Raw genomic sequence first — 57,671 nt, forward strand, 5'->3', positions numbered from 1 at the left:
CGGTCCTTTCTGGATGAGCTGTTACCGTGGTCACCAAATCTACCGGACGGGATTCGAAAGAATTGATAACCAGGGCTGCCGTGAGGCGGCTCTTAATTTTGGGAGGTACTCGCTATTGTGCGTGTACAATTATTCTCCTTTGTTCATTGGTAGTCTTATATCATTTATTACTATTTGAAAACAGATTTTTCACTTCAATTATAGATAACCCCGAACTAGACACCACATTGCTTTATTTAGCAACCATATTTCTTTTTCTTTGCTTCAAGCTCTCGGAACAAGAAATCATTAATCTCCTTTGGATACTCATGGGCTTTATGCAAGCCGTGATGAGAATTAATCTCAATGATTTTAAATCCATCTTCAGTAATAGCAATATCAAATCCAAGCCACTTGAGCTGTGGTAAGTAATTGCTAATGTTTAATAGTTCGTTGATCACAATACTCCAATTTGGTAAATAGCCTTCTAACTCAACCCCACTGTCCGGATGAACTTTAACATCAGTATATACATGATCAATTAATACTTGGCCATCATAAAAATGACCTGTTTTCACATCAACTTTACATACCATACCACCTTGAGCAACATTATCAACCGAACCAGATTTCTTGGTACCTATTCTCCAAAACGCAAATGGAATTATCGGATCATTTCCATGTTCATTTATTAAAGTTACTCTCACTGTGTTTACCGCATTTGGATTAATCTTTGCAAGTTCTGAATGCATAATCACATATTCCGTGATAATATAATCATCAAGTCCACTTATCAACTCAGACAACTCTTTTCGGCTATATCGTTGACTATTCGCGAAATAATCATTTCCATCAAAAGTGATTTTATAAAACCCAATACCATACGTCCCTGCTGCCTGTTTCACCGCCAAAACCTTATCGCGTTCAAGAAGTTGAAGCACTCCTTCGATGTTTTCGCATAAGTCTTTTGGACAATCCATCAATTTCATAATCCCGCGGTCTTTTAAAATATGGAAATAATATTTAGGCATAAATTTGTCAAACGGCGCAAGAATATACTTTGTTGTAAGCTTATTATCGATAAAAACACTATATGAATTATTTATTGAATACAAATAGAAGTAATCTCTATCACTAATGATGCTTTTATAATTATTTTCATTAAGGCCATACTGTCTAATGCGCCAAGGATTGAATCCCCTCTTAAAGGCCCAATCTTTTTCTTTTTTAGGAAGGTTTGCTTTCTTATAGGCTTCCTTCATTTCATGTCGATAAAATTCTGCATAGTATCTACTATAGCCTTTTTTTCGATTAAATAAATAAAATAACAAGTCACTCAATCTACGACTTATTCTTTTTAGTTTGTTCATTCTTTGCCCTTCTTCCCAAACAATTGTTTGATAATATCTTGCGCATCATTAAAGGCTTCAATTTTAAATAAAATTGATAATCCAATATATACAATACAACCAACAACAATCTGAATTACCATTGTTAATAAAGAATCCCATTTAAAAAACGAAATAATGCTACATACTAAGAACATAATAATAGCGATGAAAAAATTCCCAGAAATATCTTTAATCTGTTCTCTAACAGGATAATCAATGATTTGTTTGTTGGGATATAAGTTAATGTACGTTGAAATTAGTGTTGTAACTAAATAAGAGAGAGCCATTAATTTTACGCTTATAAAGATTGTCATAAGCATTGCGGTCAAACCTATAACTTTTTTAATAATCTCCAATTTTAAAAAAACATCACTTCTACCCATTGCTTTAATCGCATTTAGATTAGCTGTCTGTATTGGTAAAAAAAGGTAAACAAAACAAAATACACGGAAATAGAAAACGCAAGGTAGCCATTTCTCTGTCAGAAGGATTATGACCAACGGTTCTGAAATTACCGCCAATCCCATGATGCATGGAAACAAAATATATGTACTAATTTTAATTGCCTTCTTGGTCATCGCTTTGACGCGCTGCACTGAATCTTGTTCCATCGAAAAACATGGAAAGAGTATGCTGTCGAATGAAGTATTAATATTCGAGATAAAAAAATTAGGAAAAGAATCACCTTTCGTATAATACGCTAAATCAGCTGCTGAGTATCTCAACCCAATAATGAGCTGTCTTATTTTTGAATAGACCGTATTAAGCAAAGACGCTACTAATAGTTTCCATCCGTATGAAAATAGCACTTTTAAGCGCTCAATTGAAAACATTCTTTTAGGACGCCATTTTACTGTAATCCAAAGAATAATCGTATCCACGGTTACATTAAATATTTGTTGCGCAACTAAAGCCCATACACCAAACCCCATGTACGCCATTGAAATCCCAATTATTGCAGCTCCAAGAGTACCCCCAAGAGTTGCAAAGAAAAACCGTTTAAATTGGAGCCCCCTCGTAACATATGCCTGTTGCACATTCTTCACACCTGAAATCACCAAAGTTAAACTTAATACACGTATTACAGGTATTAGGTCTGCATCTTTATATGCATCCGCAATATATGGAGCTGCAAAAAACATAATCAAGTACAGCAGAAGACATATTATGACATTGAAATAAAAAACCGTCGAAAAGTCCAAATCATCTGCATCTTTCTTTTGAATTAAAGCATTCCCTAACCCACTGTCAACAAATACATTTAGAATAGCAGTAAATACTGTTATTAAAGCAATAGTTCCATATACTTCAGGAGCAAGTAGTCTCGCCAAAACAATCTGAACAACAAATGCAACAGCCTGTGCACCAAATCTTTCAGCGAAACGCCAAATAAAACTAGTTACAACTTTATTTTTTGCCATTTTTTCCTCTAATTATTATCTTGTTTTTCCAATATTTTTGTATTCCTTCATTTAAAGAACTCACATATCAAAACGATTTCTTATCCAGCCACCCAAGGCAGATATTCCTTTCCTTCAAGAATATCTGCTATTCTCTTGCAAGCATGTCCATCACCGTAAGGATTGCAAGCCTTAGCCATTGCGTCATACGCTTCCTGATTTTCTAGCAGTTCCTTGAAGTTCTTGTAGATTACTTCCTCATCGGTTCCTACTAACCTCAGCGTACCCGCCTTCACTCCTTCAGGCCTTTCCGTTGTATCTCTCATGACAAGAACAGGTCTTCCATAAGAAGGCACTTCTTCCTGGATTCCACCGGAGTCAGTTAAGCATAGATAGCACCTAGCTTCAAAGTTGTGACAATCAAACGCCTCAATTGGTTCGATGATGTGGATACGGTCACATCCGCCAAGTTCCTCGTCAGCAGCCTTTCTTACCACAGGATTCATGTGAATCGGATAAACAGCCTTACACTCAGGAAACTCATCAAGAACGCGTCGAATGGCCCTAAACATGTGATGCATCGGCTCACCAAGGTTTTCTCTTCTGTGAGCAGTGATGAAGATAAGTTTACCCTCTCCAACCCAATCAAGTTCCGGATGAGTATAGTCCGCTCTCACTGTATGCTGCATAGCGTCAATGACGGTATTGCCAGTGATAAAAATTTTAGAAGGATCTTTGCCTTCCTTTATTAAATTCTCCGCTGCCGTCTGTGTTGGAGCAAAATTGTACTGTGAGATAATGCCCACCGCCTGACGATTGAACTCTTCAGGGTATGGAGAGTAGATATTGTAGGTTCTCAACCCTGCCTCAACATGTCCAACCGGAATTTGCAGGTAGAAACAAGCCAAAGCTGTTACAAATGTGGTTGATGTGTCACCGTGGACCAATACCACATCCGGCTTGACCTCTTCCAGGACTGCCTTAATCTTCTCAAGAATTCCTGTTGTAATATCGAACAGAGTCTGTCCCTGTTTCATGATGGACAGGTCATAGTCGGGAACAACATTAAATGTGTTCAGAACCTGATCCAGCATCTGTCTGTGCTGACCTGTTACACATACTATTGTTTCTAAAGACTTTCTAGTCTTAAGCTCATTTACCAATGGGCACATTTTGATTGCTTCAGGTCTCGTGCCAAAGACTAACATTACTTTTTTCTTCATTACTATATTCCTTTATTATAAATATTTTGCATATCATTTTCTTAATTAGTAACTAAATATTTTCACGAATAGTCATGCTTATCCAATATATGATTAATTAAAACAGGAAAAACAACTCCAATTTTTACTAATAATGCCCTCTTAGTACTTACATCTCGAAACTTCTTATGAGAGATAATTTCCCTATAATCACGATTGATCATTATACTGTCAAATTGATAGTCTTCTATTTTGTCTAACACGTATTCGTGATATTTTTCACTAGTGTAATTATCGAAATCCTTTAAAAATTCAATCATACTATCATTATGTTTTGTTCTTAAAGTCTTATTCTTTCTCACACGATTTGTCCATGAGCCATCAGAAGCTACTCTATGCCGAGTCATTACCTTGTCAATATAATGCAACTCACCTAATGTTGCCGCATAAAGCAACAACATATAATCGCCAACCCCCCTATTTTCAAAAAGAGCTGGTTTATAAATTATGCATTCTCTTTTAAACATTTGAGAAGCAACTTGCGTAGGGTTATCATATTTAATAGCTTTTTCCATTATAATATCCCCATCAGAATGTAATGTGTGCACTTCGCCTATACTCTTTTCTGTATTTGCTATAATATTTTCATAAGCGTGGCAACACATTGAACACTCATCATGCGTACTCATATAATCATACAAAGTCTGCAACTTATAAGGATCAGTCCAGTAATCATCCCCTTCACAAAAAGCAATATATTTTCCTCTCATTAAGGGATAGATATACTTTTCCTGGAAATTAACACCTTTACTATATTGGTTCTCACTCTGAAGGATCGGTATTATAAAATCGTATTTCTCAGCATACTCCTGAACTATTCTTGCTGTTCCATCTGTTGAAGCATCATCATGAACAATAACCTCAAATTTAAAATTTGTTTTCTGCATTACAAATCCATCCAATGCTTTACGTATATATTTTTCATGATTATAAGTAATACACTGGACTGAAACCATTACATCGTCAGTCATTTTTTATACCTCCAATCACTGATGAAATGTTATATCCGATAAGAGCACCTATTGTATTGCAAATAACATCATCGATCTCAAATACTCCACGTCTAAACACAAACTGATTTATTTCAATAAATAGAGATAATGCAACAGATACAACAAACATAACGTATTTGTTTTTTATTAGGTTTTTACAACAAACACCAACGGGAACAAACATTAATACATTGAGAATCACACCGATAAAGAATGTGAAATCTTCAAAAATTAGCATTTCATAAATACTATAAAATGGAATCACAACAATTTCTCTACAATACCTATCCATTCGAGCAAGTACTGTAAAAGAAAAAATTGTGGATAAGTAAGCCAGCAGAATATTCAATTGAACCAGGAGTTTTCTCCACCTTATATTAATAAATTTTCTTGAAGCAGCTAATAAGACATTCGCCATCAGCAAAGCAATTAGAATCACTTTTAGATACTCAATAAATTTATCTGGATGAATATTTAAACTGAATAAAAAATCCCAAAGCATGTATTTCCCCCAGATGTATTATGTTAGTAGTCAATGTTCAAATTATTTAACATTCTTTGCTTCTACTACCAGTGGTTCGCTTACAAAGCAAGGCGTAATCAAATAAAAGAAATGCCAATTAAACCATACCGCGTCAGTTGCAAATAATAGCAAAAGCAATAAAAAGAAAACTCTTCTTTCGCTACTCATACGATAGAATAATCTAACAAGCATAAATATCATAAAGAAAGTGCCAGCATAGCCAAAGTTCAATAAACAGGTTACAAAATTATTGGAATAACTATCAGGAGTAAACAAATAATTTGAAAACTGTGCTTCACCCACTCCAAATAATTTAAACCACAATGGATAGCTGTCAAAATAATAGCTATATCCTGTTAATCTATATCTTTCAGAACTCATCCTATCTCCAGATAAGCTATTTTCAATTCTAGATAAGCGAACAATGATTTGGTTGATACTTCGTGCTATATGTTCATTACTGCAATATACAATAAATACCATAATCAAAACTGCAAATACAACTAATATCAATCTCCTTTTGTATTTGGATGATAGACCTGACCCTTTAGAGAAAATAAGCATATACGTCAAACAAATTATACATCCACAAATAGCAACTAAAGATGTCGTCAAAAGTAATGCGGCAACAAAAAGGATCGTGTGTTTAAATTTTTTACTTTGAATTGAGATAGCCAATGCTACAATAAGATAAATTCCCGCGTATGATGCTTCTTGAAATAAAGAGTTTGGTCGAACTGCGCCAGTATTAGAAATATATCCCGACCAATGGCCGTAAACTTCCAAGAAGGGAAGTTTTCCATTCCAAAACGAAATACCTAGATAGCCACATATCGCTTGAACAAATATTATTATCGAAACAACCAAACCAATATTAAGCACATATTTATAAAACAAATCTCTACACTCTATACTCCATATTTTTTCGAATATATAGATATATATTACATTAATAATTATTGACTTAATCGATACCAGCAAGCTAAGATGCGACGGATAAAAAGACGAAATAATTGTAATAATTGAAAAACCTAAATACCAAAATAAGAGCGAGTCTGTGCTAATAATGGACAACATTCTCCTGTTTCTTGAAACACACAAAGCAAAAACAATTAAAAGAAAAAAATCTGCAAATCTAATTGTGAATCGTCCGGTTCCACTACCAATTGAAAAAAGGACGTATGGTTCGATAATTGAAAACGATGCGAGGAAAGCAGCTACTAACTTAGGCAGCCGATCTCGGTATTTATTTTCATTGCTTATTTTACAAATATCGTTCACCATACTAAAACCTCTTAAAAATCTACTATCAATAATGTAAGTCTTAATCAGACCATCAATAAGTACTCTGAATACCAAAAAGAAAACTGCATCGTATTGGCAAAAGCACTTACCCCAAACATTTTCTAATCAAATCCTTGATTCCGTTTTCTATCCCAAATGCAACTCCTGGAATTTCGACTTAATAATCCTAATATACTTATTAGGGCAATAGTATCTATCAAAAAGTCGTCTATACTCATTTTGTATTTGATCTAAATCTATTTTTTTGTTACAAAAATTAACAACATTTTCTACATCATCAAAACGCTCTACTCTAAGTACATATTCCATTTCATTACTTTCTTCGTCAAAGCTTCGTATACTTTTATTAAAAATAGGTATCACACCATTTGCCAAGTAACTTGAAAACTTAGTGGGAGTCGCAACTTGATTTACAACATTGTCTTCTCTAAGAATAAAACCAAATTTTATATGTCTCAATCTCTCTTGCAACTTCGAATTCGATACATATTCAATTGAATAGTTTTTGATTTTCTCTTTGCAAATACACTCAGCTGCCTCTATATCGGGAGTAAATATCTTTAGTTCTGAGTTTTTCAAAACCTGTTCCAATTTAGAATACAACTCTATTGTTTGAGTAAAGCACTGCCAAGGTGCTAGAGAACCAACATATGTGAATATATTTTTTTTATATCTTTCACTATCATCAAAAGCTTCTGGATCGATTGTAGTATTAAAGCATGGCATGATAACAGTTTTATCAGATAGACAAAGATTATATTTTTTCTCATAATGCCGCAGCATTTCTTTAGAAACCATAAACAGTATGACTGCGCGAGATAAGCATAACCTTTCAATATACTCTAGTATCTTTTTTCTGATTTTGCTTTGATGTTTCAAGTAACTTTCCTCAGGCAGAACTCCCTGAATCCAAATCCCCACTTTTTTATAACCTTTGCATAATAGTTTTAATGCTTCGATTACAGTTGATACTATTACAATACTGTCCTTCTCAGGTAGACAACTAAAATCGAATCTATTCGCGCTACCATATTCTTGCGCCGCCTTATAAATCGTATCCATGTAATACGCAGTAACATCTCTATTACTTATATTGTCCATGCTTAAAACATTGATCAAATACATTCTCTCCTTCCATCCTTTAGATGCTGGATAAACTGTTTCATTGCGTTTTCCGGTGTGTATTTTTTTGCTTCATTGAAGCAATTGTTTCTCATATTCATGAATACATTTGTATGAGTAATAGAGTACTGGATAGCATTAGCGAGAGATTGCTCTGATTGACTTTCAAAAATCAACCCAGTTTTATATTCACAGATTATTTCCGCATTATATTTCCAATCGCTCGCTATAACTGGTAAGCTCGATGCAAAAGCATCCAAAATCGTTCCTGGGAAGCCCTCACCATGGTAATAAGTTGGGAAAAGTAATGCGTAATAATTCTTCAGAACAGAAGATGCTTTTTTAGAATCCACTACACCGCAGTATTCTATATAATCAGGTAAATCCATCCTAATCATGTTGAATTGGTTCATGTATTCATCATCTGGTTTTCCATAAATATCCAATTTAATGTCTAATTCATTATTCTTTTCTTTTATTTCCCTAATAGCATTAATTGCTATTTCAATTCCTTTTTCTTTTGATATTCTTGAAAAAGTGCAGAAATGATATTTTATACAAGCATGTGAAGGCATCGATTCCACCAACGGCTTACAATTAGGCAAATAAAATACATTATCTAGTCCTATCTCAGCTAGAGTCTCATGCATATTATGAGTTTCAACATATACTCCTGCATATTTTTTCACTTGATTCTTCAAACTTCTTCTTTTTCTCAACATATCAGGTAACCAGCCACCGATTACAACATAATATGTGCTCTTATGTTTTCTAAAAAATGATATCAATAGAGACAGTATATTAATCGCACTAAACGCTGGTAAAATTACTATCCTGTCAGACTTGTTTATTAACTTTATCAAGTGAAACATCTCTTTAGCAGGTGATAAACGTATATGAACAGTATCAACTATGTCAATTTCTTCATTAGGGAAGCATCTGCGTATTTCATCGAGAACAATTCTTGTCTTTATTGTTTGACCATTGCTTGTAGCCTTGCCAACGGCCACATTTCCGCACAATCCAATCATTTTCTCCACCTTATTTAAATATGATAAACGCCAGGCAACTTAATGATGTTGTGGCAATCAAGAACCACCTTGCCGTTCAGTTTCTCGACGTTTTCCTTGATTTCATTATGCTTAACCATAATTACAACCATATCCACATTATTCAGGAATACATCTAAATCATGGTACTGGTTTGCAACGACATCCTTTGTGATAAACGGATCATAAACCTTCAGACCAGTTGCCAGATGCCTTTCCTGACTTTCGAGAAGCTGGAGTGTAGGAGATTCACGCATATCATCAACATTCTCTTTGTATGTAAGACCATACAAGCCTACACGCTTAACATCCGTAAATCCCTTTTCCTTCATGATTTCATAGATACGGTTAAGCACAAAATCCGGCTGAGAATCATTGGTCTTCATGGACTCGTCAATAACCTTTGCAAGAGAAGGATAATCACCAACCAGGAACCAAGGATCAACGGAAATGCAATGCCCGCCAACCCCAGGACCCGGCTGTAAGATATTTACGCGAGGATGCATGTTGCAAATCTCGATAATCTCATACACATCCATATTGTCATGTCGGCAGATTCTCGCCAGCTCATTTGCAAAAGCGATATTTACTGCACGGAAAGTGTTCTCCACAACCTTAGTCATTTCAGCAGTCTTGATATCAGTTACAACAATTTTTCCCTGACAGAAGGAAGAATAAAGTTTCTTAATTTTCTCACCAATCTCTCTGTCATCAGCGCCGATGGTGCGGTTATTGTGAAGAAGTTCATAAACCATATTACCAGGGATAATTCTCTCTGGTGCGTGTACAAGATTGATATCTTCTCCGATAATAAAACCAGCTTCTTCTACTGCTGGTCTCACAAACTTCTCCATAGTTCCAGGCGATATGGTCGATTCAACAACTACTGTCGCCCCTTTAGGAGCTACCTCCAGAACGCTCTTCACTGCTGCGACGACATAGCAAGCATCAACCTTCTTGCTAAACTTATCATACGGAGTCGGAACAGACACGATATATGTATCTGTAACCTGATACTCTGTGTTGAACTTGATCCCGGCTTTCAGGGCATCCTGGAAGAGCTCATCCAGTCCATCTTCTTTGAATGTTGTGTGGCCAGCATTCAGTGTATCAACAAGCTCCTTATTATAATCTGTGCCAACTACCTCAACGCCATGAGTCGCCATCATAAGAGCGGTAGGAAGACCGATGTACCCTAAACCAATTACGTTAACCATTTAATGTTTCCTCCATTATCTTTAACAATCTTTGCGTCAAAATATTAAAATCATATTCAGCAGCAATGTTCTTTGCTCTTTCACCCATTTCTTTGAGCTCTTTCTTATCCTTTTCGGAAAAATCAAGAATTGCTTTTGCAATCTTATCCGGGTTGGGATCATCCAGCGCTATACCGCAGTTATTCGTCGTTACAATGTTGTAGTTCATATCCACAGTAAGTAGAACAGGACATCCAGCCGCTAAATACTCAAAAAGTTTATTTTGGCTACCACCGTATTTAAGTGTCTTTGCCTTTTTATAATTAAGAATACTCAAATTGCATTTATTCAATATATAAGGTATGTATTTCTTTTGTACTTGCCCCTTAAATACAACATTGTTTACTCCATGATCACTACAGTACTTTTCTAGTATTGGGCGATCATCCCCGTCTCCGTATAATAATATCTTTATTCTTGGATTACCCTTTAATTTCTCCGCTGCGTAAACAACGCTACTCAAATTATTAGCTGTTCTAATTGAACCCGCATACACAACTTTAAATGTATTTTCATCATCTAAATCCGGATCGGTAAACGCATTATTCTTTATTTCTTCATAGAATTCATCCAGCTTAACTCCATTATTTATATAGTGAAATTTTGATAGCGGTAATTCATTCCAACCTTTATCAGATATATAATCACGTCCGCCTTCCATCGAGAAAATTACGCCTTGTACTCTTCGGTACATTACTCTTTCTCGATTATAAAGATACTGTATTACCGGATTATTGTTGCTAAATTTATAGTATTCCACGATAGACATCGGCCACAATAATGTCTGGTGCTTCAAATTTCTCCGCTATCTTATTGAAACGATTTGCAAACTGGAACATGTTGCGTATTCTTTTATACCCATTGCCAGTGTAATCATCGCATTTGATATGAACAAAGTGAAGGTCATCATACACCTTTTCAATATATGGGCTAGAATCCGTAATCAGATTAATATCAGTATTATGAATCGTACTTGCAGAAAAAATCGTACATTCAATCCCCATTTGTTGAAGATAGTGAGCATACATTTGTGTTTTGATTCTCATCTCATATTGAGGTGGCATCGAATAATGACTAACAAACCATACTCTTCTAATTGTTGACATTATTTTCTCCTTATATTTCAACTTTTATCTTATCCAAAGCTTCATAGCAGTCTGCTACCGCTTTCTCTGCATTCTCGTCCTGGGCAATAACAAACCCCATTCTGGCACCACTGCTATTAATCTCAGTTACTTCCTCACCAACACCATGGACAATGCTGATCTGCTTCACACCAGGAACATTCTCAGCTTCTTCCACACCATCGATGCTCTTAACAACACCAGCGTGCTGCTCAAAATAACGGATAGCAGAACCCTTATTCCACTTCGGCTCAATGTCCGGGTTCTCACCAAGCGCAATCTTAATACAGCATTCCACCATATTCACACCAGTGGACAGTGGAACAAGATGAGTCGTGATGCAATCACCACCAAGACGTGCTCCCAACTCTACAATCTTAGGACCTTCAGAAGTCACAATGATTTCTGTGTGGGATGGACCGTTCTTAATTCCGATTGCCTTATTAGCAGCAATAGCTACTTTTTTTATCCTCTCCGTAATTTCCCTACTATGCCTTGTAGGCTGGGAGTGTCCCATCTCGACGTAATGAGGTGCACCTGTGGTGAGTTTGTCTGTAATCTGTATTACATGACATTCTCCGATGATTGATAGGGTCTCCACACTGACCTCCGTACCGCTCATGTATTCTTCAACTACGACATCACCCACTCTGGAATATGGGTGACAATACTCATATGCTTCTATTATTGTTCTCTGATCATTTATATCTTGGACTTTATAAATTCCACAACTGCCCGAGCTATCGGCAGGCTTAACGATAAAAGGAACTGTGAAATTCTTGACTGCCTCCATATACTCTTCTTCATTAGCCACCTTATAGAACTTCGGAATAGGAACTCCTCCTGCCTGGAGGGCTTTTCTCATTTCAGCCTTGTTTGTCGCCTTGAGTGCAGTATCAGCATCAATTCCGACAAGCCCCATCTCCTTAGCAACTGCAGCAACAGATCTCATCGGCATGTCAGTGGCCAGAGTCAAAATTCCATCAATCTGATGATTCTTAGCCGCTTCCACAATGGCTGGTGTGTCTATAGTACTTATTACCTCTTTGACTACACCAGGCACCCCAAATCCAACTGCTTCAGGATTCATATCCACTGCAATCACATCAAGCCCCATTTCTTTAGCTTTTTCTATAGCAGGAAGCTGCAGAATGCTTGCTCCCAGAATCATAATCTTTTTACTCATTACAAACTCTCCTAATGCAGGAAGCGATATATTTCATATTCTCGACGCTATAGCGCTGATCACAGTAGATTGTCAGCATGTGTTCTTCGGTGTACTTTGAAACTTCGCAAACAGCTCTTTGCTTATCATTCAATGGCCAGATAATCGTGCCGAAGATGCCCATTGAGGCAAGTTTCCTTTGCACTTCATCTCTGTTCTCTATGAGAACTGCTACATATACATCTCCAAGGCCGGTCTTATCTTGAACAAAGGAGAATCCTTTCAGTTCTTCAATCAATACCTGGGCATTTCTTCTCCGCTTTTCGTTAACTTCACTCAAGTTAATCTGGCACGCTCTCTCATATGCATACTGTGACATCAACCCAGGAAGTTTCTCTTCATCGATCATGTCAGTAACGGTAGAGAAGATTTTCCGGTACTCAGTCTTTATCGATTCGTCACCGGATTGAAGGAACTCGTTTCTCATGCACTGGGCACGAAGCCTAACTTCAGAAAAGGTCAAATCTTCACTGTATTCTTTTTTCTTCAGTTCCCTATCCGTCCACATTAGTCCACCGTCTGGAATATCAATCCATTTACGGAGACTTGCCACTGTGAAATCTGACTTGAAAGTATACCGGCTATTCACCAGAAGATTGTGTGTCCTATCCTCGATGAAGATCAGATGGGGGTGTGAAGCTTTCAACTTTTCAAGTTCTGCGTCCTCAATCGTTTTATTACCGAAATAATCCATGTAGAGAAACAGGATAGTTTTATCTTCATTCGGTATTAAGGAATAAAGTGATTCTTGGTTAATGGAATAGTCTTTGTTGAGCTTGTAGTAATTAACCTCATGGCCATACATCTCAAAAGGAAGAATCATGGAATCACAGGCAAGGGACGGAATCAAAACAGCAGTCGGCTCGAATTCTCTCGCAACAACTTTCAGGACATCTCGACCTGATCTTAGACACATTGCCCCCATAAACTTCTCATGAGTTACCTTGCCTTTTGACTTCTCGTATAATTCTTTGTCAAGTACGGCGTCGTATTCATATCCGTATTCCTTTACCATCCCGTACTCCTCCACAAAGCTTTTACTGTTTTCTCAACCCAGCAACCAGCTTGTTTGCTTCTTCCTCATTGCTTGTATCTTTATATGTATTGTCATGTCTTAACACGACAGCGATTGTTTTGAAGAATATCTTCACATCAATCCAGAAAGTACAATTCCTGGCGTAATATGCGTCGTTCTTCATCTTCTCTTCGCCATCTGCGCTATTTCTGTAATATGCCTGGCTATAGCCGGTCAGGCCTGGTTTTACAGTCAGGAATACCTTGATATCCTCAGGATACTTATCCAGCCAATCAGGTGGATCGGGACGAGGCCCAATCAAACTCATTGTTCCATTCAAGAGATTCAAGAGCTGTGGCAATTCATCAATACTGGTGGCACGCATAAACTTACCAATCTTGGTCACACGAGGGTCGTCCTCTCCGTTATATGTAGAACCATCAGCCAAACGAATGTCTGGTGCGTTCAAATACATAGAACGGAACTTGTACATTTTGAACAGCTTCCCGTCTTTTCCAATTCGATTGGCATTGTAGAAAATAGGACCTTTATCCGTGAAATAGATAATTGGACCAAAGATAATCAACGCAATCAAAAAGAATGGAAAGCCACATAACCCAATAAGAAAATCGAGTATATTCTTTACTACCTTTCTATACACTTCGTATCCCCTTTTCTTTTACTTCAAATACTCCCCAACAACCTCTCTGTAATTCTCAATCACGTAATCTACGTCATCGTCCGAAAGTAGCGTATGTAGTGGGAGGGTTATGAGGTTCTCATAATACCCATACGCATTAGGGAAGTCCTTAATATCCCATCCAAGCTCCTTGTATGCAGTCATCATCGGGAGAGGTTTATAGTGAACATTGCAGTTCACACCACGCTCTGCGAGCTTTACTATTATTTCCCTACGCTCCCGATCTCCAATCCCAGGCACTCTACTTAAATAGAGATGGTTGGAACTTTGGAAGTTCTCGCCACTGTGGACGAGATGCTTCACTCCCATCTCATCACACATCGCATCATACTTCCCAACTATCTCCCCTCTTCTTTTCCACATACCGTCATACCGGTCTAGTTGACGGAGCCCAATCGCCGCCATAATGTCGGTCATGTTGCACTTATACCAAGGGCCGATGATGTCATATTCCCAAGCGCCGACCTGAGTCTTGGCAAGAGCATCTTTACTCTGGCCATGGAGGCTATATAGTTGGAATTGGTGGTAAATTTCCTCATTAGATACGGAAGGAATATTCCTCCACGTAGAGGCTCCACCTTCTGCGGTGGTAAAGTTCTTGACCGCGTGGAAAGAGAAGTCCGTGAAGTCGGCGATTGATCCTGCCATCTTTCCATTTCTAGATGCGCCGAGAGCATGAGCTGCATCGGAGAAAATAAGCACTCTGTTGAGTGCTTGTTGAATCCTCGCGCCGAGAGAATTACCCTCTTTCGCTCTAAAGAGTGCTCTCTTCTTTTCTACCACCTCATACAACTTCTCATAATCACAGATAATGCCACCCAGATCTACGGCGACTATCGCTTTCGTTTTTTCATTTATTTTTTCGGCGATGGCCTCATAGTCCATCTCAACACAGTCTTTTTGACTGTCCAAAAAAACCACTTTTGCTCCACAGTGGATGGCGGCAGACGCACTAGCTGTGTATGTATAGGCAGGGACGATGACCTCATCACCTTCACCTATACCGCATATTCTAAAATTCAATTCCTCCGCTGCTGTGGCAGAGTTCAGGCATACCACTTTAGAGGTATGGCAGTATTCAGCCAATCTCTTCTCAAGAGATTTAACTCTTGGTCCGGTTGTAATCCATCCGGAGCGGAGTGCTTCCGCTACTTCATTTATTTCCAGTTCTGAAATGTCCGGTGGACTAAACGGTATTACTCTTTTTTCCATCATTGTTCTCCCCCTTGACTTTTCTTGTCTGCTTTTTCCCTTTTCTTCTTTTATTCCAACCAACCACTCAACCTCATCCACACCATTCCACTTCCATCCATACCGCTCATCTCCCACACCGCCTTTTTCCCTCATCACCACCAATGAGGTAGTGTGGCGATGAAATTAAAAGAAGTTCCACCATTCTGTCCACCGATACCCAGAAGCCGAATTACCATTTCTGCACAGGTCGTCTGCGAATTCAAACACACTGCTTTATTTCCATGACAATATTCAGCGATCTGTCGCTCAAACTCTTTCGTTTTCAGTCCTGTAGTAATCCATCCTGACCGAATCACATCGAATACTCCTTGTACTTCCAGTCCCGTCATATCAGGCGGGGAAAATGAGATTTTTATTTCGATTGTCTTCACTTCAATCAACATCCATCAAAAGGATCGGGAAATCTTCCATATCTCTCAAAATGCTCTTTTACCCATGGTGCATTCATATCATTCTGAACAATGCTCTTTTCTATTACCTGTACACGAATCACTTCATTTGCAACAGAAATCTCCTTCACTACAAACTTTTTATTAAAATCCTCTTCTGTATTATGGATTGCCTTTCCATCACAGATAACTTCATATTTTCCCTGAATTAATTTTGCCTAATCACTCAAATACACTTCCATGTTTTTCCCTTCTATGGTTCTTCTGTTATACCTTTATAATCTTCTTTTCTAAAACACCAAAACCTGCGTAAAATCAAGGTTTTTCCTGGTTGTCTCTATTATGCCGCTATCTCCGATAAAGCTCATTGTTCCATTTGTTACACAAATCAAATTAGCAATTTCATCAAATTTCACCTTTCTGATAAACGCATCTATTTTGGTGATACGGTTATCATTTAATGTTGCAGTTCCACCGCCTATTTTATCTGCATTTTTTACCATTGATCTGAACTTATATATTTTAAAATGTTTATTATGATACCCTCCACGCTGTGCCCTTCTTTTTTATTTCATGTTCGCTATTTGTAGTGCCACTCTTCCTCACAATCTCCAACCCCGCCTCAATCTCCTGCACTCTCCCGAACATCTCCATCTCCAGCCATGCCTTCCGCTTATGCCGGTCTATCTTTCTGATATACCCTTCTTTTCCCACAAGCGGCCCCTTCGTCACGAGTATCTTCTCTCCCTCGATGATTCCCTCGGACATTTCAACAACCTGATCCTCACCGCCAAACCCAAGAAGAAACTGCTGTTCCTCCTCAGTAAGCGGTACGATCTCCCTGCCGGTACCGATCAGCTTCGTCAGCCCAATCACAGTTTTGAGTGATTCGTAGAGCTGTTCCATCTTTTCAGTTACGACAAAAACATATCCGGGGAAAAGGACTTTTTTCTGAATCGTCCATTCTCCCCGGATACGTTTTTTTTCTTCATAATATGGTATGAAGCAGTGTTCAAGCACTGCTTCTGATATGTTGCTTCGGCACTGAAGCCGGATGCTTTCCTCGGTGCCTGTACGCACCTGCATAACATACCACATATTCGCTATCCTCCGAATTTTGGGTATGCTTCGCCATTTCATCCGTCAAAAAACGCATGAACGGTATGATACGGTATGATCACCTTCACATACAAACGCGGCAAAGCGACGATTTGAACTGATCCGGATATTTTCCGATATTCTGCCTGATTATCACATCATGACACTCCGGCAGGCCCTATTCTAATACAGATAATCACTATTTTCAAGCCTAACTTTATTCCAACCAGAGTCATCTGGTCGAAAACAGGTCGAAAATTGTCGAATTTTTCTTCTTGCACCTGCCTTATTGGATCAATGGAGTCCGTGCTCCAGATCCGGGTGATAAGTAGGTACAATCTCTGCCACAATCTCTTTAATCCTTCCGGACTCACTGCGGCTTTCTTTATCAAGCAGCTGAAGCTTCTGTTTGAAGTCTTCGTCGTCCATCTCAATTGGTTTTCCAATAAAGATAAGCTTGTTTTCTGTCTCCTGCATGCCTTCTTCATCCATGAGAAGCTCTTCATACAGCTTTTCGCCTGGACGCAGTCCGGTATACTCGATCTTGATATCCTCATCCGGTACAAAACCGGACAGGCGGATCATATTTCTTGCAAGGTCATCGATCTTTACAGGCTCTCCCATGTCGAGGACAAAGATCTCCCCGCCATGAGCGTAATAAGCTGCCTGCAATACAAGAGATACGGCCTCAGGTATTGTCATGAAGTAACGGATAATCCGTTTGTCTGTCACTGTCACAGGGCCTCCCTCGGCGATCTGCTTCTTGAACAGCGGGATTACGCTTCCGTTGCTCCCGAGCACATTTCCAAAACGCACAGCGACAAAGTCTGTCTCCGACTGACGGTTCATCATCTGGACTACCATCTCGCAGAGACGTTTGGAGGCTCCCATTATATTGGTCGGGTTAACAGCCTTGTCTGTAGAGATAAGGACAAATTTTTTTACTCCCCATCTGGCCGCAGACTGCGCCACCTTGTAGGTTCCTTCCACATTATTCTTGATCGCCTCGTTCGGACTGTCTTCCATTAACGGCACATGTTTATGAGCCGCTGCATGGAAAATAATATCCGGACGGTATTTCTCGATCACACTGTCAACTCTTCTTGTATTTCTTACAGATCCGATCAGTGTAACCAGGTTCAAATGCGGATACTTTCTCTTTAATTCCTGCTGTATTGCGTAGGCATTGTTTTCATAAATATCAAAGATAATGAGTATCCTCGGCTCTGACCTTGCGATCTGACGGCAGAGTTCGCTTCCGATAGAACCGCCTCCGCCGGTTACCATGACTACTTTATTCTTCAAGGTATGAAGGATTTCCGAATTATTCACCTTTACCTGTGCACGTCCCAGCAGGTCCGTAATCTCCACATCACGCAGCTTTGTCACACTGACCTCGCCGCTTAAGATCTGATATGTACCTGGCACCGTCTGCATCTTGCATCCTGTGCTCTTACATATGTTCAGGATTGCCTTTCTGTTTTCTCCGGTTGTAGCAGGAATCGCATATACGATTCGGTTAATTTCATATTCTTTAACCTTTTCAATAATGTCATAGCGGTTTCCGACTATCGGAACTCCCTCGAGCATTCTCCCTTTTTTATTGGGATTGTCATCAATCACACAACATACCTTTACATGAAGACGGCTGTTCGTCTGCATCTCCTTAATCAGAGCCTGCCCTGCCTGGCCTGCGCCGATAATCATGACTCTGTCAAGCGCATTTGAATCATTTCCCGGTATCTTTCCGTTCAAATACGAACGGATCAGCCTGTAGGAAAATCTCAATCCCATTGTAAGAATAATACTGAATACATATCCCACAAAATAATAAGACTTGGGCATATGCAGATTCATAACCAGAATTCCTGCTCCGTACAGGAAAACCAGTATAATATACGCCTGTACAATTCGTTTCGCCTCATCCATTCCGGCGAAACGCCAGATACTGTGATAAAGACGAAGTCCGTAGAACACCACAATCGTTACAATTACCCAATAGGGCATAGACCAGCAATACCCTGCTATATATTCCCTTGGTATGCTTGAAAACACAAAATCAAACCGCAGCAGTAAAGCTGCCAGATAAGATGCGAGTATCGAAATCATATCCAGAAAAAGAAGTATGATTGCTCTTTTTATCCAGATATAATCTTTCTTTTCCCACTCTTCCCTCTCTTCCTTCATTGCTCCAAAATCCTTTTTCTCTAAGTATCTTAATTATTTACCGTACTCTTTGCTGCAGATGAGCTCTCACTGCTGTGTTTGCTCCAGTTTCGTCTGATGAAAATGATAATCCCTGCAATTCCTGCTGCCACTGCGGATACGATCGCCATCGTCTGATCTACATACATCACTTTACCCTCTCTTCTTTTGAATCACTGACCACTTAGTATCTGCTGCATTTTTGTGCTGATCTCAGCCACGGATTGTTCATCCGGCCACATCACGTACAGGAGCTGTGATCCTGATGAATAGCAGGCCTGGTTATCTCCTGTTCCAGTAGCGGCTGTCGATTCAATCTCCCAGCTTGCTCCGTCTGAAAGCTGCTGATTGATGAATTTTGCCATTTCCGTCCGTGTCATGTTTGTCTCAACGCTGTCACTCACACTGGTGATCAGCTCACTTGCATTCATAAGTATGGCAGGTGACATTGCTTTCTGGAGAATTCCTGTCAGCACCGCTTCCTGATTTTTGCCGCGCTGATTGTCTCCACTCGAAAAGCTGTAGCGCTCTCTTGAAAAGGCAAGTGCCTGCTCTCCGTTCAAAGTGTTGAGTCCCTGCTGGAATGAATATCCTCCTGTCTCAAATGCATACTCTGAGTAGACATCGACACCTCCGAGAGCATCCACAATCTTAATCAGAGAAGTGAAATTCACCCTCGCATAATAGGTAATATCTATTCCGTAAAGATTTTCCAGAGTCGACATAGATACGTCTACACCGTAAATACCGGCATGTGTCAGCTTATCCCTCTGCTCCCCGGAAACTCCAGGAATTGTGACATAATAGTCTCTTGGCGTTGTGGTCAGCAGAATTTTGTGAGTATTTGGATTCACCGTCATGATAATATTTACATCACTTCTGCTGTTTGTTGTAATCGGGCCGGAAACATCAATACCACTGATATAGATATTAAACGGCTCCTCTACAGACACATTGGTTTCTTCCTGTTCAATTTCAGTTTCTATTCCATACTGATACAGGATGCGAACCTGATCGGAATATCCTTCAATGCTCTCATCAATAATGCCTGTAAACGCTTCATTATAAATTGCCGCGCCTATCTCACCATCAAGAAGAGCCTGTGCTTCTTCCGTCACGTTCTCATATTCGGTCAGATCCAGTTCTTTACCAAGTACCTTTTGCAGATCTTCCAGCATCAGCTGGTTATTTTCCTGATCCTGAGTTGTCTGAATTCCAAAGTCATAGTTTGATGCAGCCAGAATATTTTCAGCATCATCATCAGCACGAACAACCACAACCATATTATCTGTTTTATATGTGGCGCCGCCGACATTCGAAAGCATCTCATTTGCCTGTATCATGTAGTAAATTCCAAATATCAGTGCAATATCCGCAAGTACGCTGATAATAATTCCGACAATATATAACCTGTTTTTTAGAAACTGTAAGGCGAACAGCACCCCGAAAAGTACAAAAAGTACAATTCCCAGAGCAGCCAGATATTTCCACGGCACAAGACCGCTTGTCCAGATTACAGCCAGCAGAACTGCTGACAGAGCCAGCTGAACAAGGAGAATCAGTTTGCCGGGGAGATTATTTCTGACAGACAGCAGTCCTGTCATTTTTTTCTCCTTTGTATGGCGATGAGTGCTGTGAGCTCCCGCACGCCTTCTTCTGCGAGAATGTCTGTGTGTACTCATTTTATCCGGTTCCTTTCTTCCGGGATATGCCTGATATTCAGGCGTATCTCTTAATTTCCGTAATCGCCGTAATATTTGCCATAATATTTACCGTAATACTTGTTCTGCTTCATATTGACTTTGTTAAGTACTACGCCCAAAATCGGACAGTCCGTCTTCTCCATCTGATCCTTGACCGTACGTACAAATTTATAGCTCACGGCATTGGCAGCTATGACAAGTACAGATGCATCGCAGACTTTAGCGATAACCGCTGCATCGATCACACTTCCAAGCGGAGGTGCGTCGATGATAACATAATCATAATTCTGTTTTGCGTCAGACACCAGTTTTTCAAACCGTTTTTTCCCCAGAAGCTCTGACGGATTGGGCGGCACAACACCGGCAAAGATCATATGCAGGCCGGCCTGCTGTGTCCTGCACATTACTGCGTCCAGATCCGCCTGACCGGACAGGAAATGACTCAGTCCTTTCACCTCATCCATAATTTTATGTCTTCCCATCAGAACGGATTTTCTCAGATCTGCATCGATCAGCAGCACTTTCTTTCCGCTTTCTGCAAGTGAAAAAGCCAGGCCAAGAGAGACTGTACTTTTTCCCTCATTGGGTGTACTGCTTGTAAGCACAATAGCCTTATTTTCATCACCGGAAAATTCAATATTCGTACGAAGTGTTTTGTATGCCTCATTGCTCCGGTAATCTTTTGCCATATTTTTTAACACAATATCCCGCATCTGACTTTCCTCCTACCGCTTCATCTTCCGCGCCATTTTTCGCGTAGTCCGACGTTTTGTTTTCTTAACTTTCTGCTCACCTTCCTGAATAGGAATAGAGGTCAATACATTCAGGCCGAGATAATTTTCCACATCATCAGGTGTCTTAATTGTATCATCCAGTATGAAAATCAAAACAAGAATACCTGCTGCAAGCACAATTCCAAGCAGACCGCCTATTGCAGTATTTCTCATCACAGACGGAGAGGACGGATTTTCGGGAAGATTTGCCATCTCAATTGTATTTACAGCGTCGATCTCCATAATATCCTCAATTGTAACGCTGGCCGCCTCGCGCACAGCATCCGCGATCTCACGTGCGAGTTCCGGATCCTCATTTTCCACCTGTATGGTAAGGATTCGGGTATTCTCAGTATTTGACGTTGTAATAGTTGAGCTGAGTTCTTCCGGAGTCATGTCAAGATTGAGTACTGAGATAACCTGTTCAAGTACTGTCCGGCTCTTAACAAGTTCCATGTAATCCTGCGTGAGCTGCGTACCTGTCTGAAGGTCACTAGTCGTAAGACCAGAATTGCCATCGCTTCTTGTCAGCATGTACATGCTGGTCGATGACGTATATTTGGGTGTGATAAGAAGCTGGGTGCCGCCAAATGCAACAAGCGCGGCAACGATGCCAGCCAAAATAATAATATAAGCCTTTCCCCACAGGAAACTCAACAGTTCCGTGAGATCTATTGTGATTTCATCGTTATCAAAATCATGTGCTGCTCTGTCCTGATTCATCTTTTCTCCTTCTCTTCAGCATGATTCTTGCATTGCTGAAGAATATCTTTTTCATATATTCTTCTCCGTATTTTTTCTTCACGTATTCTGCCGCTTTCCTCATGCGCGGAGGACGGCTTTTCGGACTGTGTGCGTCTGTACCGACACAGAACACCAGATCACGATCCATAAGCTGTCTGACGAACCGTTTGACTTTCCGGCCGTTTTCTCCTGTTATACTGTCTGCGTTGATCTGTATTCTTACTCCCATATCCTTCATATGCGCCGCATTTTCTATATCGTCGCACATACAGTGATACCGCTCAATATGAGCGAGAATCACTTCAAACCCCTTCATCTGTATCTGCTGAATCCCCTGGCAGATATACTCAAACGGATCCGCATGGGAAAACTCAACCAGCACAAACTGAGTCCGGTTCATCGTCAGAATCTTTTTGTCTCTGAGACGTTCCGGTACATCCTGCCCAAAATAGACCTCCGTTCCAAGATACACACGGAGGTCCTCACCGACTTTGGCTGCTTCCTCCCGGAGAAGTCTAAGCTGGCTCCGAAGTATTCTTGGGGGTTTATGGCCCCTTCGGGGATGATGATGGGGGGTGACGATTATGCGGCGTATGCCTTCATCATATGCTATCTGCAGCATCTGCCGCGCCTCTTCCATGCTCTGCGCCCCGTCATCAACTTCCGGGAGCGTATGACAATGTGTGTCTACATATCGTTCCATTCACACTCTCCTAAACTTTTCCGGGATATTTTTAGCTCTTTCGCGGCAGGTACTATATATGGTGCCTGCCGCTTCTTATAACACTATACGCCTGCATTTAATGTTTGTCAACATTTTTACCCCCCCCCCCGGTATATCGGGAATAATTCCCAATATTGGGGATTTCAGGCTATTATTCTACTGTAACGGACTTTGCCAGGTTTCTCGGCTTGTCCACATCAAGGCCTTTTGCCACGCTGACGTAATATCCCATCAGCTGAAGCGGTATAATCGCAAGGCTCGTTGCGAAATACTCTTCTGTCTTCGGCACATAAACGGAAAAGTCCGCTGTATCTTCTATATTATAATTGCCGTACGTTGTCAGCCCCATAAGGTAAGCGCCGCGGCTCTTGACTTCCACCATATTGCTCAGAGTCTTCTCGAAAAGATTTTTCTGAGTCAGAACACCGACAACCAGAATGCCGTCTTCGATGAGACTGATTGTTCCGTGTTTCAGCTCTCCGGCAGCATACGCTTCGGAATGAATATAGCTGATTTCTTTCATCTTGAGACTTCCCTCAAGGCTGATCGCGTAATCAATTCCGCGGCCGATGAAGAAGATGTCTTTTGCGTTCGCATATTTGCTTGCGAACCACTGAATTCTCTCCTTGTCGTCCAGCGTTTTCTGGATCTTGCCCGGCAGCGTCTGAATCTCCGCGATCAGATCAGTGTAACGCTTGTCATCGATCGTACCCTTTACTTTTGCCGCCTGTACGGCGAGCAGGTACGTCGCGATGAGCTGCGTGCTGTAAGCTTTTGTCGTCGCCACTGAGATTTCCGGTCCCGCGTATGTATACAGGATATAGTCACTCTCGCGTGCGATGCTTGAGCCCACTACGTTGACAATGCCAAGTACCGGTATGCCTCTCTCTTTCGCGAGTCTCAGTGCAGCAAGGCTGTCTGCAGTCTCGCCGGACTGTGAGATCACAATCACAATGGAATTCGGCACAAGGATCGGATTGCGGTAGCGGAACTCTGACGCAAGATCTACCTCAACCGGAATCCTCACCATGTCTTCCAGTACATATCTTGCCGCCATTCCGACATGATATGCGGAACCGCATGCCACGATATAGATGCGTTCCAGGTTTTTCAGAGTCTCATCTGTAAGTCCCACTTCTGTAAAGTCAATGGCGCCGTCTTTTACATAAGCGCCGACCGTATCCTGTACAGCCTTTGGCTGTTCGTGGATCTCCTTAAGCATGAAATGCTCGTATCCGCCCTTTTCCGCAGACTCGGCATCCCATTTGATCTCTACCATGTCTTTCTGGATCTCTTCACGGTCGATATTGTAAAAGTGTACTTCGTCCTTTGTAAGCTCTGCTACTTCAAGGTTTCCGATATAGTATACATTTCTCGTCTTGTCCAGGATCGCCGGAACATCGGATGCAATCAGGCAGCCTTTTTTGCTCTTTCCGATAATAAGCGGGCTGTCCTTGCGCGCTGCATAGAGTTTTCCCGGGCAGTCATGGAACATGATTCCAAACGCGTATGATCCTCTGATACGCAGCATGGCTCTTGTGAGCGCCTCCAGCGGAGTGCCTGTCTTCTTATAATAATAGTCGACCAGCTTGACCGCGATCTCCGTATCAGTCTGTGAATAAAACGTATAGCCTGATTTTAACAGCTTTTCTTTCAGTTCCTGATAGTTCTCAATAATACCATTGTGAACAAGCACCACTGTCTTGTCTTCTGTACAGTGAGGATGTGCGTTGTTCTCCGACGGTTCTCCGTGAGTCGCCCAGCGAGTATGTCCGATTCCGCATGTTCCGCGCACTGCATGGCCGTTATCTGTCTTTTCCGCAAGAATCTTCAGACGGCCTTTCGCCTTTACGATCGATATTTTATCATTCTTGTCGTTGCGCACGGCGATTCCCGCAGAGTCATACCCTCTGTACTCCAGTCTGGAAAGACCCTCCAGAAGAATCGGAGCCGCCTGCTCTTCACCTACATATCCTACAATTCCACACATATTTTATACTCCTTTTTGGATGCTTGGCGCTTTCCGCGCCCTTTCTGGTCTTTTTGTCTCTGCATAAAAAAGGTAATAAAATCTTTCTGACTGACTACGAAAAATCTCATTACCTCATACAAACACCATCTTTTCCTTGATTACAGAAACAACATAAGTCCCCAGGTTCCGTGGATTATCATATCATCTGCACTGATACTCTGTCAAGAAATAACCCTTACTTTTTCATTCTCGGCTCAAACACAAACGACGCGATGTAGCCGAAAATCAGAGCGGCCGAAATACCCACGGCGCTGGCGGTAAATCCGCCCATAAAAGCTCCGATAAACCCGTATTTGTCCACCGCCTCTTTCACCCCCTGCCAGAGAACATTTCCAAACCCCAGAAGCGGTACACTGGCCCCTGATCCCGCGAACTTCTGAAACGGTTCATAAATGCCGAGAAATCCAAGCACAGATCCTGTACACACAAGCAGCACCATCACTCTGCCCGGCATCAGTTTTGTCCGGTCCAGAAGGATCTGCACCGCTGCGCAGATCAGGCCTCCCACTACAAATGCTGTAAGATATTCCATAGCAACTTTCCTCCTGTAATTATGTCCTTTCTTTTGTCTTTCCTGACACAATATGCTGTTACGCCGCACCCGCGCAGTGCTCAATCACAATTCCATGCGCAATCCCCGGCACGCTGGCTCCTTCATTATAACTGACAGTGGACATAAGCGCCCCCGTCGGCACAAAAAGGACCCGCTTCCACTCCCCTTTCTCGACTTTCGGCAGGATAAAGGACGCAAGCGTAACCGCCGCACAGCCGCAGCCGCTTCCTCCCGCATGGGTATCCTGTGTCTCGCGGTCAAACACAGTCAGTCCGCAGTCCAAATGACGCTTCCGTATGTCATATCCCTTTCCCCTGGCCAGATCGTACAGAATCGACTGTCCGATCAGTCCGAGATCCCCGGTAATGATCCGGTCATAGTCCTCCTCTGACCGACCCATATCAAGAAAATTCTGCACAATCGTGTCCGTCGCCGCAGGCGCCATGCACGCCCCCATGTTCTGGGAGTCTTTCAGTCCGTAATCTACAATCTTCCCGACAGTCACTCCTGTGATTCTCACATGACTCATACGGGCGGTATTTTCCTCTCCTGCCCCCGTCGTTTCCGCCGTATCCGCTCTGTGCACAATGAACGCCCCACTGCCCGTCACTGTCCACTGAGCTGACAGAGGCCGCTGGTTCGCATATCCCAGCGGAAACCGGAATTCCTTTTCCGCGCTTCCGAAATGGCTGGACGTTACCGCCAGCATATACTCCCCGTACCCGGCCGCAGCGCTCATTGCCGCCAGCGCCAGAGCCTCTCCCGATGTGGAACACGCACCGTAGAGCCCGAACATGGGAATATGCAGCGATTCTGCGCCCATGGAAGTGGCGATTCCCTGTCTGAGCAGATCTCCGCCGAACAGATATCTGATCTGACTGTCCTTTATACGTGCCTTTCCCACTGCCAGCACACAGGCATCTTTCTGCATCGTGCTCTCTGCTTCCTCCCACGTCTCCGCCCCAAACAGATTGTCTTCCCCTGCCACATCAAACAGCTTTCCCAGCGGCCCCTCTGCTTCTTTGCTCCCGACTACAGATGCCGCACTCACAATAAACGGCGCATTTTCAAAAAAAATACTTTGTTTCCCACTGGTCTGGTTCATATGCTTCTGCCTCTTTCTTTCCTTTTTCACTGAAGCGGCATTTCTGCCGCGCTCTGTTGTCATTACAGGAAGCATTATTTTCACTTTTCGCGGGAAATATGTACGAAGCAGAAAAATCCCGAATATTTTTATTCGGAACGGCAGATACTGAATCTGAGCAAAAACAGAATTAACAAAAGCAAATGGAACAAAAAAACAGATCGGACAGAAAGGCCGCCTCTGACAGCACGCCCCGGAAGGCGGCGGAAAGGGAGAACAGGAGAATAATATATGGACAAAATACAGAAATTAAAACAGGAAAAGGAATATGAACAATATGTAAAACAGAAAACACCCCGGCACAATGTGTGGCTTGACATGATTCGCGCATTTGTCACCGGCGGGTCAATCTGTCTGATCGGGCAGGTGATTTATCACTACTGCCAGATCAGACAGCTCAGTTCTGACGACTGCAGCAGCTGGACTTCACTGATTCTTGTACTCTTAAGCGTCATTCTGACCGGAACAGGCATCTATCCGCGCATCGCGAAGTGGGGCGGCGCAGGGGCGCTTGTCCCGATCACAGGCTTTGCGAACTCTGTCGCTGCCCCCGCCATCGAATACAAGAAGGAAGGACAGGTCTTCGGCATCGGCTGCAAGATCTTCACCATCGCCGGCCCTGTCATTCTTTACGGCATTTTTACAAGCTGGACGCTCGGCCTTGTATACTGGCTTTGGAGCGCTGTCTCATAAATCCCCAGACTTATGAACGTCGCCTGAACAAAATCAGGGGGCCAAAAAGCCCCCTCATTCTAAACATCCTGATCGCACTCCGGCATTCTTCCGTAGAGTTTCGTCACCCTGGCGATCTCTCTGACCGTCTCTTTATCAAATTCCTTCTTCTTCATACGCCACACCCAGTTGCCGCCCAGCGTGGACGGAATGTTGATGCGCGCCTCGCTTCCCAGACCGAGATAGTCCTGCATGGGAATGACACAGAGATCTGCCACGCTGCTCATGGCCATGGCGATAAAGTCCCCCGCCAGCGTGTCTTCGTCAAGGCGCGGCTTGCACATATATTCTTTCGCAAAATCTCGGGCAGGTTTTCCGACCTCATGATACCATCCTCTCGTCGTATCGTTATCATGCGTTCCCGTATATACAACACAGTTTGTCGGATACGTGTGCGGCAGATAGTTTGCGGACTCTCTGGAATCAAAGGCAAACTGGAGCACCTTCATTCCCGGAAAACCGCTGTCTTTCAACAATTTCAGGACACTCGGAGTTAAGAATCCCAGGTCTTCGGCGATGATCTCCGGGCGTCCGAGTTTCGCTTCAACCGCACGGAAAAGCTCCATCCCCGGTCCCGGCATCCATTTGCCGTTCACCGCGGTCTCCTCCCCGTAAGGAATCGAGTAGTACTCGTCAAACCCGCGGAAATGATCGATACGCACAACGTCATAGAGACGGAAGCAGTATTCGATTCTGCGGATCCACCATTCGTAGCCTGTCTTTTTATGGTATTCCCAGTCATAGAGCGGATTGCCCCAGAGCTGTCCTGTTGCAGAAAACGCATCCGGCGGGCATCCCGCCACACCTGTGGGTTCGTTGTTCTCATCAAACTGGAACAGCTCCGGCGCCGCCCATGTATCCGCACTGTCAAACGCTACATAGATCGGGATATCTCCGATGATTCTGACGCCCTGCTTATTCGCATATGCGTGAAGTTTTTTCCACTGGCGGTCAAACTCATACTGCTGGAAGCGGTAAAAGCCGATGGCGTCTGCAAGCTCTCTGCGCGCCTGCTCAAGGGCGGCCTCTTCCCTGTTCTTAAGCGGCGCCTCCCACTCATTCCAGCTCACGCCGCCGTTTTTGTCCTTGATCGCCATGTAAAGGCTGTAATCTTCCAGCCAGAATGCATTTTCTGTGACAAATGCCTCATATTCCTCATCCGGCTTAAAGCGCTCGTACGCTTTTCTGAGCACTTTGAATCTTGCCTTATAGATTTTTTCGTAATCGATACAGTCCTCCCGGTCTCCGAAATCATATGCCTTACATTCTTTCTTCGTAAGAAGCCCCTCGCGGATCAGCGTCTTCAGATCGATAAAGTATGGATTTCCGGCATATGTGGAGAAAGACTGGTACGGGGAATCCCCGTAGCCAGTCGGTCCAAGCGGCAGGATCTGCCAGTAGCTCTGCCCTGCTTCCTTCAGCATATCCACGAATTTGTAAGCTTCTTTTGAAAAGCATCCGATCCCGTATTTTGAGGGAAGGGAGAATACCGGTAATAAGATTCCGCTTGCTCTTTTCATTTCTTTCCTCCTATAAATGCCAGATGTCTCTGTTGTACTCTTCGATCGTTCTGTCTGATGAGAAGAATCCTGCTTTTGCGATATTAACAAGTGCCATCTTCGCCCATACTTTCCTGTCCGCGTAAGCGGCAAGCGCTTTCTCCTTTGTCTCCTTGTAGGAGTCAAAGTCAAGCAGTGTCATGAACCAGTCTTTGCCGATCAGCTCTTTCTGAAGACGTGCCAGATTCTCCTCGCAGCCGATCGCAAGCATCTCGTCGCTTGTGATAAAGTCTACCGCCGCCTTGATCGCCTCGTTCTCCTCGTAGTAGTCTTTCGCCACATAGTCAGCCTTCGCGTAGTGCTCGATGACCTCGCTGCTGGAAGCGCCGAACACGAAAATGTTGTCGTCGCCTACCGCCTCGTGAATCTCCACGTTCGCCCCGTCTTCTGTGCCAAGCGTCACAGCGCCGTTTAACATGAATTTCATGTTTCCTGTTCCGCTCGCCTCTTTGGATGCAAGGGAGATCTGCTCAGAGATATCGCATGCCGGGATCAGCTTGCCGGCCTTTGTCACGTTATAGTTTTCCACCATCACAACACGGAGATATTTGTTCACTTCCGGGTCGTTATTAATCAGCTCCTGCAGACAGAGGATCAGGTGAATAATATCTTTTGCGATCACATATGCCGGAGCCGCCTTCGCGCCGAAGATCGCTGTCACCGGGGCAGACGGGATTTTGCCCGCCTTGATCTCCAGATACTTATCGATAATGTAGAGCGCGTTGAGCTGCTGGCGCTTGTACTCGTGAAGACGCTTTACCTGGATATCAAAGATCGTATCCGGGCTTATTTCGATTCCCTGTGTTGCTTTCAGGTAAGTACACAGATCTTTCTTGTTCTCATATTTGATTGCAAGAAGTTCATTTAAAACCTTCTCGTCGTCTTTGTACTTCAGAAGCTTTTCAAGCTCTGCAGCGTCTTTTTTGTACCCCTCGCCGATTGTTCTGTCGAGGAATGCGCTCAGGCGCGGATTGCAGTGAATAAGCCAGCGGCGGAATGTGATTCCGTTTGTCTTGTTGTTGAACTTCTCCGGATAGATTCTGTAGAAGTTGTTCAGCTCAGAGTCTTTTAAGATCTCTGTGTGCAGAGCCGCCACACCGTTTACGCTGAATCCGTAGTGGATATCAATATGCGCCATATGAACCGTGTCATTCCGGTCAATAATGGCCACGCTTTCGTCCTCGTACTTCCTTCTCACTTTGTCATCCAGCACTTCGATAATCGGAACGAGCTGGGGAACTACTTTCTTTAAGTAATCCACCGGCCACTTCTCCAGAGCTTCCGCGAGGATCGTATGGTTTGTGTACGCGCATGTGCGGGATACCACATCAATCGCGTCGTCCATGTCCATTCCTCTCTCCATGAGAAGACGGATCAGTTCCGGGATCACCATCGTCGGATGCGTGTCGTTGATCTGGATCACCGCATAGTCAGGAAGGTCGTACAGAGTGCAGCCTTTCGCCGTACACTCGTCAAGAATAAGCTGTGCGCCGCTGCTGACCATGAAATACTGCTGATAGATACGGAGCAGTCTTCCCTGCTCATCGCTGTCATCCGGATAGAGGAAGAGTGTCAGGTTCTTCTCGATATCTTCCTTATTAAAATCAATTCCGTCTTCAACAATCGTCTCATCGACAGAATCGAGATCAAAAAGATGAAGTTTGTTTGTCTTGTTATTATAGCCGGTCACTTCGATGTCATACATTCTTGCGCTGACATTGAGCCCTTTAAAGCTTACCGGATATGTCACGTCTGTTTTTTTCAGCCAGGATTTTTCTTCAATCCACGGGTTTGGAGTCTCTTTCTGAAGGTGATCCTCAAACTCCTGTTTAAAAAGACCGAGGTGATAGTTCAGGCCAATTCCGTCTCCGGCAAGGCCCAGTGTGGCGATGGAGTCCAGAAAGCACGCCGCAAGACGTCCCAGACCGCCGTTTCCAAGCGACGGCTCCGGCTCGGCCTCCTCGATCTCACAGATATCCTTTCCATTTTTCTCAAGCATCTCTTTTACTTCCTCATAGATGCCGAGGTTGATCATGTTGTTGGACAGAAGTTTTCCGATCAGGAACTCTGCCGAAATATAATAAAGCTTTTTCCTGCTGTCTGTGCGCTCCTTCTCTGCCGCCATCTCCTGTACTACAGACAGAAGCGCACCGTAAATTTCTTTGTCTGACGCTGCCGCGACTGTTTTTCCAAGATATGCTTCCACTTTTTCCTGAATGTTCATGGTAAATCTCCTTTCACATTACTGCATTCGTGTTTTGTTTCTGTCCGCCGCTCTTTTTCCGGAATGCGGACTTCAGCATCTGATATTCATTTTAATATGCTTTTGTGCGGATTTCTTGCAATATACTTCCCTTTTATTGTACAATACTATCATAATTTTTATACCGAAAGACTCATATGACAGCGAAGGAGGAACTCCGGCATATGAATATCAGCGAATATCAGAACTACCACGAGACAAAATCCCACACGGCAGCGGATTTCCCGTATAACACGTATATCTGCTCGATCCCGGCAGATTTTCCTTCCGTGCCCCTGCACTGGCACTCCGAACTGGAGCTCATCGTCATTAAGAAAGGCCGGGGGATCGTTTCCGTCGATCTGCAGAAACAGGAAGTCGCCTCCGGAGACATCGCACTCATCCGCCCGGGCCGGCTTCATTCCATTGAGCGTGACGGCGGGCACACAATGGAGTACGAAAATATCATACTCAAACCCGAGCTTCTCATTTCCGGGGAGAATGACCTGTGCGCGGTCCGGTTTATCAATCCGCTCATGGAAGGCGCCATCCCCTCTGAAACTTTCCTTACTCCCGCACTCTCTTTCTACAGGGAAGCCGCGGAATACATCCGTCAGATCGACCTTCTCTGCGGCACGCAGCCCGAGGGATATCAGCTTGCAGTGAAAGGGCTTTTATTTCAGTTCTTTTTCCTGCTCATCACTAACCGCCGGGAAAAGGAAAAAGAGACCTCTTCCGCAGCGCAGACGAGATCTCTCGAAAAGATGAAAACGATTCTGAAATATGTGGAGGAGCACTACGCCGACCATGTCACCATCGACGATATGGCTGAAATCACATGCTACAGCAAATCGCATTTTATGAAGTTCTTTAAGTCCCACATGGGAACCGGATTTATCGACTATCTCAACGACTACCGGCTGACCATGGCAGAACGGATGCTTATGTCCTCCGACGCCCCTGTCCTGGAAGTCGCCCAGGCAAGCGGGTTTGACAACCTCTCCTACTTTAACCGGATGTTCAAACGGAAGTACGGACAGGCGCCGGGAGTGCGAAGGAAGCGCCCCTTTTCCGCATAAACCTATACCGCATACGCACCGGATTCACGCGATTTTCAATAATCAGGATTCGCTCTTATTTCCCGAATCCGCAGTTCGGATATGTGCATACGTCACAGTTCAGGCACAGGCCGCCTTCGCCGAGTACGTGAAAGTCGTTCTCGCTCAGCCTCTCTCCTGCCACAACTCTTGGCAGAACAAGATCGAAGATCGTGCGCTTTGCGTACATAACGCACCCCGGCAGTCCCATAACCGGGATCTCTCCCGCATACGCCAGCATGAACATGGCCCCCGGCAGAACCGGCGCCCCGTAGGTCACAACCGTGTCCGTTGCGTTCCGGATGGCAAGCGGTGTCCGGTCATCCGGGTCCACGCTCATGCCTCCGGTACAGACGATCATCTGCGCTCCTCTGTCAATCCACTCACGGATCGCTTCAGTCACCATCTCCGGCTTGTCGTCGCAGACCGTATTTCCCATTACTTCCACACCGAGCTCTTCCAGTTTCCCTTTCACAACAGGGGTGAAGCTGTCCTTGATCCTTCCGTGGAACACTTCACTTCCCGTTGTCACGATTCCAGCTTTCAGCGCGCGGAAGGGCAGAATCTTGAATACCGGCTCATCCCCGCAGATCTCCTTGACGCGGTTCATCTTCTCCTCCTCGATAACGAGGGGCACCACACGCATCCCCACGATCTTGTCGTCCTTCTTCACCGGGAAATTGCCATGTCTTGAAGCGAGCACCATCTGTCCCATCGCGTTTACCGCATTGAGCTTCTCCCGGTCGATTTTCAGCAGTCCGTCCGTTTCGGCAGTCAGCTCGATCTTTCCCTCTTTCGGCTCGGAAGCTTTCATATACTCTCCCTGGCACACCTGTCTTAAGATCTCTGCCGCCTCATTCTCATGAAGCATCCCTTCTTCTTTCTCCCACACATAGAGATGCTCTTTTCCAACCGAAAGAAGCACCGGAATATCTTCCTCCGTCACCACATGTCCTTTACGGAACACCGCGTCTTTCACCACACCCGGGATAATCTGCGTAATATCATGGCAAAGCACGCTGCCTGCCGCATCTTCTGTTCTGATCAGTTTCATTTTATCTCCTCCAGTTCCTTCATCCAAATATCCGCACATGCATCGCTCGGCATTCTCCAGTCCCCCCGCGGCGAGAGCGCCACCGTTCCGATCTTCGGCCCGTCCGGAAGACAGGAACGCTTAAACTGCTGGGAGAAAAACCTCCTGCAGAATGTCTTCAGCCATTTTAGTATCGTTTCCCTGTCATATTCCCCGTCAAATGTCGCCAGTGCCAGACGGAAGATTTTCGCCGGGCTGTAGCCGAAACGGATCATATAGTACAGGAAGAAGTCGTGCAGCTCATAAGGCCCTACCAGATCTTCTGTCTTCTGCGCGATATCGCCGTCCTTCGGCGGAAGCAGCTCCGGACTCACCGGCGTGTCGAGCACATCGTAGAGCACGTTCTTAAGCTTTTCATCTTCGGTCTCATCCGCCGCGTATTTGACAAGATGGCGCACAAGCGTCTTCGGCACAGAAGCGTTCACGCCGTACATGGACATATGATCTCCGTTGTAGGTCGCCCACCCAAGCGCCAGTTCCGACATATCCCCGGTTCCGATCACCATGCCGCCGGTCCGGTTCGCAATGTCCATCAGAACCTGCGTCCGTTCTCTCGCCTGCGCGTTTTCATAAGTAACATCATGATTTTCCGGATCCTGTCCGATGTCCCGGAAATGAATATTCACCGCGTCCGCGATGGGCACTTCTTTTAATGTTGCCCCGGTTTTCCGCGCCATGTCGCAGGCATTTCTGTATGTCCGGTCCGTTGTACCGAAACACGGCATCGTAACAGCGATGATATCTTTCTTGTCTCTCCCGAGCATGTCAAACGCCCGCGCAGTCACGAGCAGGGCAAGCGTGGAGTCAAGACCGCCGGAGATTCCCACCACCGCAGTCCGGGCGTGGGTATGGGCCAGCCGCTTTTTAAGGCCCATGGCCTGAATCGTAAGAATCTCCTCGCAGCGTTCCTCCCGGACTCTCTCGTCCGAAGGAACGAACGGCTTCTTCGGAAATGTTCTTGACAGTTCCGTCTCTTCTTTTTCCACGGAGAACGGCACCCGGATCAGCCTTCTCTCCTGCGCCGCCTTAAATGTCGTGTTCTTTCTCCGCTCACTTATGATTCTCTGCAGATCAAACTCGGAATAGATAATCCCGTTGTGATACCGTCTGGACTGAGCGAGAACTGCGCCGTTTTCAGCGATGATATTGTGTCCGCCGAACACCACATCCGTAGTCGACTCGCCCTCGCCCGCATTGGCGTACACATATCCCGCGATCAGCCGCGCCGACTGGCCCGCGATCAGTTCTCTTCTGTAGGTATCCTTTCCGATCGTTTCATCGCTGGCCGAACAGTTTACGATCACAGTCGCACCTTCAAGCGCCGCCTGAATGCTGGGCGGCACCGGAGACCACACATCCTCGCAGATCTCCGCCGATACAACCAGTTCTTCCATATCCGTGTCAGCGAAAAGGATCTGAGGACCAAAAGGCACCTGCTGTCCCTCAAAAATAAGATACCGTGCCTGATCCGGTCCCGGTGTGAACTGGCGCATCTCGTAAAACTCACCGTAGTTTGGAAGGAATGTCTTCGTCGTAAGTCCGATCACACTGCCCCGGTTCAGCGCCGCCGCCGCATTGTACAGCTTTCCGTACACACTGAGCGGCACTCCCACAAACACGAGAATATCCCTGTCTTTCGTGTATTCCGCGATCTGGAGCAGCGCTTTCTTTGCTTCGCGCAGGAGAATATCCTGCGTAAAAAGATCTCCGCACGTATATCCTGTCACGCACAGCTCCGGAAACGCGATAATCTTTGCTCCGTGATCACAGGCTTCTCCGATCGCTTCACAGATCTTCCCTGTATTGTATTCCACATCCGCCACCCGGATATCCGGCGTCGCGGCTGCCACTCTGACAAAGCCGTCTTTCATCTCATCTTCCCCCTTTTTTCCTGCTCTTATCAAGAAGTACTTTCAGCTCATCCACTGTATAGTTATAAGCTGTATTACAGAAATGACATTTTACTTCAATATCCCTGCCGTCACCTATCATCGCCTGTATCTCTTTTTCTCCGATGCTGATAATCGCTTTCTCGATCCGCTCTTTTGAGCAGTTGCAGTAAAATTTCGCGGGCATCGTATCTGTGATCTCAAGATCCAGCCCATCAAGCACCTGGGAGAGCATCTCCTCCGGTGTGTGCCCGTTGTCCAGCATCGCCGTCACCGGACGGATATTTTTGATATTCTCCTCAAGGCGGTTCAGAACCTCATCCTCGATAAAGGGCATAACCTGTACGATAAAGCCTCCCGCGCAGCGGACCGTGTTGTCCCCTTCCATGAGGACACCCAGTCCCACCGAGGACGGCACCTGTTCGGACGTTGCGAAATAATAGGTGAGATCTTCCGCGATCTCCCCGGTCTGGAGAATCGTCTGGCCGGAGTACGGCTCTTTGAGTCCCATATCTTTGATCACGGTCATTACGCCCTGGCCGAGCGCTCCGCCCACGTCCAGTTTCCCGTTTTTAGGCGGAAGCATAACGCCGGGTTCAAACACATATCCCTTCACATTTCCAAGGCTGTCCGCAGTTACAGTCAGTCCCCCGATGGGGCCGGAACACTTGATCTGAACCGTCAGCATGTCCGTCGGATTTTTCATCATGCTCCCCATCATCACGCTGCCTGTCAGCAGCCTTCCGAGTGCCGCCGTTGCCACGGGGCTTGTCTCATGGCGCCTTCTCGCCTCCTCCACAAGCTCTGTCGTCACCGCCGCAAACGCGCGGATCTGCGTATTTGCAGCCGACGCTCTCACAATATAATCACTCATCCTTTTTCTCTCCCTTCCCGGATTCCCGTGCGATCACAAAGATTCTCTCACTTGTCTCCACGGGCTCCGCCTTCGTATCCATATCATAAGCCGCCAGAAATACCATACCGGCTTTCCCGATCAGGCTTTTTATCTCGTCCAGCGTATACCCCCGCTGAAAGTGGGTTTCTCTGTACTTCCGGAAAAGTTCCGCCCCATCGTCTGCAGAGCGCTCATCCCGGATAAAAAGCGTCAGATCATACTCGTTGATCCGCTCTTCTTCATAATAACAGTTGTCCCAGATAAAGCTGCACTCGCCCCGGTCTTCCGCGATCGTACAGTCTCCCATAACTTCCCGGTACTTATAGTCTGTATTGAAGTCAAACACAAAGACGCCGCCCGGGTCCAGATAATTGTTGACCAGTCTGAATACCCGTTCAAGTTCTTCCGGTTCCGTCATATAGTTGACTGAATCACAGACGCTCACCACGGCGCGCACTGTGCCGTACAGTTCAAACTCCCGCATATCCTGAAGAAGATAGAGGATGTCATGGCCGGATTCCATCCGCTTTTCCATCGCGATCTCCAGCATATCCTCCGAATTGTCCACACCGATCATATCATAGCCGTATCCGGCAAGAATCTCTGTCATCGCACCGGTTCCGCAGCCAAGATCCAGGACGATTCCCTCTTCTGCCCCGTATCGGCAGAGCGTTTCCCTGATATATTCTCCCCAGTCCTTATACGGAACATTGTCCATGAACCTGTCGTAAACTGATGCAAAACTTGTATACGCCTCCAACGCACACTCCTCCCGTCTCCGGTATTTTTGTCAATGGACAGACATAATCCATTAGAAGTGTATCACATTTCCCCGGTTATGGCACGAAAAAAATAAGCCGTCCGGCCGTTACTGCAAATAACCGCCGAACAGCTCTTCTTCCCCTGCCGCACAGATTCAGATCAGCTTGGATCTGATCTGTCAGGAATGATAATACAGTTCAATCGGATCAATCGGATCAAACGGATTTTCTTCCTCCATCTTTTTGTTTCTGCCGCGACGCTTAATCAGCTCCCCGCTCTTGTTATACACCCAGAATGAGTAAACGAGCAGCTTGTTGATCTTTCCGATCTTTTCCTTCGTCGTCTTTTCATAGAGCGTACCCCCGGCGACAAACGGCGTTTTCCTGTGAATCAGCGAAATCAGCTCCGTTTCGCATGTCACCGGCTCAGGGAGGATCGTATACCCACGCCCCACGCAGTCCGGTTTGTGGGAATCACTTCCCCCGGTCGTGACCTTTCCATATTTTTTCGCAAGCTTTTCCGCTCCGCTGTTCGACTGCACAGATTCGCAGCTGTTAAACGCTTCTACAAAATCAAACCGCTTCACAATCTCAGGTGACTGGTAAAACCGCCGCGCATTTGTAAAACTCATATATTTCTCCCCGCACGGGTGAGCCGGTCCGAGCACGCCTCCGTTGCGGTGCACCAGATCGATCAGAAGCGCCAGAGGCATTCCTCGCATCTCAAGGAGCCTCATCTTGACGCCCTCCGGCATGATCACAAGAATATGTCCCGCATCGCGCGTATCGTATTCAATGCCCTTAAGCACAACAAAATCTGTATGTTTCTTTCCCTTGATGTTCTCTTTCCAGTACCGGTAGCCGTTATACGTGTCATGGTCTGTTATGACCATTCCCTGAAAACCGTGCTTTTTGAGTATCGTGATATATTCTTCGAGGCCGACCTTACTGTCAATCGATCCTTCTTTCACATGGCAGTGCATATCTATCTTCATACGCATTCCTCCTTTTTCCAGCCTGTCCGGCCGTTGATAAGACAGTGCAGAAAACATGATAATGCTAACTGTTTCTGTGAGTATTATACCTCAAATATACAGTTTGTGACAACCGAAAACACGGACTTTTCGCAGACCGCCTATCTGAAAATTCTGGAAGTCAGAGCAAGCATTCCGCCCAGGCAGGAAAACCACGCCGCCGCATAGACCGGGACAGGAATCGCCACTTCCGTAAAGCTGAATAAAATGCACAGAGCAGTCAGGACCGCTCCTCCCGCCAAAGCAACCATCGTTCCGAGCACAGACTTTTTGATATACATAACAAAACACACCTTTCTCTGATATAATCCTTTTTTGATAAACGCATCATATCAGATAAGGTGTGTCATAAAACGGACTTACTTTTCTTCGTCTGTCTCATCGCCGGAAGACTGGCCGTCCATGTCGTACATCATGGCTCTCGCTCTCTCCACTTCCTTCGCGGTAGATTCCTGTTCACGGATCTCCGCCGCTTTCTTCAGACTCTTTTTGTTCTGTCTGCGTGATTCAAACATAAGCTGAACAAGAATGCCGACGACGCAGACCGCCGCACAGATTACGATACGAATCACATTGCTGTCCACAGCAAGAAGCTCTGCGGCTGCAAAGCCCGCGAGACACGCACCGTACAGCGATGTGGCGATAATCGTCACAATCGGCGCCGCCCATATGGAGAGGATCGCGGCCACAAGTCCGATCACAAGACATACGGTCACAAAAATCCAGTTCTGCCGGTCAATAAGCCCAAGTCCAAAAGAGCTGACCGCTGCAAATACAATAAGGAAGATTCCCGCCCGGTACAGACGCGCCGCGGCTGCTGCAAGCAGGATACCCGCAACTGCGCCGATGATTAATACCGCATATCCTTCCAGGCCGAGCATCAGCGAAACATAAAATCCCACTTCAAATCCTGCCGCCAGTCCGAAAAGCGCCGCCCAGAAACGCACAACCTTCAGGCCAAACAGGCAGAGCAGAACACCAAACACCGCCTCAATAATCAGAAGCGTCGCCGCATTCTGCGTCAGAGCCTGTATCTCCCCTGAGTTTCCCGGCAGCAGAACAGCCGGATCGAGCTGCAGAATCCTGTCGATTATTTCATTCACATTCATATTCATCACCCTTTACCTCTTATTAATATTCTTCTCCCGCTTTTCCCCGATTCCGGGAACAGACGCCGGTGATCTCAGACCGCGCCGCCTGTTCCGAATATATTCTACCAACTTTTCTTTTCGCTGGCAAGACAAATGAAGATGGATGCCAATCAACTCTTGCTCGATCAACATCCACCTTCAATTTGATATTTCTGTCATTCTTTTTTCCTCTTTCTATCTTTTTTTATCTCTGATAGATTCAACTTATGTTCCCGGTGGTCCGTACCTCCTTTACTTGGATTCCCTTTGATATCAGATCTCCGGTGATCTTCCTCTGATATAGATTTTACTTCTCTCATAACTTTCTCGTCATTATGATCTTTCTCTATATCTGATCACCCATGATCTTTTCCCGCTATCTTTTGGGTGTTAAAACTTTCAATAAGTTTTATTTGTTGTAATTATAATAACACTCTCTTTTCTGTCTGTCAATAAATATTTTGTTATTTTTGATTTTTCTTTTTAATTATCTGTTAATTTCTTATCTATCTTACAGGTTGACTTATAACCCACCTCCAATTAGAATAGAATATGATTAGTTTAAAGGAGACATTATAATGGAACATTTAACAATACCGGAAGGCTATTCTTCCCCTCTTACAATACGGGAAACAGAAGTAGCCATCAAAGAAGTAAAAGATCATTTCGAGCGTGCGCTGGCGAAATCCCTTCATCTCACAAGGGTCTCCGCTCCGCTTTTCGTACGTCCGGAATCCGGCATGAACGACAACTTAAACGGCGTCGAGCGCCCGGTTTCATTCGGAATCAAAGAGCAGGATGAGGCCGCTGCCGAGATCGTACACTCCCTGGCAAAATGGAAGCGCTACGCACTGAAAAAGTACGGCTTTCACTCAGGAGAAGGACTCTACACCGACATGAGCGCAATCCGCAGAGATGAAATCACAGACAACATCCACTCCCTCTATGTAGATCAGTGGGACTGGGAGAAGATCATCTCAAAGGAGGAGCGCAACACGGAAACACTTCAGTATACTGTGCGCAAGGTGTATTCCGCGCTTAAGGATACGGAAGATTACATATCCAGGAGATACAACTATATCGAGCCTCTTCTCCCCGACGACATTTTCTTTGTCACATCCCAGGAGCTGGAGGATCTGTATCCGGAATGTACGCCGAAGGAGAGAGAGCACCGCATCGCAAAGGAGAAAGGCGCCGTATTCATCTCCCAGATCGGCAAAACGCTCGCTTCCGGAGAGAGACACGACGGACGCGCTCCGGACTATGACGACTGGGAATTAAACGGGGATATCATTGTATATTACCCTGTCCTGGATATAGGGCTTGAGCTTTCCTCCATGGGAATCCGCGTGGATGAAGACTCTTTGAGAAGCCAGCTTAAATCTGCCGGCTGCGAGGAGCGCGCGGAGCTTCCGTTCCAGAAGTCTCTATTGAACGGCGAACTGCCGTACACCGTCGGCGGCGGAATCGGACAGTCGCGCATCTGCATGTACTATCTGAGAAAAGCCCATATCGGCGAGGTACAGTCATCACTCTGGCCGGAAGATATCACAGAAGAAGCCCGTTCCCACGGCATTGCGCTTCTGTAACCGCGGCATTTGCACAGGCAAAACAGGCCGGGCTTTGGCTCGTCGCCCATACAAAGAAAGGGCATTCAGATTTTTATGGTCTGAATGCCTTTCTGTATTCTGCGGGAGTATATCCGGTCTGCTCCCGGAAACTCTTTGTAAAATAGCTGAAATCAGAAAACCCGCATTCGCTTCCCACTTCGTTTGAATGCATCTCTGTGTCGAGAAGAAGCTCCTGCGCTTTCTGAATGCGGAACTGTCTCACGTAACGTATCGGGGTTGTCCCCGTCATCTGACGGAAGCACCTCTGGCAGGCGCTCTCGCTGACGGACACGCTGTCCGCAATCATAGAGACGGTCAGTTCTTCCGTATAGTGTTCCTCAATATACTGAAGCATGTGTTTCATTCTTTCTCCCGCAATCCGCTCCTGCGCGGAAAACTTCCTCACGGCTGACGGAACACAGTTTCTGAGGAGGCCAAACGCTTTGGTCAGCTCATACCGCGTCTCATTTTCATAATCTTCCCTCTCCTGTGCCACCGTCTCCCACGCCCTGTTCAGCCATGCAATAATTTCTCCCTGTCTCTTTGCGCTGTCCTCCAAATGCAGATACCGCAGGGCGGAGTTTCCCGCAACCGGGCGGATCAGTTCCTGCCAGAACACACTGTCCACACTTCCTCCGACAAGACGCGCGTGAAAGACAAGCGAGCGGAATTCTCCTTCTGTTCCCGGCTCCTTTTCCGCCGCATGAAGCACGCCCGAATTGATAAAAATCCCCTGTCCCGGTCCAATCTCAATCCGGTCGTTCTCCACTCTCACTTCCAGCTCTCCTTTTCTCGGAAGAATCGCCTCAAATTCATCGTGCCAGTGCCACGGAACGGAATAATTTTTCAGATCGTCCTCATAACAGGCGATCGGAAACAGAGTCGTTCCGTGGTGAACCAGCTCCCTCCCCATCCGGTCAACGCCCGGACGGCAGTCAGACAATGCCATTTCATTTCTCCTATGCCGTTTTTATCATATGATATTGCTGTTTTTATTATACATATCGCGTCTGTACGCTGTTATAATTATATCCGCATACAAGGAGGAATTCAATATGGTACATCTGCTTCTCGCAATTATTTATCTTGCATTTATCAGTCTTGGTCTCCCTGACGCCCTTCTGGGCTCGGCATGGCCGACCATGTATACAGAATTTGACGTTCCTGTCTCCTATGCGGGAATCATATCCATGATTATTTCCGCCGGAACGATCGTATCGAGCCTTCAGAGCGACCGTGTGACACGCCGGTTCGGAACCGGGAAAGTAACCGCCGTCAGCGTTGCAGTGACCGCGATCGCCCTTTTCGGCTTCTCTATCACCCACTCATTCTGGCTTCTCTGCCTGTGGGCGGTTCCCTACGGGCTGGGGGCAGGCAGTGTAGACGCCTCTCTGAACAACTATGTGGCTCTTCACTACAAAAGCCATCACATGAGCTGGCTTCACTGCATGTGGGGCGTGGGCGCCACCGCAGGACCGTATATCATGAGCTACGCACTGAGCAGCGGAAACGGATGGAACTCAGGGTACTTCTATGTCTCTGTGATCCAGGCTGTGCTGACATTTGTCCTTTTCTTAAGTCTTCCTCTCTGGAAAGGACGAAATGCAGGCGGCACAGACGGCCCTGCTTCCGATAACCGGCCGCTTTCCCTGAAGGAAATCGTGAAGATTCCCGGCGCAAAGGAAGTAATGCTCTGCTTTTTCTGCTACTGCGCAGTCGAGGGAACCGCCGGGCTGTGGGCCAGCAGTTATCTTACGCTGATCCGGGATGTTCCTGCCGGAACCGCCGCGCGATTTGCCAGCATGTTTTATATCGGAATCACCATAGGACGCGCCTTCAGCGGATTTATCACGATGAAACTGAATGATGTACAGATGATCCGTCTCGGACAGGGAATTATCGCTGCGGGAATCCTCGTCATGCTTATTCCCGGTCCTCAGTCAGTTTCTCTGGCAGGTCTGATCCTGATCGGTCTCGGATGCGCGCCGATCTATCCGTGCATCATCCACTCCACTCCGGATCATTTCGGAGCAGAACGCTCCCAGGCGCTCATCGGAGTCCAGATGGCAAGCGCATATGTGGGGACGCTTCTGATGCCCTCCCTGTTCGGACTGATCGCGAACCATATTTCCGCAGCACTGTTTCCGCTCTATATGGCAGTAATCCTCGTACTGATGATCATAATGCACGAACTTCTGAACAAAAAAACAGCCTCCTGATCAGAGGCCGTTTTTTTGTTCAGAATCTTTTTTCATGAAACTGTTTTTCTTTCCGACAGAATCCGTATCACTGTCAGTGCGCCTGCAAGCAGAGCCGCGCTGATCCCGAGCACAATCCACCAGACATGTACGAAGCCCGCAATGATATAACCAATCAGGCAGACCGAAGCCACAACGGCCACATACTGCATCTGCGTGGAAACATGGTTGATATGGTTGCATTGCGCTCCCGCCGATGACATGACTGTCGTATCCGAGATCGGTGAGATATGATCCCCGCACACAGCCCCCGCAAGGACGGCCGCCACCGAGATAATCATCATCTCAAGGCCGGCTCCCGATGAAAACAGACCGGTCGCAATCGGCACGAGAATCGCAAACGTTCCCCAGGAAGTCCCTGTCGAAAAAGAGAGGAACACTGCCGCGGCGAAAAGGATCACCGGGATAAACGCTCCTGCAGACGTATGGCTTCCCACGATGCCTCCGACAAATTCCGCAAGGCCGAGTGCATCGCCCACGCCTTTGAGCGACCACGCGAAGATCAGGATCGTGACCGCCGGCACCATAAGCTTAAACCCTTCTGACAGACTGTCCATGAACCCTTTGAACGTCACTACCTTTCTCGGAAGATAGAGAACAACCATGAAAAAGATCGTAACCATGGTCGAAAATACAAGGCTTGTCTCCGCGTCGCATCCTGCGAACGCTGACACGACATTCGTCGCGCCGCCCTGAAATCCGGTGTAAATCATCGCCCCGATCGCCGACACGATCAGCACCGCCACCGGAAGAACAAGATCCATCACTTTTCCATTCGGGTTGATCTCCTCCTCGGAAATCTGTTCAAATTCACCGGCGCCGCTTGTAAATAGGTCGCCTTTCGCCGCATTTTCCTCATGCTTTTTCATCAGGCCGAAGTCGAATCCGACGATCGTGATGAAAAACACCATAAACAGAGTCAGAATCGCGTACAGATTGTACGGTATCGTACGGAGGAAAAGCTGGAATCCGCTGATCCCCGCGTCAGCCGGCACGTAGGAATTGACCGCTGCCGCCCAGCTTGAGATCGGCGCAATGATGCAGACCGGAGCCGCGGTGGAATCAATGATATACGCAAGCTTTGCCCTTGAGACCTTCTGCCTGTCCGTCACCGGCCGCATAACCGATCCCACTGTAAGGCAGTTAAAATAGTCGTCCACAAAGATCAGAATGCCAAGCCCTGTTGTAGCCAGCAGCGCGCTTTTCTTCGACCGGATCTTCTTCCCGGCCCATTTCCCGTAGGCGGCCGACCCTCCGGACTTTGACATAAGCACAATGATCATGCCAAGCAGCACGTCAAAAATCAGAATATTCATGTTCATATTCTCTTTGAGAATATCAAAGAAGTTCACAAATGTCTCCCACGGATGAAAGCCGCTGTAAAGCAGCGCCCCAACCGCAACGCCGAGAAAAAGGGAACTGTACACTTCTTTTGTGACAAGCGCGAGTATAATCGCAAGGAGCGGCGGCACGAGCGACCACCATGTTCCTATAAAAACCGAACTGTCCATTTTTATCTCTCCATTCCTGTTTACTCCCCGTTTTTTTGCTTCATAACAGTGCTTCCGCACACTGTTTTACATTGTATAGGAAGTCTGCCGAATTGACAAGAAGATTTTCTTTTTTTATAATACTGCGAAAGGAGTGATTTTCATGCCGCAGTTTTCCGAACTTCTCCCCTCTCAGAAAGAACAGGCAACCCACGGAGAGCCTCTGTTTCCGCTGAAACGCTATGTCACAATGCTCTCACAGGTCTATCCTTCCGTTGCCCCACACTGGCACGACGAGGCGGAGCTTACCATGATCACGGAAGGGCAATGTACCTACCATATTCATCTGGATTCATACAAGGCGGCAAAAGGGGATATTCTGTTTATCCCGCCCGCGGAGCTCCACTCGATCAGCACAGAACCAGACGAAAACATGAAATCCGACACCTTTGTCTTTCATATGGATTTTCTCGGGGCAAATGCCGCCGATATCTGTTCGGTCCGGTATCTTGCTCCGATTGCACGGCACACGCTCCTTCTTCCGTATATCATACGGAAGGATCACCCGGCCTACGGCAAAATCTCCCGGATCTTCCGGGACATGAACCGCCTGTACGAGTCCGGAACTGCTGCCGGCTGCACACAGTCCGATTCTTCCGCAGAGCAATCGCTCCCGGACATTGCACCGCTTCCGCCTGATGCACCGCTTCCGGGGTATGAGCTGTTTCTCAAGTCACTGCTTCTGTCCGCGGTCGCATCTCTGATTCCCTATCAGGAGGCGGCGCACCCGCGCACCCGGCTGGAGGATGAGCACACGGCAAAACTCAAGATGGTGCTGGACTACATCGACGGACATTATGCGGAAGAACTCTCTGTCAGAGATCTGGCAAAGCTGTGCTATTTCAGCGAATATCATTTTATGCGCTTTTTTAAAAAATACACCGGCACGTCCTGCCTTGAATATATCAAAAACCTGAGACTGGAAAAGGCTGCCTCACGTCTCGCGCAGGGCAGCCAGTCTGTTCTCGATATATCCATGTCGTGCGGCTTCTTAAACCTCTCGTATTTTTACCGGGAGTTTAAGAAGAAATATAAAATGACGCCAAAACAGTTTATCCGCAGCGCTCCGGCTTATCCGTTTGCCGCCGACTGAAATCAGGCGTTCTCCTTTTTGCCGAAAACCGCATTTGCGATCAGGCAGAGAATCACGATAATTACCATATCCGGCAGTGTGTTTCCCACCGGTGTGTCAACGGTCATAAGCCACCGGTAAACAACGAAACCGATCAGCCAGATAACCAGGTTCATCCAGTCAAAGTCCGCAGCCCTGCGGTTCCTTTTCAGGATAAATACATCGGCGATCTGTACGGCAATCATGGGCGCAAACACGGATCCGATCAGATAGAGGAAGTCCGTGATATCGTCCATCGGGAAAAGGATCGCGGCAATGGTTCCGATCACGGTTGCGGCAATGCCTACATGGCTTCCTTTCAGTTTCGGGAAGATGGACTCCGCGGATACTCCTGCCGAGTAGGCGTCCAGGAAAGTGGTTGTAACTGTCGAGAAGATCACAATCAGAAGGGCCGCAATTCCGAGTCCGGCCTTTACCATAATCACGGCAATGTCCGTCTCTCCGGTGTAGATAGCCGCTCCCATTCCGATCACATACATCCAGCAGCTCACAAGTCCGTACACGATGACGCTGGCAGCCGTTGCTTTAACCGGTTTCTCAGCCTCACGGGTATAGTCGCTGATCACCGGAAGCCAGGACAGGGGCATCGCCACAGACAGTTCTACGGCCGCGCCGAAACTCATTGCGTCGCCGCTCACGCTCTCTGCGCCTGCTCCTCCGAAGAAGATCACTCTGCACAGCAGAATCGTGAGAATAAAGAGTGCTGCCATCGCAACCGTGTTGATTTTTCCGAGATTCGTAACACCTACCGCAATCCAGAGGATAATCAGTGCTCCGATCACGAGGCACCATACCCACGCGCCCACTGCGAAGGTTCCATCTGCGGCAAGCGCTCCGTCATAGATCATAATTGCCGTCCAGCCCACTAGCTGAAGCACATTGAGGAAGGCAAAGAGCAGCCCGCCTTTCTGTCCGAAGCTCATTTTCACAGTCTCCATAGCGCTTTTGCGCATTTTACCGCCGATCATTCCTGCGCAGAACATCATCAGGCATCCGATCAGATGACCGATCAGAATCGCGGCAAGTCCCCGCTCAAATCCAAGCGGTGCAAGATAGGTTCCGGTCAGGATCTCCGCGATGGAGACGCCGGCTCCGAACCAGATCAGTCCGTTTTCAAACACAGAGGTACGCTTTGTCTCCATATCAGCAGCCCTCCTTCTCTGCCGTTTCGGCATTGTCCGGGTTCATCCCGTCCGCTTCTTTCGCATACTCGCCCGCAATGTCAAAGGCATGGTTCATCGGGCCGCTGCCTTTTCCGAGATCAAGCATGGCGGCAAGCGCTCCTGAAATATACATTTTCGCGCGCTCCACGGATGTGTCCATGTCAAATCCCTTCGCCAGGTTTGACGCAATGGCGCTGGACAGCGTACATCCGGTTCCGTGTGTATTCGGATTGTCAATGCGTCTGCCGTAGAACCAGCGGTATCCTCCCTCCCTGTACAGAAGGTCGTTTGCATCGTTGAGCTGATGACCTCCTTTGAGAAGCACGGCACACCGGTATGTGCGGCTGATCTTCTCCGCCGCTTTTATCATGTCGTCCTCTGTCTTCACAGACATTTCCGCGAGAACTTCCGCCTCCGGAATATTGGGCGTAAGGATATCCGCCATGGGAAGCAGACGCTCTTTCAGCGTGTCGATGGCGTCGTCGCTGATCAGTTTTGATCCGCTTGTGGCCACCATGACCGGATCGACAACAATGTTCTTTGCCTGATACCCGGCCAGTTTGTCCGCGATAGCACAGATCAGGCCCGAAGATGATACCATTCCGATTTTCACCGCATCAGGACGGATATCCGTAAATACGCAGTCAATCTGTTCCTTCAAAAATTCAGGAGATACCTCCATAATCCCTGTTACGCCGGTTGTATTCTGTGCAGTAAGCGCTGTGACCGCGCTCATGGCGAAAACGCCGTTTGCGGTCATTGTCTTGATATCTGCCTGAATTCCGGCGCCTCCGCTGGAGTCGCTTCCAGCGATTGTTAATGCTGTTCTCATACTATCATTCCTTTCTTCTTTCGTTTTGAGATCCGCGGCAGAATATTTTTCGCACTGCCCGCCCTTCTCACAGCATTAATTTTATATAGCGGCAGAAAGTGGTGCCCCCGGCCTGCCGCTGAAAAGTATCCGGCCCGAACGCCCGCTCCCTGCGGGATTCGGATTTTTCTATTCTCCGGATGCCCTTTTCCAGAATAAATCAAAATCTTTAAACTCCGGCAGATATATATCCGCCGTGTTCCATATCTGCGCCAGATTTCTGTCGTTTGCCCTGTCATAGACGCCGACGGTCTTAAACCCGGCGCGCTTCGCCGTCTGGATCGCGTGGAGCGCGTCTTCAAACACAAGCGTCTCTTTGGGGTCTGTATCCAGCTGGAGAGCCGCCGCATAGTAAATATCCGGCTGGTTCTTCCCGCTTCCGATCTCCGAGCAGGTGAAGATCCCCCGAAAATAAGAGTAAACTTTCAGCCTTTTAAGGGCTGCCTGCGCGTTCTCCCTATCCCCTGTCGTGGCGATCACCATCGGGATATTCCGTTCCCGGAATTCATATAAATACTGGCGCACCCCTTCTTTTAAGGGCACTTTGCTGACATAGAAATCTTTCACCTCTCGGTTCAGCCCTTTGATAATCTCCTCCGGCGTCTTGTCCAGACCGTATCGGCTGATCAGATACTGCGCACCTTCTTCCAGCGTCATGGCAAACAGCGTCTCTCCGAGGTCTTTTTCCGCCTCTACGCCGAGTCTTTCCAGGTAAAGTTCCCCCAGATTTTCCCACACCGGCATCGAGTTTAAAAGCACTCCGTCTACGTCAAACACAACTCCTTTTATCATTTAACAATCACCTCTGACCGTCTCCTCGATGCGGCCTTTCAGCATTCTGGCCGCAGCTTCGATGTCATCCTGAGCAAAGACCGCACTGACCACGGCAGCTCCGCAGATACCTGTGCCTTTTAATTCGGTCACGTTTTCCGCTGTGATGCCGCCGATCGCAACAACCGGAATATGAACCGCAGCACAGATCTCCTTCAGTGTCGCATGATCCAGTTCCCGGGCGTCGGATTTTGTTCCTGTGGAAAACACCGCTCCCGCCCCGAGATAGTCTGCTCCGTTTCTCTCTGCCGCAATCGCCTGTTCCACCGTGCGGGCAGACACGCCGATAATTTTGTCCGATCCCAGCTTTTTTCTCACTTCTCCCGCTTCCATGTCACTCTGGCCCACATGTACCCCGTCCGCGCCTATCTCTGCGGCAATATCCACATTGTCATTGATGATAAACGGCACATGATACTGAGCGCACAGCTTCTGAATCTCCTTTGCCTCTGCGAGAAACTGTTCTTCGTTTAATGTTTTTTCCCGGAGCTGGACAAAAGTCACCCCGCCCTTTAACGCACTTTCCACCTGCTCACGGAGTGTCCGGCCGTTAAGCCACGCCCTGTCTGTCACCGCATAAAGCAGAAGATCTTTCTTATCGCACTTCATAGTCTGCCCCCTTCTCGAGCATATCGCCCGTCATATTGTAAACGGCATCAATAATTCTGTTCCGGTATGTGGCGTTTCCGTCGCCTTCCTGCATCCGGCTCCATCCAGTCTCCCCGGCAAGCCCCATCGCGCAGACAGCGGCTGCGGCAGCCTCCGCATGATGATCCGGATTTGCCGTCAGATAGGCTGTCATCATGCCGGAGAGCTGGCATCCGGTTCCGGTGACTCTCTCCATCTCCGTCCGGCCGTTTCGGATCACCCAGCACCTTTTCCCGTCCGAGACGAGATCAATTGCCCCGGTCACCGCAATGACGGAGCCTGTCTGCTCTGCGAACCTTTTCACAAATGAGACCGCTGCGTCCAGATTTTCCTCTGTGACTGCATCCGCCTTGTCGGCGTCCACTCCTTTCGTGTTTCCGATGCCGAGGGCAAGCGCACGGATCTCGGACATATTTCCCCGGATCGCGGTAAGCTTCAGCTCCCTCATCAGCAGGAGCGCCGTACCGGTTCTGAAAGAACTCGCTCCTGCCCCCACCGGGTCGAGGAGTACCGGATGTCCCAGTTCATTCGCCTTTCGACCGGCGCGGAGCATTCCCTCTATGCTGCTCTTGTGGAGTGTGCCGATATTGAGATTCAGCCCTCCGCATACAGAAGTGATATCTTCCACATCCTCCGCCTCATCGGACATGATCGGACTCCCGCCGCAGGCAAGAAGAATATTGGCCACATCGTTGACGGTCACATAGTTTGTGATGTTGTGGACAAGAGGCGCTTTCGCCCTCACATTTTCAAGATATTCTCTCATTTATTTACCCTCGTTAAATCCTCGTTTTCTTCCTGTTTCATCATCGTTTACAATGCTTGTAAGAGGCCGCCCGGGTACCGGGCAAGCCCGGACTTATGAGCGTTGCCTGTACAAAAGCGGGCAGTCCCCAAAAGGTCTGCCCGCTTTCAACCAATCGTATATCTCCCTCCGCTGGCATTACCCATATCAGGTCGCGGGTCAAAGCATTACAGCTTACTCTCAGCCTGCTTCTCCCGCAAGCTCCCCGTTTTCTCATATTTATCTGAAACTGCATTGAAAACCGGATTTTTTACTTTCTTTTCTTCCGGTCTTCTTATACCTTCTTCTCACTCGTATCCAGATTTCCCAGATAGATGTCAAACACTTTCATCTTCTTCATAGCAGTCACAAGGACGACAGCAATCACTGTTCCCCCGAAGCTTGACACAAAGAATGGAATCACAAAGCCAAACAGCGCGCTCTCACTTCCCATAAGCAAAGTCGCAACCGGATAGCTTAAAACACCTCCGATCACCGACGTTCCGAACAGCTCGCCGAAATATGCCAGCGGGAGGCGGTGCTTCCCGTATTTATAAAGAAGTCCGCACAGCAGCGCTCCGCACATGGAGCCCGGGAATGCAAGCAGCGTGCCCGTACCCATAAGATTTCTCAGAAGGCTTGTGACAAAGGCCATTCCCACGGCATAGCCGGGCCCTAAAAACACGCCGCCGAGTATATTGATAAAGTGCTGGACGGGAGCACATTTTGACGCCCCGACCGGAATAGACAGCGGCGAACACACGATTCCCACCGCCACCAAAATGCCTGCAAGGGCAAGTTTTCTCACGTTGACACTTTTCATATTTCTGTCAGCCTCCCGTCTTTTTATCCGCCGTTAATATTACCACGTTCTGACGAGAAATGCAATGATATTGATTACCCCTGCCGCACTCCACAGCAGGCCGATCGCGAGCGTATTCCTGTTTTTCGTCTGACGCCAGCGGTAAAAATAGAGCGCCGCGTCGTAAACACAGGTCAGAGCAACAAATCCTGCTGTCTCAAGATCTTTCGCCACACAGTAAATAATGAGCGCTGCAAAAAGAAAGAAAAGACCGATCGAACCGCAACGGAATCCTTCCAGATACTGGATTCGGGATAGATTTGCCAGATTTCTTTCCGACTGCTCTTTTATTTCCTTTTCTGATACAATTTCTCCGCTCAGGAGATCGTTAATCCCGACCCCCAGTTCTTTCGCAAGAGGTTCAAGCAGCGACAATTCCGGCATACAACGTCCATTCTCCCACTTTGACACCGCCCGGTCCGTAATCCCGAGACGCCCGGCCAGCTCCCTCTGTGTAAGATGCAGTTTCTTTCTTCTCTCTGCAATAAATTTTCCTGTCTTCTGCTGATCCATTGTACTGTATCCGCCCTTTCTTCTGTCTGTTTTCGCATTCTGTCCCGTCCTGTCTTCTTCCGGGGCCGCCTGTATCTGTTGTGATTATACCGCAGTCCGGCAGAAAAGTAACCAAACCTGTGGTTGAATTTAAAATCTCCCACACAGACCGCCCCGCACCTGCTATAATTGTCTCATAATCAAAGTAAAGGAAGGATTCATCATGTCTGTTGAAACAGTCAGAAATTATTTTCACGAAAACAAAATCGACCGGGAAATCCTCGAGTTTCCCGTCTCCAGCGCAACCGTGGAGCTTGCCGCGCAGGCAGTCGGCACAGAGCCTGCCCGGATCGCCAAAACACTCTCTTTCTATACAAAGGAGAAAGACGGGGCAGTCCTGATCGTAACCGCCGGAGATATGAAGATCGACAACAGCAAATTCAAACATGTCTTCGGCATGAAGGCGAAAATGTTATCCCCTGAGGATGTGGAGCCTCTCACCGGACATGCCATCGGAGGCGTGTGTCCTTTCGGCAATCCGGAGCATACCGCTGTGTATCTGGATGTATCACTGAAACGGTTTGACACGGTATTTCCCGCCGCCGGAAGCAGTAATTCCGCAGTAGAGCTTTCCTGCGATGAGCTGATGGAATATTCCGGGGCAAGGGAATGGATCGATGTATGCAAATAGAGGGAATAAACAGGACATTTCAGGAAAGGAGTTTTTCATATGGCAAAATATGTTATGGCGCTGGACGCAGGGACGACCAGCAACCGCTGTATTCTCTTTAATGAAAAAGGGGAAATGCGCAGTGTGGCACAGAGGGAATTTACCCAGTATTTTCCAAAGCCCGGATGGGTGGAGCACGACGCCGATGAAATATGGGCCAGCCAGCTGGGCGTCGCTGTGGAGGCCATGAACAAGATCGGCGCTTCCGCAGAGGACATCGCGGCAATCGGTATTACAAACCAGAGGGAGACCGCCATTGTCTGGGACAGAAACACAGGGGAACCGGTGTACCACGCCATCGTCTGGCAGTGCAGAAGGACATCGGAGTACTGCGACTCTCTGAAAGAGCGGGGACTGACCGAAAAATTCCGGGAGAAAACCGGCCTTGTCATCGACGCGTATTTTTCCGGCACAAAGGTAAAGTGGATCCTTGACAATGTAGCAGGGGTAAGAGAACGGGCGGAAAAGGGAGAACTTCTCTTCGGCACAGTGGAGACATGGCTCATCTGGAAAATGACGAAAGGAAAAGTCCACGTGACAGACTATTCCAACGCCTCCCGTACGATGCTGTTCAACATCAATACGCTTCAGTGGGATGATGAGATTCTCTCTGAACTTGACATTCCGAAATCCATGCTCCCGGAGCCGAAACCGTCGGGATGCGTATACGGAGAGACGGACCCGTCGTTCTTCGGCGGAGCAATCCCCATCGCCGGAGCCGCCGGGGATCAGCAGGCCGCGCTGTTCGGACAGACATGCTTCACTCCGGGGGAGGCCAAAAATACTTACGGTACAGGATGCTTTCTCCTTATGAACACCGGGGAGAAACCCGTTTTTTCAAAAAATGGTCTTGTCACCACGATCGCATGGGGACTGGACGGGAAAGTGACCTACGCACTGGAAGGTTCCATCTTTGTCGCAGGCGCCGCAGTACAGTGGCTGCGGGATGAGATGCGGCTCATCGACTCCGCCGCCGACTCCGAATACATGGCATCAAAAGTCAAAGATACGAACGGCTGCTACGTCGTCCCTGCGTTCACCGGACTGGGAGCTCCTCACTGGGATCAGTACGCCCGGGGCACCATCGTGGGAATCACCCGCGGCGTGAACAAATACCATATCATCCGGGCGACTCTGGAGTCCATCGCCTATCAGGCAAACGATGTTCTTGGCGCAATGGAGGCAGATTCGGGAATCCGGCTGGCTTCGCTTAAGGTAGACGGAGGCGCCAGCGCCAATGACTTTCTCATGCAGACACAGGCGGATATTATCGGCGCTCCGGTCAACCGGCCGGTCTGCGTGGAGACGACCGCCATGGGCGCGGCTTACCTGGCCGGGCTTTCTGTCGGCTACTGGAAAAGCAAAGAGGACGTAATCCAGAACTGGGCGATCGATAAGACATTCACTCCCGCGATCACGGAGGAAGACAGGGCAAAACGAATCCGGGGCTGGAACCGGGCCGTCCGGTATGCATTCGGCTGGGCGAAAGAAGAAGATTAAGATAAGTAATTATGAAAAGACCCGCACAGACGGGGTACCCCACATACACTGGATAAATCCGGTGCATCTGTTCCCGCCGTCTGTGCAGGCTTTCTGTTCTTTTTCGCTTTCTGTTCTTTTTATTTTATTTCTTACTTCAGGAAGCTCTCAATGATAACCGATTCCGCCTCTTCCTCGTTCAGTCCGAAGGTGCGCAGCTTCACAAGCTGTTCGTCATTGATTCTGCCGATGGCCGCCTCGTGAATGATCTGAGCGTCCACATGCTTTGCGTCGATCTCCGGAATGGAGCTGATCTCCGCATTTCCCATGATGATGGAATCACACTGCACGTGCGCATGGCAGAGATTGCTTCCGATCGCCTTCGGGTGGAAGACCTGTCTCGACGTTCCTTTTCCGACAGAGCGGGACACAATTCTCGCGGAACTGTTCTCTCCGTTTAATTCCACATCCATGTTGGACACCGCAGTCTGGGCGTCGTCTGTCATCAGCTTTTCCGTCACAAAGAGCTTCGCATTATCGGCAAGCTCGATATAGTTTTCTCTCTCTGTATGATCTACACCTTTGATCTGCGTCGTCTCAAGCGTAAATACCGAGTTTTCTCCAACATAGATCTTCGTCACAGGATTGAGCACTTTCTGTCCGGTTCCGTTTCCTTCTGCGTAATGGTTCTCCACATATTTGACATTGCAGTCCTTCCCCACATGGAAGGAATGAATGCCGTCGTGGCGGGTCTCAGAACAGCCCTCGCCGTGGATGCCGCAGCCCGCAATGATCGTCACATCTGCACCGTCCTCGATGTAGAAGTCATTATACACAACGTCAACGCCTTCCTGGGACATAACAACAGGAATATGCACCTGTTCGTCCTTCGCCTCGCCGCTGATATGGATATCGATTCCCGGCTTGTCCTCCTTCGGCACAATATGAATATGACGGCTGTCCCCGCGGCACACTGCCATGCCGTTGAGCCTTAAGTTGTATGCTCCCTCCTGCTTAAAACCGTAGGAGTCAATCACTTTCAGCACATCTTCTGTCACCTTGTCAAGATCCGCTTTAAGCTCCATAGAGTTCACCTCCCTTTTGTCTCCTGCATTCACAGGAATCCAGTTCCTGTCCGAACAGTGTCGGCATAATCTCCGATGCAGCCCCGATGGATTCAACCTTTCCTCCTGAGATCACCATGATGCGGTCCGCCATCTGGATGATTCTCTCCTGATGCGAGATCAGGATCAGGCTCTCCTTTTTCTCCCTGTGAATCTGCTCAAAACGCTTGATCAGCATGGAGAAACTCCACAGGTCAATTCCCGCCTCCGGCTCATCGAAGATACAAAGTTTATGCTGCTTTGCCAGAACTGTGGCGATCTCGATCCTCTTCATCTCGCCGCCGGACAGCGTAGCGTCCGCCTCTCTGTCAATATACTCCATGGCGCAGAGCCCTACGCTGCTTAACAGATTGCAGCATGTCTTCTCGTCAAGCGGTTCTCCTGCCGCAAGAGAGAGAAGCCGTCTCACTGTCATTCCTTTAAAACGCGGCGGCTGCTGAAAAGCGAAGCCGATTCCTGCCTTCGCCCGCTCATCGATCGTACTTTCTGTAATATCCTGGCCGTCAAGCACAATGCGCCCGCCCGTCGCCCTGTTGATCCCCATCAGAAGCTTGGCAAGCGTGGACTTGCCTCCTCCATTCGGGCCCGTGATCACAAGCATCTCACCGTCATTTACTGCAAAACTCACATCAGACAAAATCTCTGACTGTTTTCCCTCTTCTACCACATCATATGATAAATGCTCTACCTGTAACATCCCGGTCTTTCACTTCCTTCTGTTTGTAATATAATTCTGCACTTCAAAATGCATCTGCCTTCACGCGGAAAATCTCCGGAAGATCTCCCGGTATCTGTCTGCATAAATACTCCCCCGTCTCCAGATAAAGGCGAACTCATGCGACACCGCAAAATCCTGCAGCAAGATCTTCTTTAACACTCCGTTTTCCAGGTCTTCCCGCACAGCAGCTTCATATAAAAATGTAATACCGCAGCCCGCTTTTGTCAACTCCCGGATCGCCTGGAGACTCCCCACTTCCATCGTTTTTCCGAAATCACCGATACTCAGATTATTCGCATCCAGATACCTCTCCAGCACCTCTCTCGTACCGGATCCTTCCTCCCTCAGAAGCAGACGCTCCCCAAAGAGATCCTCGATCCGCCGCGGTTCTTTCTCAAATGTATAGTCCGCGCTGCACACTGCAATATAATTCTCATCCGAATATTTCTGATAATCATATTCGTTCTTCTTAAAAAAGCCCTCCACAAAGGCAAAATCAATCGCGCCTTCGTCCAGCCGTTTCAGAAGTTCCTGCGTGTTGTCCACAATCATGTGAATGCCCGTGTCCGGATAGTCCGACAGATACTTTCTCAGTATCTTCCCCATCAGCACATCCCCTATCGTTTTCGTCGCGCCGAAACGGATCTCCGACTCTTCCTCGGCATTCTGCATCTCATTCTGCATGGAAAGTTCGTCGTGCATCATCGTCAGCGACGCATTCCGCAGAATCTCCCCCGCCCCGGTGAGCTTTAACTTCTTTCCCTCATACCGGAAAAGCTTCGTATTGTAATGCTTTTCCAGGAAACGGATATGCTGCGACACCGCAGGCTGTGTAATATTCAGTTTTTCAGACGCTCTTGTGAAATTCATGCACTGACATACTGCAAGAAATGTCTCCATTCTGAAATCAAGCATGTTCCTCTCCCCTTATCACGACGACACACTCGTTTTCCACTGTCTGATCCCGGGCGGAGTCTCATATGAAATCTCCGCCCAAATCTATTACTTAACTACTCCCTGAGCTCAATCATAACATATATTTATCATAAAATAAATATTAATAATTTTATTTTATGTATTTTTTATGATATCTTATATCCCGAAGGAAATCACTGGAAGAGTTCAAAACGGAGGGAAACTATCATGAATTTTATCAAGAACAACGGAGCCGGTCTTCTTCTCTGCCTGGCCATTGCTGTGCCGTCCTGGCTGCTCGGTCAGGCTGTGCCTGTCATCGGTGGGCCTGTGTTCGCCATCCTGATCGGTATGATCGTCACTCTGGCGCTCACAAAAAAAGAGCCGTTTACAGCCGGCATCAACTATACATCGAAAAAGATACTGCAGGCAGCCGTCGTATTTCTCGGATTCGGAATGAATCTGACCGAGATACTGGCAAAGGGAAAGCAGTCTCTTCCCATTATCATTTCGACAATCGCGACATCGCTGATCATCGCCTATATCCTTTTTAAGGCGTTAAAGCTTCGGACAAACAATGCGATTCTCGTCGGCGTGGGGTCGTCCATCTGCGGCGGAAGCGCCATCGCCGCGACAGCACCGGTAATCAAAGCGTCCGATGAGGAGGTAGCGCAGTCCATATCTGTCATCTTTCTTTTCAATGTACTGGCCGCGCTGATCTTCCCCACACTCGGCGGAATGCTCGGCTTAAGCAATGAAGGGTTCGGACTTTTCGCGGGAACCGCGATCAATGACACCTCGTCTGTAACCGCGGCCGCCACAGCCTGGGACGGCATTCACGGAAGCAATACGCTGGAATCCGCTGCTATCGTAAAAATGACAAGAACACTTGCGATCATTCCGATCACACTGGTCCTTGCCATTTACCGGGGAAAGAAAGCAGACAAATCGCAGGGCGGCGACTTCAGCCTGAAGAAGTCATTCCCGTTCTTTGTCCTGTTCTTTGTCCTTGCATCTGTTGTGACGACTGTGTTCCAGCTCCCGGACGCTGTGACAGATCCGTTCAAGACACTGAGCAAATTCCTCATTGTCATGGCCATGGCAGCCATC

56 protein-coding genes (1 of these 56 running past the window's edge) are annotated in these 57,671 nt (G+C 46.6%); 8 read left to right on the plus strand and 48 right to left on the minus strand.

Annotated elements, in window-relative coordinates; genetic code table 11:
• Positions 1–236: 236 nt before the first annotated feature.
• The 27 genes from LKD70_RS12295 to LKD70_RS12425 form a co-directional block, all read right to left on the minus strand.
• Entirely contained in the window at positions 237–1,349 is a 1,113-nt protein-coding gene (locus LKD70_RS12295; RefSeq protein ID WP_227708268.1) for a sugar-transfer associated ATP-grasp domain-containing protein, read from the minus strand.
• Complete coding sequence (locus LKD70_RS12300; protein WP_227708269.1) at positions 1,346–2,791, minus strand: lipopolysaccharide biosynthesis protein; 1,446 nt, start codon at positions 2,789–2,791, stop codon at positions 1,346–1,348. The genes LKD70_RS12295 and LKD70_RS12300 overlap by 4 nt, the downstream gene beginning before the upstream one ends.
• 80 nt (positions 2,792–2,871) lie before the next feature.
• The gene (gene wecB / locus LKD70_RS12305) at positions 2,872–3,993 is read right to left on the minus strand and encodes a non-hydrolyzing UDP-N-acetylglucosamine 2-epimerase (RefSeq protein ID WP_227708270.1); all 1,122 of its coding nucleotides are present in this window, start codon (positions 3,991–3,993) and stop codon (positions 2,872–2,874) included.
• 62 nt (positions 3,994–4,055) lie between these two features.
• Positions 4,056–5,003, minus strand: coding sequence for a glycosyltransferase (locus tag LKD70_RS12310; protein WP_227708271.1), 948 nt, complete (start codon positions 5,001–5,003; stop codon positions 4,056–4,058).
• A complete protein-coding gene (locus LKD70_RS12315) occupies positions 4,996–5,526 on the minus strand; it encodes a VanZ family protein (RefSeq protein WP_227708272.1) in 531 nt (176 codons plus the stop codon). Before LKD70_RS12315 ends, LKD70_RS12310 begins: the two co-directional genes overlap by 8 nt.
• A gap of 42 nt (positions 5,527–5,568) precedes the next feature.
• Complete coding sequence (locus LKD70_RS12320; protein WP_227708273.1) at positions 5,569–6,831, minus strand: hypothetical protein; 1,263 nt, start codon at positions 6,829–6,831, stop codon at positions 5,569–5,571.
• A gap of 147 nt (positions 6,832–6,978) precedes the next feature.
• Complete coding sequence (locus tag LKD70_RS12325; RefSeq protein ID WP_227708274.1) at positions 6,979–7,971, minus strand: glycosyltransferase family protein; 993 nt, start codon at positions 7,969–7,971, stop codon at positions 6,979–6,981.
• Positions 7,968–9,005, minus strand: a complete 1,038-nt coding sequence (locus tag LKD70_RS12330; RefSeq protein WP_227708275.1) for a glycosyltransferase family 4 protein — start codon at positions 9,003–9,005, stop codon at positions 7,968–7,970. Before LKD70_RS12330 ends, LKD70_RS12325 begins: the two co-directional genes overlap by 4 nt.
• 14 nt (positions 9,006–9,019) lie before the next feature.
• Positions 9,020–10,240 (minus strand): nucleotide sugar dehydrogenase, encoded by a 1,221-nt coding sequence (locus tag LKD70_RS12335; RefSeq protein WP_227708276.1) that lies wholly within the window; start codon positions 10,238–10,240, stop codon positions 9,020–9,022.
• Positions 10,233–10,940: a glycosyltransferase family 4 protein gene (locus LKD70_RS12340; RefSeq protein ID WP_227708277.1), complete on the minus strand. Its 708-nt coding sequence runs from the start codon at positions 10,938–10,940 to the stop codon at positions 10,233–10,235. The genes LKD70_RS12335 and LKD70_RS12340 overlap by 8 nt, the downstream gene beginning before the upstream one ends.
• An 85-nt stretch (positions 10,941–11,025) precedes the next feature.
• On the minus strand, positions 11,026–11,385 hold the full coding sequence (locus LKD70_RS12345; protein ID WP_227708278.1) for a hypothetical protein: 360 nt from the start codon (positions 11,383–11,385) through the stop codon (positions 11,026–11,028).
• A 10-nt stretch (positions 11,386–11,395) separates the two neighbouring features.
• Positions 11,396–12,589 (minus strand): ATP-grasp domain-containing protein, encoded by a 1,194-nt coding sequence (locus LKD70_RS12350; protein WP_227708279.1) that lies wholly within the window; start codon positions 12,587–12,589, stop codon positions 11,396–11,398.
• Positions 12,582–13,643 carry an aspartate aminotransferase family protein gene (locus LKD70_RS12355; protein ID WP_227708280.1) on the minus strand — a complete coding sequence of 354 codons (1,062 nt, stop codon included), beginning with the start codon at positions 13,641–13,643 and terminating at the stop codon, positions 12,582–12,584. The genes LKD70_RS12350 and LKD70_RS12355 overlap by 8 nt, the downstream gene beginning before the upstream one ends.
• 22 nt (positions 13,644–13,665) lie before the next feature.
• A complete protein-coding gene (locus LKD70_RS12360) occupies positions 13,666–14,304 on the minus strand; it encodes a sugar transferase (RefSeq protein ID WP_227708281.1) in 639 nt (212 codons plus the stop codon).
• A gap of 18 nt (positions 14,305–14,322) precedes the next feature.
• Positions 14,323–15,690, minus strand: a complete 1,368-nt coding sequence (locus LKD70_RS12365) for a DegT/DnrJ/EryC1/StrS family aminotransferase (RefSeq protein WP_407690966.1) — start codon at positions 15,688–15,690, stop codon at positions 14,323–14,325.
• Entirely contained in the window at positions 15,690–15,968 is a 279-nt protein-coding gene (locus LKD70_RS12370) for a DegT/DnrJ/EryC1/StrS family aminotransferase (RefSeq protein ID WP_407690967.1), read from the minus strand. Before LKD70_RS12370 ends, LKD70_RS12365 begins: the two co-directional genes overlap by 1 nt.
• Positions 15,969–16,276: 308 nt before the next feature.
• Positions 16,277–16,489 carry a sugar transferase gene (locus LKD70_RS12375; protein ID WP_265104839.1) on the minus strand — a complete coding sequence of 71 codons (213 nt, stop codon included), beginning with the start codon at positions 16,487–16,489 and terminating at the stop codon, positions 16,277–16,279.
• 31 nt (positions 16,490–16,520) lie between these two features.
• Positions 16,521–17,084, minus strand: a complete 564-nt coding sequence (loaP, locus tag LKD70_RS12380) for an antiterminator LoaP (protein WP_227708282.1) — start codon at positions 17,082–17,084, stop codon at positions 16,521–16,523.
• A 294-nt stretch (positions 17,085–17,378) separates the two neighbouring features.
• The gene (locus tag LKD70_RS12385; protein WP_227708283.1) at positions 17,379–19,271 is read right to left on the minus strand and encodes a polysaccharide biosynthesis protein; all 1,893 of its coding nucleotides are present in this window, start codon (positions 19,269–19,271) and stop codon (positions 17,379–17,381) included.
• A gap of 29 nt (positions 19,272–19,300) precedes the next feature.
• Positions 19,301–19,438: a hypothetical protein gene (locus LKD70_RS12390; protein ID WP_227708284.1), complete on the minus strand. Its 138-nt coding sequence runs from the start codon at positions 19,436–19,438 to the stop codon at positions 19,301–19,303.
• A 24-nt stretch (positions 19,439–19,462) separates the two neighbouring features.
• On the minus strand, positions 19,463–20,893 hold the full coding sequence (locus tag LKD70_RS12395) for an LCP family protein (RefSeq protein ID WP_227708285.1): 1,431 nt from the start codon (positions 20,891–20,893) through the stop codon (positions 19,463–19,465).
• A gap of 128 nt (positions 20,894–21,021) precedes the next feature.
• Complete coding sequence (locus tag LKD70_RS12400; RefSeq protein ID WP_227708286.1) at positions 21,022–21,705, minus strand: CpsD/CapB family tyrosine-protein kinase; 684 nt, start codon at positions 21,703–21,705, stop codon at positions 21,022–21,024.
• A gap of 12 nt (positions 21,706–21,717) precedes the next feature.
• The gene (locus tag LKD70_RS12405) at positions 21,718–22,488 is read right to left on the minus strand and encodes a YveK family protein (protein ID WP_227708287.1); all 771 of its coding nucleotides are present in this window, start codon (positions 22,486–22,488) and stop codon (positions 21,718–21,720) included.
• The gene (locus LKD70_RS12410) at positions 22,463–23,212 is read right to left on the minus strand and encodes a CpsB/CapC family capsule biosynthesis tyrosine phosphatase (RefSeq protein ID WP_227708288.1); all 750 of its coding nucleotides are present in this window, start codon (positions 23,210–23,212) and stop codon (positions 22,463–22,465) included. Before LKD70_RS12410 ends, LKD70_RS12405 begins: the two co-directional genes overlap by 26 nt.
• 172 nt (positions 23,213–23,384) lie before the next feature.
• Entirely contained in the window at positions 23,385–25,223 is a 1,839-nt protein-coding gene (glmS, locus tag LKD70_RS12415; RefSeq protein WP_227708289.1) for a glutamine--fructose-6-phosphate transaminase (isomerizing), read from the minus strand.
• 217 nt (positions 25,224–25,440) lie between these two features.
• Positions 25,441–25,797: a SpoVA/SpoVAEb family sporulation membrane protein gene (locus LKD70_RS12420; protein WP_227708290.1), complete on the minus strand. Its 357-nt coding sequence runs from the start codon at positions 25,795–25,797 to the stop codon at positions 25,441–25,443.
• 58 nt (positions 25,798–25,855) lie between these two features.
• Positions 25,856–26,923 (minus strand): stage V sporulation protein AD, encoded by a 1,068-nt coding sequence (locus tag LKD70_RS12425; RefSeq protein ID WP_227708291.1) that lies wholly within the window; start codon positions 26,921–26,923, stop codon positions 25,856–25,858.
• Between the two features lie 270 nt (positions 26,924–27,193).
• Here LKD70_RS12425 and spoVAC point away from each other — a divergent pair, with 270 nt between their 5' ends.
• On the plus strand, positions 27,194–27,655 hold the full coding sequence (gene spoVAC / locus LKD70_RS12430) for a stage V sporulation protein AC (RefSeq protein ID WP_227708292.1): 462 nt from the start codon (positions 27,194–27,196) through the stop codon (positions 27,653–27,655).
• Positions 27,656–27,714: 59 nt separating this feature from the next.
• Here the strand turns inward: spoVAC and malQ are convergent, their stop codons facing one another.
• Together malQ and LKD70_RS12440 are read right to left on the minus strand one after the other, a co-directional pair.
• Positions 27,715–29,214 (minus strand): 4-alpha-glucanotransferase, encoded by a 1,500-nt coding sequence (malQ, locus tag LKD70_RS12435; RefSeq protein WP_227708293.1) that lies wholly within the window; start codon positions 29,212–29,214, stop codon positions 27,715–27,717.
• A 10-nt stretch (positions 29,215–29,224) separates the two neighbouring features.
• Entirely contained in the window at positions 29,225–31,477 is a 2,253-nt protein-coding gene (locus tag LKD70_RS12440) for a glycogen/starch/alpha-glucan phosphorylase (protein ID WP_227708294.1), read from the minus strand.
• Between the two features lie 203 nt (positions 31,478–31,680).
• Between LKD70_RS12440 and LKD70_RS12445 the strand changes: the two genes are divergently transcribed.
• The gene (locus LKD70_RS12445) at positions 31,681–32,574 is read left to right on the plus strand and encodes an AraC family transcriptional regulator (RefSeq protein WP_227708295.1); all 894 of its coding nucleotides are present in this window, start codon (positions 31,681–31,683) and stop codon (positions 32,572–32,574) included.
• A gap of 55 nt (positions 32,575–32,629) precedes the next feature.
• Here the strand turns inward: LKD70_RS12445 and LKD70_RS12450 are convergent, their stop codons facing one another.
• The 7 genes from LKD70_RS12450 to LKD70_RS12480 all read right to left on the minus strand — a co-directional run bounded on the left by LKD70_RS12450 (position 32,630) and on the right by LKD70_RS12480 (position 39,379).
• Positions 32,630–33,646 (minus strand): molybdopterin-binding protein, encoded by a 1,017-nt coding sequence (locus LKD70_RS12450; protein ID WP_227708296.1) that lies wholly within the window; start codon positions 33,644–33,646, stop codon positions 32,630–32,632.
• A complete protein-coding gene (locus tag LKD70_RS12455) occupies positions 33,643–35,556 on the minus strand; it encodes an NAD(+) synthase (protein ID WP_227708297.1) in 1,914 nt (637 codons plus the stop codon). Before LKD70_RS12455 ends, LKD70_RS12450 begins: the two co-directional genes overlap by 4 nt.
• Before the next feature lies 1 nt (position 35,557).
• A complete protein-coding gene (gene hslO / locus LKD70_RS12460; protein WP_227708298.1) occupies positions 35,558–36,448 on the minus strand; it encodes an Hsp33 family molecular chaperone HslO in 891 nt (296 codons plus the stop codon).
• Positions 36,441–37,229, minus strand: a complete 789-nt coding sequence (locus LKD70_RS12465) for a class I SAM-dependent DNA methyltransferase (protein ID WP_227708299.1) — start codon at positions 37,227–37,229, stop codon at positions 36,441–36,443. The genes hslO and LKD70_RS12465 overlap by 8 nt, the downstream gene beginning before the upstream one ends.
• 180 nt (positions 37,230–37,409) lie before the next feature.
• Entirely contained in the window at positions 37,410–38,225 is an 816-nt protein-coding gene (locus tag LKD70_RS12470) for a PHP-associated domain-containing protein (protein ID WP_227708300.1), read from the minus strand.
• 140 nt (positions 38,226–38,365) lie between these two features.
• Positions 38,366–38,545: a hypothetical protein gene (locus tag LKD70_RS12475; protein ID WP_227708301.1), complete on the minus strand. Its 180-nt coding sequence runs from the start codon at positions 38,543–38,545 to the stop codon at positions 38,366–38,368.
• Positions 38,546–38,623: 78 nt separating this feature from the next.
• Positions 38,624–39,379 carry a hypothetical protein gene (locus LKD70_RS12480; protein ID WP_227708302.1) on the minus strand — a complete coding sequence of 252 codons (756 nt, stop codon included), beginning with the start codon at positions 39,377–39,379 and terminating at the stop codon, positions 38,624–38,626.
• Between the two features lie 593 nt (positions 39,380–39,972).
• Between LKD70_RS12480 and asnA the strand changes: the two genes are divergently transcribed.
• Complete coding sequence (gene asnA, locus LKD70_RS12485; protein ID WP_227708303.1) at positions 39,973–40,983, plus strand: aspartate--ammonia ligase; 1,011 nt, start codon at positions 39,973–39,975, stop codon at positions 40,981–40,983.
• A gap of 73 nt (positions 40,984–41,056) precedes the next feature.
• On the opposite strand, the gene LKD70_RS12490 is transcribed toward asnA, so the two are convergent.
• Entirely contained in the window at positions 41,057–41,953 is an 897-nt protein-coding gene (locus tag LKD70_RS12490) for an AraC family transcriptional regulator (protein WP_227708304.1), read from the minus strand.
• 106 nt (positions 41,954–42,059) lie between these two features.
• On the opposite strand from LKD70_RS12490, the gene LKD70_RS12495 reads away from it, so the two are divergent.
• Positions 42,060–43,223, plus strand: a complete 1,164-nt coding sequence (locus tag LKD70_RS12495) for an MFS transporter (RefSeq protein ID WP_227708305.1) — start codon at positions 42,060–42,062, stop codon at positions 43,221–43,223.
• A 32-nt stretch (positions 43,224–43,255) separates the two neighbouring features.
• Here the strand turns inward: LKD70_RS12495 and LKD70_RS12500 are convergent, their stop codons facing one another.
• Positions 43,256–44,773: a Na+/H+ antiporter NhaC family protein gene (locus LKD70_RS12500; RefSeq protein ID WP_227708306.1), complete on the minus strand. Its 1,518-nt coding sequence runs from the start codon at positions 44,771–44,773 to the stop codon at positions 43,256–43,258.
• 142 nt (positions 44,774–44,915) lie between these two features.
• Between LKD70_RS12500 and LKD70_RS12505 the strand changes: the two genes are divergently transcribed.
• Positions 44,916–45,905, plus strand: coding sequence for an AraC family transcriptional regulator (locus tag LKD70_RS12505; RefSeq protein WP_227708307.1), 990 nt, complete (start codon positions 44,916–44,918; stop codon positions 45,903–45,905).
• A 2-nt stretch (positions 45,906–45,907) separates the two neighbouring features.
• On the opposite strand, the gene cytX is transcribed toward LKD70_RS12505, so the two are convergent.
• The 7 genes from cytX to LKD70_RS12540 form a co-directional block, all read right to left on the minus strand.
• Positions 45,908–47,086, minus strand: a complete 1,179-nt coding sequence (gene cytX, locus LKD70_RS12510) for a putative hydroxymethylpyrimidine transporter CytX (protein WP_227708308.1) — start codon at positions 47,084–47,086, stop codon at positions 45,908–45,910.
• Between the two features lies 1 nt (position 47,087).
• Complete coding sequence (gene thiD / locus LKD70_RS12515) at positions 47,088–47,939, minus strand: bifunctional hydroxymethylpyrimidine kinase/phosphomethylpyrimidine kinase (RefSeq protein ID WP_227708309.1); 852 nt, start codon at positions 47,937–47,939, stop codon at positions 47,088–47,090.
• Between the two features lie 168 nt (positions 47,940–48,107).
• Entirely contained in the window at positions 48,108–48,770 is a 663-nt protein-coding gene (locus LKD70_RS12520; protein WP_227708310.1) for an HAD family hydrolase, read from the minus strand.
• The gene (gene thiE, locus LKD70_RS12525) at positions 48,771–49,418 is read right to left on the minus strand and encodes a thiamine phosphate synthase (RefSeq protein WP_227708311.1); all 648 of its coding nucleotides are present in this window, start codon (positions 49,416–49,418) and stop codon (positions 48,771–48,773) included.
• Entirely contained in the window at positions 49,405–50,223 is an 819-nt protein-coding gene (gene thiM / locus LKD70_RS12530) for a hydroxyethylthiazole kinase (RefSeq protein WP_227708312.1), read from the minus strand. Before thiM ends, thiE begins: the two co-directional genes overlap by 14 nt.
• 313 nt (positions 50,224–50,536) lie before the next feature.
• Positions 50,537–51,064 (minus strand): energy coupling factor transporter S component ThiW, encoded by a 528-nt coding sequence (gene thiW / locus LKD70_RS12535; protein ID WP_227708313.1) that lies wholly within the window; start codon positions 51,062–51,064, stop codon positions 50,537–50,539.
• A 39-nt stretch (positions 51,065–51,103) separates the two neighbouring features.
• Positions 51,104–51,616 carry a DUF6442 family protein gene (locus tag LKD70_RS12540; RefSeq protein ID WP_227708314.1) on the minus strand — a complete coding sequence of 171 codons (513 nt, stop codon included), beginning with the start codon at positions 51,614–51,616 and terminating at the stop codon, positions 51,104–51,106.
• A gap of 202 nt (positions 51,617–51,818) precedes the next feature.
• Here LKD70_RS12540 and LKD70_RS12545 point away from each other — a divergent pair, with 202 nt between their 5' ends.
• Complete coding sequence (locus LKD70_RS12545; RefSeq protein WP_227708315.1) at positions 51,819–52,286, plus strand: YbaK/EbsC family protein; 468 nt, start codon at positions 51,819–51,821, stop codon at positions 52,284–52,286.
• A gap of 39 nt (positions 52,287–52,325) precedes the next feature.
• Positions 52,326–53,825, plus strand: a complete 1,500-nt coding sequence (gene glpK, locus LKD70_RS12550) for a glycerol kinase GlpK (protein ID WP_227708316.1) — start codon at positions 52,326–52,328, stop codon at positions 53,823–53,825.
• Between the two features lie 131 nt (positions 53,826–53,956).
• Here glpK and LKD70_RS12555 read toward each other — a convergent pair whose 3' ends face one another.
• The 3 genes from LKD70_RS12555 to LKD70_RS12565 are packed head-to-tail and all read right to left on the minus strand — an operon-like array spanning position 53,957 to position 56,561.
• Positions 53,957–54,889, minus strand: coding sequence for a SufB/SufD family protein (locus tag LKD70_RS12555; protein ID WP_227708317.1), 933 nt, complete (start codon positions 54,887–54,889; stop codon positions 53,957–53,959).
• Positions 54,879–55,625 carry an ABC transporter ATP-binding protein gene (locus LKD70_RS12560; RefSeq protein WP_227708318.1) on the minus strand — a complete coding sequence of 249 codons (747 nt, stop codon included), beginning with the start codon at positions 55,623–55,625 and terminating at the stop codon, positions 54,879–54,881. The genes LKD70_RS12555 and LKD70_RS12560 overlap by 11 nt, the downstream gene beginning before the upstream one ends.
• A 60-nt stretch (positions 55,626–55,685) precedes the next feature.
• On the minus strand, positions 55,686–56,561 hold the full coding sequence (locus tag LKD70_RS12565) for a LysR family transcriptional regulator (RefSeq protein ID WP_227708319.1): 876 nt from the start codon (positions 56,559–56,561) through the stop codon (positions 55,686–55,688).
• Positions 56,562–56,789: 228 nt separating this feature from the next.
• Here LKD70_RS12565 and LKD70_RS12570 point away from each other — a divergent pair, with 228 nt between their 5' ends.
• Positions 56,790–57,671: the 5' portion of a YeiH family protein gene (locus LKD70_RS12570; protein WP_227708320.1), read on the plus strand. Its footprint extends 126 nt past the window's final position; only the first 882 of its 1,008 coding nucleotides appear in the window; the start codon lies at positions 56,790–56,792; the stop codon falls past the right edge of the window.

This window comes from Ruminococcus turbiniformis, from assembly GCF_020687545.1.
GTDB classification, from domain to species: domain Bacteria; phylum Bacillota; class Clostridia; order Lachnospirales; family Lachnospiraceae; genus Mediterraneibacter; species Mediterraneibacter turbiniformis.

Coding starts and splice junctions, on each gene's coding strand:
- LKD70_RS12555 (WP_227708317.1), bottom strand. CDS start 54,889: ATGGAGCTTAAAGCGGATCTTGACAAGGTGACAGAAGATGTGCTGAAA.
- LKD70_RS12385 (WP_227708283.1), bottom strand. CDS start 19,271: ATGAAGGAAGAGAGGGAAGAGTGGGAAAAGAAAGATTATATCTGGATA.
- thiW (WP_227708313.1), bottom strand. CDS start 51,064: ATGAAAAGTGTCAACGTGAGAAAACTTGCCCTTGCAGGCATTTTGGTG.
- loaP (WP_227708282.1), bottom strand. CDS start 17,084: ATGTGGTATGTTATGCAGGTGCGTACAGGCACCGAGGAAAGCATCCGG.
- LKD70_RS12335 (WP_227708276.1), bottom strand. CDS start 10,240: ATGGTTAACGTAATTGGTTTAGGGTACATCGGTCTTCCTACCGCTCTT.
- LKD70_RS12295 (WP_227708268.1), bottom strand. CDS start 1,349: ATGAACAAACTAAAAAGAATAAGTCGTAGATTGAGTGACTTGTTATTT.
- wecB (WP_227708270.1), bottom strand. CDS start 3,993: ATGAAGAAAAAAGTAATGTTAGTCTTTGGCACGAGACCTGAAGCAATC.
- LKD70_RS12400 (WP_227708286.1), bottom strand. CDS start 21,705: ATGCGGGATATTGTGTTAAAAAATATGGCAAAAGATTACCGGAGCAAT.
- malQ (WP_227708293.1), bottom strand. CDS start 29,214: ATGAAAAGAGCAAGCGGAATCTTATTACCGGTATTCTCCCTTCCCTCA.
- LKD70_RS12475 (WP_227708301.1), bottom strand. CDS start 38,545: ATGTATATCAAAAAGTCTGTGCTCGGAACGATGGTTGCTTTGGCGGGA.
- LKD70_RS12505 (WP_227708307.1), top strand. CDS start 44,916: ATGCCGCAGTTTTCCGAACTTCTCCCCTCTCAGAAAGAACAGGCAACC.
- LKD70_RS12560 (WP_227708318.1), bottom strand. CDS start 55,625: ATGTTACAGGTAGAGCATTTATCATATGATGTGGTAGAAGAGGGAAAA.
- LKD70_RS12520 (WP_227708310.1), bottom strand. CDS start 48,770: ATGATAAAAGGAGTTGTGTTTGACGTAGACGGAGTGCTTTTAAACTCG.
- thiM (WP_227708312.1), bottom strand. CDS start 50,223: ATGAGAGAATATCTTGAAAATGTGAGGGCGAAAGCGCCTCTTGTCCAC.
- thiE (WP_227708311.1), bottom strand. CDS start 49,418: ATGAAGTGCGATAAGAAAGATCTTCTGCTTTATGCGGTGACAGACAGG.
- hslO (WP_227708298.1), bottom strand. CDS start 36,448: ATGAGTGATTATATTGTGAGAGCGTCGGCTGCAAATACGCAGATCCGC.
- LKD70_RS12310 (WP_227708271.1), bottom strand. CDS start 5,003: ATGACTGACGATGTAATGGTTTCAGTCCAGTGTATTACTTATAATCAT.
- LKD70_RS12480 (WP_227708302.1), bottom strand. CDS start 39,379: ATGAATATGAATGTGAATGAAATAATCGACAGGATTCTGCAGCTCGAT.
- LKD70_RS12455 (WP_227708297.1), bottom strand. CDS start 35,556: ATGAAAGACGGCTTTGTCAGAGTGGCAGCCGCGACGCCGGATATCCGG.
- LKD70_RS12420 (WP_227708290.1), bottom strand. CDS start 25,797: ATGGAATATCTTACAGCATTTGTAGTGGGAGGCCTGATCTGCGCAGCG.
- spoVAC (WP_227708292.1), top strand. CDS start 27,194: ATGGACAAAATACAGAAATTAAAACAGGAAAAGGAATATGAACAATAT.
- thiD (WP_227708309.1), bottom strand. CDS start 47,939: ATGAGAACAGCATTAACAATCGCTGGAAGCGACTCCAGCGGAGGCGCC.
- LKD70_RS12450 (WP_227708296.1), bottom strand. CDS start 33,646: ATGAAACTGATCAGAACAGAAGATGCGGCAGGCAGCGTGCTTTGCCAT.
- LKD70_RS12350 (WP_227708279.1), bottom strand. CDS start 12,589: ATGAGTAAAAAGATTATGATTCTGGGAGCAAGCATTCTGCAGCTTCCT.
- LKD70_RS12320 (WP_227708273.1), bottom strand. CDS start 6,831: ATGGTGAACGATATTTGTAAAATAAGCAATGAAAATAAATACCGAGAT.
- LKD70_RS12490 (WP_227708304.1), bottom strand. CDS start 41,953: ATGGCATTGTCTGACTGCCGTCCGGGCGTTGACCGGATGGGGAGGGAG.
- LKD70_RS12405 (WP_227708287.1), bottom strand. CDS start 22,488: ATGAATCAGGACAGAGCAGCACATGATTTTGATAACGATGAAATCACA.
- LKD70_RS12355 (WP_227708280.1), bottom strand. CDS start 13,643: ATGGTAAAGGAATACGGATATGAATACGACGCCGTACTTGACAAAGAA.
- LKD70_RS12540 (WP_227708314.1), bottom strand. CDS start 51,616: ATGGATCAGCAGAAGACAGGAAAATTTATTGCAGAGAGAAGAAAGAAA.
- LKD70_RS12495 (WP_227708305.1), top strand. CDS start 42,060: ATGGTACATCTGCTTCTCGCAATTATTTATCTTGCATTTATCAGTCTT.
- LKD70_RS12330 (WP_227708275.1), bottom strand. CDS start 9,005: ATGATTGGATTGTGCGGAAATGTGGCCGTTGGCAAGGCTACAAGCAAT.
- LKD70_RS12315 (WP_227708272.1), bottom strand. CDS start 5,526: ATGCTTTGGGATTTTTTATTCAGTTTAAATATTCATCCAGATAAATTT.
- glpK (WP_227708316.1), top strand. CDS start 52,326: ATGGCAAAATATGTTATGGCGCTGGACGCAGGGACGACCAGCAACCGC.
- LKD70_RS12390 (WP_227708284.1), bottom strand. CDS start 19,438: ATGTATGTAGATCAGACGATGGCGATCGTATCCGCAGTGGCAGCAGGA.
- LKD70_RS12470 (WP_227708300.1), bottom strand. CDS start 38,225: ATGAAGATAGATATGCACTGCCATGTGAAAGAAGGATCGATTGACAGT.
- LKD70_RS12445 (WP_227708295.1), top strand. CDS start 31,681: ATGAATATCAGCGAATATCAGAACTACCACGAGACAAAATCCCACACG.
- LKD70_RS12410 (WP_227708288.1), bottom strand. CDS start 23,212: ATGGAACGATATGTAGACACACATTGTCATACGCTCCCGGAAGTTGAT.
- LKD70_RS12340 (WP_227708277.1), bottom strand. CDS start 10,940: ATGGAAGGCGGACGTGATTATATATCTGATAAAGGTTGGAATGAATTA.
- LKD70_RS12395 (WP_227708285.1), bottom strand. CDS start 20,893: ATGACAGGACTGCTGTCTGTCAGAAATAATCTCCCCGGCAAACTGATT.
- LKD70_RS12545 (WP_227708315.1), top strand. CDS start 51,819: ATGTCTGTTGAAACAGTCAGAAATTATTTTCACGAAAACAAAATCGAC.
- LKD70_RS12440 (WP_227708294.1), bottom strand. CDS start 31,477: ATGAACATTCAGGAAAAAGTGGAAGCATATCTTGGAAAAACAGTCGCG.
- cytX (WP_227708308.1), bottom strand. CDS start 47,086: ATGGAGACAAAGCGTACCTCTGTGTTTGAAAACGGACTGATCTGGTTC.
- LKD70_RS12375 (WP_265104839.1), bottom strand. CDS start 16,489: ATGGTAAAAAATGCAGATAAAATAGGCGGTGGAACTGCAACATTAAAT.
- LKD70_RS12425 (WP_227708291.1), bottom strand. CDS start 26,923: ATGAACCAGACCAGTGGGAAACAAAGTATTTTTTTTGAAAATGCGCCG.
- LKD70_RS12300 (WP_227708269.1), bottom strand. CDS start 2,791: ATGGCAAAAAATAAAGTTGTAACTAGTTTTATTTGGCGTTTCGCTGAA.
- LKD70_RS12365 (WP_407690966.1), bottom strand. CDS start 15,690: ATGAGGGAAAAAGGCGGTGTGGGAGATGAGCGGTATGGATGGAAGTGG.
- LKD70_RS12565 (WP_227708319.1), bottom strand. CDS start 56,561: ATGCTTGATTTCAGAATGGAGACATTTCTTGCAGTATGTCAGTGCATG.
- LKD70_RS12500 (WP_227708306.1), bottom strand. CDS start 44,773: ATGGACAGTTCGGTTTTTATAGGAACATGGTGGTCGCTCGTGCCGCCG.
- asnA (WP_227708303.1), top strand. CDS start 39,973: ATGGAACATTTAACAATACCGGAAGGCTATTCTTCCCCTCTTACAATA.
- LKD70_RS12345 (WP_227708278.1), bottom strand. CDS start 11,385: ATGTCAACAATTAGAAGAGTATGGTTTGTTAGTCATTATTCGATGCCA.
- glmS (WP_227708289.1), bottom strand. CDS start 25,223: ATGTGTGGAATTGTAGGATATGTAGGTGAAGAGCAGGCGGCTCCGATT.